The sequence below is a fragment of the Luteitalea sp. genome, assembly GCF_022842525.1.
In the GTDB taxonomy this organism is placed as follows: Bacteria; Acidobacteriota; Vicinamibacteria; order Vicinamibacterales; family Vicinamibacteraceae; genus Luteitalea.
Map to the genome: position 1 here is coordinate 1 of NZ_JALHPM010000010.1, position 57203 is coordinate 57203.

At 68.7% G+C, this 57203-nt stretch carries 50 protein-coding genes and 2 pseudogenes; 20 read left to right on the forward strand and 32 right to left on the reverse strand.

Features of this window, described 5'->3' with window-relative positions:
* The 4 genes from Q0C41_RS03655 to Q0C41_RS03670 form a co-directional block, all read right to left on the reverse strand.
* On the reverse strand, nucleotides 1-1966 hold a 1966-nt coding region (locus Q0C41_RS03655), incomplete at its 3' end, for a VWA domain-containing protein (RefSeq protein ID WP_291981097.1).
* A 128-nt stretch (nucleotides 1967-2094) separates the two neighbouring features.
* On the reverse strand, nucleotides 2095-2862 hold the full coding sequence (locus Q0C41_RS03660; RefSeq protein WP_291981098.1) for a hypothetical protein: 768 nt from the start codon (nucleotides 2860-2862) through the stop codon (nucleotides 2095-2097).
* A 332-nt stretch (nucleotides 2863-3194) separates the two neighbouring features.
* Nucleotides 3195-4457, reverse strand: a complete 1263-nt coding sequence (locus tag Q0C41_RS03665) for a S41 family peptidase (protein ID WP_291981099.1) — start codon at nucleotides 4455-4457, stop codon at nucleotides 3195-3197.
* 1 nt (nucleotide 4458) lies between these two features.
* A complete protein-coding gene (locus tag Q0C41_RS03670) occupies nucleotides 4459-7092 on the reverse strand; it encodes a CHAT domain-containing protein (protein WP_291981100.1) in 2634 nt (877 codons plus the stop codon).
* Nucleotides 7093-7362: 270 nt separating this feature from the next.
* Here Q0C41_RS03670 and Q0C41_RS03675 point away from each other — a divergent pair, with 270 nt between their 5' ends.
* Nucleotides 7363-8391, forward strand: coding sequence for a VWA domain-containing protein (locus tag Q0C41_RS03675; protein ID WP_291981101.1), 1029 nt, complete (start codon nucleotides 7363-7365; stop codon nucleotides 8389-8391).
* A gap of 17 nt (nucleotides 8392-8408) precedes the next feature.
* Here Q0C41_RS03675 and Q0C41_RS03680 read toward each other — a convergent pair whose 3' ends face one another.
* From Q0C41_RS03680 to Q0C41_RS03720, 9 genes are all read right to left on the reverse strand, one after another.
* The gene (locus Q0C41_RS03680) at nucleotides 8409-9146 is read right to left on the reverse strand and encodes a hypothetical protein (protein ID WP_291981102.1); all 738 of its coding nucleotides are present in this window, start codon (nucleotides 9144-9146) and stop codon (nucleotides 8409-8411) included.
* A 2-nt stretch (nucleotides 9147-9148) separates the two neighbouring features.
* Nucleotides 9149-11590 carry an ABC transporter permease gene (locus tag Q0C41_RS03685; protein ID WP_367079111.1) on the reverse strand — a complete coding sequence of 814 codons (2442 nt, stop codon included), beginning with the start codon at nucleotides 11588-11590 and terminating at the stop codon, nucleotides 9149-9151.
* Nucleotides 11591-11715: 125 nt separating this feature from the next.
* On the reverse strand, nucleotides 11716-14136 hold the full coding sequence (locus Q0C41_RS03690; RefSeq protein WP_291981104.1) for an ABC transporter permease: 2421 nt from the start codon (nucleotides 14134-14136) through the stop codon (nucleotides 11716-11718).
* A 56-nt stretch (nucleotides 14137-14192) separates the two neighbouring features.
* Nucleotides 14193-15503 (reverse strand): ATP-binding protein, encoded by a 1311-nt coding sequence (locus Q0C41_RS03695; RefSeq protein WP_291981105.1) that lies wholly within the window; start codon nucleotides 15501-15503, stop codon nucleotides 14193-14195.
* 3 nt (nucleotides 15504-15506) lie between these two features.
* Entirely contained in the window at nucleotides 15507-16871 is a 1365-nt protein-coding gene (locus Q0C41_RS03700; RefSeq protein ID WP_291981106.1) for a sigma-54 dependent transcriptional regulator, read from the reverse strand.
* A 22-nt stretch (nucleotides 16872-16893) separates the two neighbouring features.
* Nucleotides 16894-17625, reverse strand: coding sequence for an ABC transporter ATP-binding protein (locus Q0C41_RS03705; RefSeq protein ID WP_291981107.1), 732 nt, complete (start codon nucleotides 17623-17625; stop codon nucleotides 16894-16896).
* A 26-nt stretch (nucleotides 17626-17651) separates the two neighbouring features.
* Nucleotides 17652-18908: an HlyD family efflux transporter periplasmic adaptor subunit gene (locus Q0C41_RS03710; RefSeq protein WP_291981108.1), complete on the reverse strand. Its 1257-nt coding sequence runs from the start codon at nucleotides 18906-18908 to the stop codon at nucleotides 17652-17654.
* Nucleotides 18909-19142: 234 nt separating this feature from the next.
* Nucleotides 19143-21149, reverse strand: a complete 2007-nt coding sequence (locus Q0C41_RS03715) for a M56 family metallopeptidase (RefSeq protein ID WP_291981109.1) — start codon at nucleotides 21147-21149, stop codon at nucleotides 19143-19145.
* Nucleotides 21146-21541, reverse strand: a complete 396-nt coding sequence (locus Q0C41_RS03720; protein WP_291981110.1) for a BlaI/MecI/CopY family transcriptional regulator — start codon at nucleotides 21539-21541, stop codon at nucleotides 21146-21148. Before Q0C41_RS03720 ends, Q0C41_RS03715 begins: the two co-directional genes overlap by 4 nt.
* A 168-nt stretch (nucleotides 21542-21709) precedes the next feature.
* Between Q0C41_RS03720 and Q0C41_RS03725 the strand changes: the two genes are divergently transcribed.
* Complete coding sequence (locus Q0C41_RS03725) at nucleotides 21710-23035, forward strand: VWA domain-containing protein (RefSeq protein ID WP_291981111.1); 1326 nt, start codon at nucleotides 21710-21712, stop codon at nucleotides 23033-23035.
* A gap of 718 nt (nucleotides 23036-23753) precedes the next feature.
* Here the strand turns inward: Q0C41_RS03725 and Q0C41_RS03730 are convergent.
* Nucleotides 23754-24518 carry a hypothetical protein gene (locus Q0C41_RS03730; protein WP_291981112.1) on the reverse strand — a complete coding sequence of 255 codons (765 nt, stop codon included), beginning with the start codon at nucleotides 24516-24518 and terminating at the stop codon, nucleotides 23754-23756.
* Nucleotides 24519-24541: 23 nt separating this feature from the next.
* Complete coding sequence (locus tag Q0C41_RS03735; RefSeq protein ID WP_291981113.1) at nucleotides 24542-26791, reverse strand: hypothetical protein; 2250 nt, start codon at nucleotides 26789-26791, stop codon at nucleotides 24542-24544.
* Nucleotides 26792-26928: 137 nt separating this feature from the next.
* Between Q0C41_RS03735 and Q0C41_RS03740 the strand changes: the two genes are divergently transcribed.
* Nucleotides 26929-27246: a hypothetical protein gene (locus Q0C41_RS03740; RefSeq protein WP_291981114.1), complete on the forward strand. Its 318-nt coding sequence runs from the start codon at nucleotides 26929-26931 to the stop codon at nucleotides 27244-27246.
* A complete protein-coding gene (locus Q0C41_RS03745) occupies nucleotides 27233-27505 on the forward strand; it encodes a helix-turn-helix domain-containing protein (RefSeq protein WP_291981115.1) in 273 nt (90 codons plus the stop codon). The genes Q0C41_RS03740 and Q0C41_RS03745 overlap by 14 nt, the downstream gene beginning before the upstream one ends.
* Nucleotides 27506-28020: 515 nt before the next feature.
* Here the strand turns inward: Q0C41_RS03745 and Q0C41_RS03750 are convergent.
* Complete coding sequence (locus Q0C41_RS03750) at nucleotides 28021-29058, reverse strand: DDE-type integrase/transposase/recombinase (protein WP_291981116.1); 1038 nt, start codon at nucleotides 29056-29058, stop codon at nucleotides 28021-28023.
* Between Q0C41_RS03750 and Q0C41_RS03755 the strand changes: the two genes are divergently transcribed.
* Nucleotides 29050-29307, forward strand: coding sequence for a hypothetical protein (locus Q0C41_RS03755; protein ID WP_291981117.1), 258 nt, complete (start codon nucleotides 29050-29052; stop codon nucleotides 29305-29307). The two genes, Q0C41_RS03750 and Q0C41_RS03755, sit on opposite strands and share 9 nt — an antisense overlap.
* Before the next feature lie 236 nt (nucleotides 29308-29543).
* Here Q0C41_RS03755 and Q0C41_RS03760 read toward each other — a convergent pair whose 3' ends face one another.
* The gene (locus Q0C41_RS03760) at nucleotides 29544-29756 is read right to left on the reverse strand and encodes a type II toxin-antitoxin system HicB family antitoxin (RefSeq protein ID WP_291981118.1); all 213 of its coding nucleotides are present in this window, start codon (nucleotides 29754-29756) and stop codon (nucleotides 29544-29546) included.
* Nucleotides 29753-29941 carry a type II toxin-antitoxin system HicA family toxin gene (locus Q0C41_RS03765; RefSeq protein ID WP_291981119.1) on the reverse strand — a complete coding sequence of 63 codons (189 nt, stop codon included), beginning with the start codon at nucleotides 29939-29941 and terminating at the stop codon, nucleotides 29753-29755. The genes Q0C41_RS03760 and Q0C41_RS03765 overlap by 4 nt, the downstream gene beginning before the upstream one ends.
* Before the next feature lie 566 nt (nucleotides 29942-30507).
* Here Q0C41_RS03765 and Q0C41_RS03770 point away from each other — a divergent pair.
* From Q0C41_RS03770 to Q0C41_RS03810, 10 genes are all read left to right on the forward strand, one after another.
* Nucleotides 30508-31830: a VWA domain-containing protein gene (locus Q0C41_RS03770; RefSeq protein ID WP_291981120.1), complete on the forward strand. Its 1323-nt coding sequence runs from the start codon at nucleotides 30508-30510 to the stop codon at nucleotides 31828-31830.
* Nucleotides 31831-32419: 589 nt separating this feature from the next.
* Nucleotides 32420-33295 (forward strand): DUF4118 domain-containing protein, encoded by an 876-nt coding sequence (locus Q0C41_RS03775; RefSeq protein ID WP_291981121.1) that lies wholly within the window; start codon nucleotides 32420-32422, stop codon nucleotides 33293-33295.
* Entirely contained in the window at nucleotides 33256-33963 is a 708-nt protein-coding gene (locus Q0C41_RS03780) for an ATP-binding protein (RefSeq protein WP_291981158.1), read from the forward strand. Before Q0C41_RS03775 ends, Q0C41_RS03780 begins: the two co-directional genes overlap by 40 nt.
* Nucleotides 33950-34651, forward strand: coding sequence for a response regulator transcription factor (locus Q0C41_RS03785; protein WP_291981122.1), 702 nt, complete (start codon nucleotides 33950-33952; stop codon nucleotides 34649-34651). Before Q0C41_RS03780 ends, Q0C41_RS03785 begins: the two co-directional genes overlap by 14 nt.
* A gap of 211 nt (nucleotides 34652-34862) precedes the next feature.
* Nucleotides 34863-36074, forward strand: coding sequence for an outer membrane beta-barrel protein (locus Q0C41_RS03790; protein WP_291981123.1), 1212 nt, complete (start codon nucleotides 34863-34865; stop codon nucleotides 36072-36074).
* Between the two features lie 12 nt (nucleotides 36075-36086).
* Nucleotides 36087-36167: a potassium-transporting ATPase subunit F gene (locus Q0C41_RS31340; RefSeq protein WP_367079113.1), complete on the forward strand. Its 81-nt coding sequence runs from the start codon at nucleotides 36087-36089 to the stop codon at nucleotides 36165-36167.
* Nucleotides 36168-36171: 4 nt separating this feature from the next.
* Nucleotides 36172-37884: a potassium-transporting ATPase subunit KdpA gene (gene kdpA, locus Q0C41_RS03795; RefSeq protein ID WP_291981124.1), complete on the forward strand. Its 1713-nt coding sequence runs from the start codon at nucleotides 36172-36174 to the stop codon at nucleotides 37882-37884.
* The gene (gene kdpC, locus Q0C41_RS03800) at nucleotides 37881-38459 is read left to right on the forward strand and encodes a potassium-transporting ATPase subunit KdpC (RefSeq protein WP_291981125.1); all 579 of its coding nucleotides are present in this window, start codon (nucleotides 37881-37883) and stop codon (nucleotides 38457-38459) included. Before kdpA ends, kdpC begins: the two co-directional genes overlap by 4 nt.
* A complete protein-coding gene (gene kdpB, locus Q0C41_RS03805; protein ID WP_291981126.1) occupies nucleotides 38452-40494 on the forward strand; it encodes a potassium-transporting ATPase subunit KdpB in 2043 nt (680 codons plus the stop codon). The genes kdpC and kdpB overlap by 8 nt, the downstream gene beginning before the upstream one ends.
* A 13-nt stretch (nucleotides 40495-40507) precedes the next feature.
* The gene (locus tag Q0C41_RS03810) at nucleotides 40508-41647 is read left to right on the forward strand and encodes a universal stress protein (RefSeq protein WP_291981127.1); all 1140 of its coding nucleotides are present in this window, start codon (nucleotides 40508-40510) and stop codon (nucleotides 41645-41647) included.
* Nucleotides 41648-41717: 70 nt separating this feature from the next.
* On the opposite strand, the gene Q0C41_RS03815 is transcribed toward Q0C41_RS03810, so the two are convergent.
* From Q0C41_RS03815 to Q0C41_RS03860, 10 genes and pseudogenes are all read right to left on the reverse strand, one after another.
* Nucleotides 41718-42047, reverse strand: coding sequence for a type II toxin-antitoxin system RelE/ParE family toxin (locus Q0C41_RS03815; RefSeq protein WP_291981128.1), 330 nt, complete (start codon nucleotides 42045-42047; stop codon nucleotides 41718-41720).
* Nucleotides 42044-42289, reverse strand: a complete 246-nt coding sequence (locus Q0C41_RS03820; RefSeq protein WP_291981129.1) for a type II toxin-antitoxin system ParD family antitoxin — start codon at nucleotides 42287-42289, stop codon at nucleotides 42044-42046. Before Q0C41_RS03820 ends, Q0C41_RS03815 begins: the two co-directional genes overlap by 4 nt.
* A 214-nt stretch (nucleotides 42290-42503) precedes the next feature.
* Nucleotides 42504-42803: pseudogene (locus Q0C41_RS03825) on the reverse strand (GNAT family N-acetyltransferase); the annotation flags it as partial.
* A gap of 46 nt (nucleotides 42804-42849) precedes the next feature.
* A pseudogene (locus Q0C41_RS03830) lies at nucleotides 42850-42999 on the reverse strand (heme-binding protein); the annotation flags it as partial.
* A gap of 56 nt (nucleotides 43000-43055) precedes the next feature.
* Complete coding sequence (gene fdhA / locus Q0C41_RS03835) at nucleotides 43056-44246, reverse strand: formaldehyde dehydrogenase, glutathione-independent (RefSeq protein ID WP_291981131.1); 1191 nt, start codon at nucleotides 44244-44246, stop codon at nucleotides 43056-43058.
* Nucleotides 44247-44388: 142 nt separating this feature from the next.
* Nucleotides 44389-44700 (reverse strand): VOC family protein, encoded by a 312-nt coding sequence (locus tag Q0C41_RS03840; RefSeq protein ID WP_291981132.1) that lies wholly within the window; start codon nucleotides 44698-44700, stop codon nucleotides 44389-44391.
* Nucleotides 44697-45257 carry a DUF6036 family nucleotidyltransferase gene (locus Q0C41_RS03845; RefSeq protein ID WP_291981133.1) on the reverse strand — a complete coding sequence of 187 codons (561 nt, stop codon included), beginning with the start codon at nucleotides 45255-45257 and terminating at the stop codon, nucleotides 44697-44699. Before Q0C41_RS03845 ends, Q0C41_RS03840 begins: the two co-directional genes overlap by 4 nt.
* Nucleotides 45235-45894: a helix-turn-helix transcriptional regulator gene (locus Q0C41_RS03850; RefSeq protein WP_291981134.1), complete on the reverse strand. Its 660-nt coding sequence runs from the start codon at nucleotides 45892-45894 to the stop codon at nucleotides 45235-45237. The genes Q0C41_RS03845 and Q0C41_RS03850 overlap by 23 nt, the downstream gene beginning before the upstream one ends.
* A gap of 134 nt (nucleotides 45895-46028) precedes the next feature.
* Entirely contained in the window at nucleotides 46029-47312 is a 1284-nt protein-coding gene (locus Q0C41_RS03855) for a hypothetical protein (protein WP_291981135.1), read from the reverse strand.
* Entirely contained in the window at nucleotides 47309-48601 is a 1293-nt protein-coding gene (locus Q0C41_RS03860) for a glycosyltransferase (RefSeq protein WP_291981136.1), read from the reverse strand. Before Q0C41_RS03860 ends, Q0C41_RS03855 begins: the two co-directional genes overlap by 4 nt.
* A gap of 109 nt (nucleotides 48602-48710) precedes the next feature.
* Between Q0C41_RS03860 and Q0C41_RS03865 the strand changes: the two genes are divergently transcribed.
* The 3 genes from Q0C41_RS03865 to Q0C41_RS03875 are packed head-to-tail and all read left to right on the forward strand — an operon-like array spanning nucleotide 48711 to nucleotide 51748.
* Complete coding sequence (locus tag Q0C41_RS03865; protein ID WP_291981137.1) at nucleotides 48711-49562, forward strand: DUF547 domain-containing protein; 852 nt, start codon at nucleotides 48711-48713, stop codon at nucleotides 49560-49562.
* A gap of 49 nt (nucleotides 49563-49611) precedes the next feature.
* Nucleotides 49612-51153: a DUF3179 domain-containing protein gene (locus Q0C41_RS03870; RefSeq protein WP_291981138.1), complete on the forward strand. Its 1542-nt coding sequence runs from the start codon at nucleotides 49612-49614 to the stop codon at nucleotides 51151-51153.
* Nucleotides 51143-51748, forward strand: coding sequence for a CDP-alcohol phosphatidyltransferase family protein (locus tag Q0C41_RS03875; RefSeq protein ID WP_291981139.1), 606 nt, complete (start codon nucleotides 51143-51145; stop codon nucleotides 51746-51748). Before Q0C41_RS03870 ends, Q0C41_RS03875 begins: the two co-directional genes overlap by 11 nt.
* 30 nt (nucleotides 51749-51778) lie before the next feature.
* On the opposite strand, the gene Q0C41_RS03880 is transcribed toward Q0C41_RS03875, so the two are convergent.
* Nucleotides 51779-53158 (reverse strand): hypothetical protein, encoded by a 1380-nt coding sequence (locus Q0C41_RS03880; RefSeq protein WP_291981140.1) that lies wholly within the window; start codon nucleotides 53156-53158, stop codon nucleotides 51779-51781.
* A gap of 28 nt (nucleotides 53159-53186) precedes the next feature.
* On the opposite strand from Q0C41_RS03880, the gene Q0C41_RS03885 reads away from it, so the two are divergent.
* The gene (locus tag Q0C41_RS03885) at nucleotides 53187-53363 is read left to right on the forward strand and encodes a hypothetical protein (RefSeq protein ID WP_291981141.1); all 177 of its coding nucleotides are present in this window, start codon (nucleotides 53187-53189) and stop codon (nucleotides 53361-53363) included.
* Between the two features lie 27 nt (nucleotides 53364-53390).
* On the opposite strand, the gene Q0C41_RS03890 is transcribed toward Q0C41_RS03885, so the two are convergent.
* A complete protein-coding gene (locus tag Q0C41_RS03890) occupies nucleotides 53391-54260 on the reverse strand; it encodes a VOC family protein (RefSeq protein ID WP_291981142.1) in 870 nt (289 codons plus the stop codon).
* A complete protein-coding gene (locus Q0C41_RS03895) occupies nucleotides 54260-55570 on the reverse strand; it encodes a glucoamylase family protein (protein ID WP_291981143.1) in 1311 nt (436 codons plus the stop codon). Before Q0C41_RS03895 ends, Q0C41_RS03890 begins: the two co-directional genes overlap by 1 nt.
* Nucleotides 55571-55628: 58 nt before the next feature.
* On the opposite strand from Q0C41_RS03895, the gene Q0C41_RS03900 reads away from it, so the two are divergent.
* Complete coding sequence (locus Q0C41_RS03900; RefSeq protein ID WP_291981144.1) at nucleotides 55629-56618, forward strand: hypothetical protein; 990 nt, start codon at nucleotides 55629-55631, stop codon at nucleotides 56616-56618.
* Nucleotides 56619-56736: 118 nt separating this feature from the next.
* Here the strand turns inward: Q0C41_RS03900 and Q0C41_RS03905 are convergent, their stop codons facing one another.
* Complete coding sequence (locus tag Q0C41_RS03905; RefSeq protein ID WP_291981145.1) at nucleotides 56737-57183, reverse strand: hypothetical protein; 447 nt, start codon at nucleotides 57181-57183, stop codon at nucleotides 56737-56739.
* Nucleotides 57184-57203 lie beyond the last annotated feature (20 nt).

Here is a 57203-nt window from a genome sequence, read left to right on the forward strand (position 1 = left end):
GCCACGTGCCTTCGTCACGGATGACGAAAGTGCCGGGCTCCGGGTGCCTCGAGGCCGGTCCATGGGCGACCACCGAGTGCCGGAGGACACCGGCCGTGGGCACGGCGGGACCGGCATCCAGGCGAACAGGGATCGCGTGGCGCACCGCGCTGTCCGGGTTGCCCGTGCCGGCCTCCAAGGTCAGGAGGTACGCGCCAGGCCCAAGGCCGGATGTATCCACGAGCCCCGTGGCGCGACGCCGGTCCGACAAGCCGGCCCCGTCGAGGGTCGCATCAGCCGTCTTCACGACAGCGCCACTCGCGTCCGTCACGATCAGTTTGACGGCGACCTTGCCGTCCTGCACGGGGCGGCCCGCTACTTCCGCCTGCACCCCGAGAGCAGCCCCGCTGACGAAACGCCTGACCGCCGTCGGGGCTACCTGCTCGCCGACTTGCTGGAGCACAAGCGGCGACGCCATGAGCAATTGCCGTCCCGGCTCGATGACCTCGACCGGCGTGATCACAAGGCCCGTCTTGCTGGCGTCACTCGTCACCGCGGCCACGCGGAGCTGGTGTCGGCCGCGCGAGAGCGGTAGCTCCGTGGTGAACTCGAGCGGCGCGCCGGCCGTTGGTGGCTCCAGCCGAACCTGGTGCTGATTGCTGACGCGCCCCTCATCGTCGAACGTCGCCAGAACAACGTCGAGGGGCCCGGCGACACGCCCCGCCATGTCCTCGGCCAGCACGGTCACAGAGACGGCGCCGCTCTTGCCCGTGGCGAAGCGGGGCACGGCCTGCACGGTCAGGCGCAACTGCCCTTGGGGGGCACTTCCGAGGAGTGTGCGGCGCAGCAGGCTGGCGTCCACCGTCGACGCTGGCGCGCCCGCGACAGGAGGTTCGACGACATAACCGCGCCGAGCCGACACGCGCGCACCAGGGCGCTTGACTCGGACGTCGATGCGGTGGCGTCCCGGCGTCCGCGACACCGGCGACTCGTACACGAGCAGGTACGACGTCGAGTTCTGCTCGATGATGCGGCCCATCAGGTCGCCGAGGTTGTTGGCCATGGTGATGTAGCGGCCACCGGTCTCGCGTGTGATTTGCGTCAACGGCACGGCAACCATGTCGTCGACGTCCAGGTCGATCGTCATGCCTGCGCCGCCCGCAAACTGGGTTGTGGCGGTCCCGGCCCGCAGCTTCCCTCCAGAGCGCTTCTCGTCAGCAAGCTCAACACCGCCAGTGTTCTCGCGCGGGTCGAGCACGTACACGACGACATCGCTGTTCAGTGCCGATGCCAACGCGCGTCTCTGCTCCCGCCGGCTTCCCTCCGGATCCAGCGGAGACACGCCCATCGTTTGGGTGACCCACAGCAGCACTTTGCGCCGGGATCCCGCGCGCCCGAGGATCTCCGCTGCAGCGGCCACGGCAGCCGCGCGCCGAGCTGGTCGCGTGGGGTCGGCGCAATCGAGGGAGTCGAGTACGCCCGAACCAACGCCACATGGTGCGCTTACCGAACTCGGTGCCGTTCCTGACATCAGCCTGGGGCGCAACAGTAACTGGCCGCGGAAGTCACGCACCTGCTTGATGTGCAAAGGGCTGGGCGGCTGGAGTGTCAGTAAGGAGCCCCCGATACCGCTCGTGGTCACCACCGACAAGAGGGCCGAATCCGGCACATACGACAGAGCGCGCTCGCCAGTCTTGATGACACGGTGCGAATCACGGGGACTGGTGTCGAGATCGTCGAGCAGAAGCACGAACGCCGGCGCGTCAGCAGACGCCGTGCTGGTCGGCAGGCGTTCCACATAGGCTTCCGCCGCGCCTGCACTCGCGCCCACCACGGCCGCTTGTCTCGATTCGGCGCTCAGCTTGCGCACGGACACCAGCGTGCGCGCCGTGCCGTCCTCCAGCACTTCGAAGTCCGATGCTGCGAGATCCTCCAAGCTGCGATCGTCCTCGCCTGTGACGACGGCCACCACTTCGACGAGGCTCACTTCCGCACGGAACGTCGGCTGTGTGGCAGGCCGAGCGTCCTGCGCGAGGCCGGTTACGCTGAACACCACCCCACACAGCACGGATGCCAGCAGCAGGTGAAGCCGTGTCGTGTGCCCCGTCATGCTGCTCACTCCTGCTTACCTGGGCTCTCGGGCACGAGACGTGCCCCCGGCAAGAGTTCCGCGAAGAACTGAACGGTCTGCACAGCCTTGCCCAGCGGGATACCCGTCGAGAGGCTGAATGCGATGACCTGCGCGTTCTCGATGAATCCGGACGGCAACTCCTTCGGCTTCGGCTCGGGAATGCCCGTGAGTACCTCGAGCACCTCCCCGCCCTCGTCCAGAAGTAGAGCGGTCAGCATGATGCCGTCAGGTCGCACGGGGCCACCGTTGTTCACCGTGAGCGTGCCGTCAACCCTGTAGCCACTGAGCGTGGCTCGGCGCTTCTTCTCGGCAAAGGTGGTCACCAGGTCGGTCGGTGGGCACGGCGAGGTGTCGATCTTCCGGTTTCGATCGACCCACTGCAATGTCGCGGCGACGGCCTTCCCATCCTCCGCGACCTGCACGATGTAGCCGGATGGGGGCTCCTTGAATTCATCGTTCCGTCGCAGGCGGAACCTGTACGGCAGTGCGGCACCCGGGTCGACCTGGCTCACGCGGGCCTCGTTCTCGATCGGGTCGCCGAGCGGGCGCCAGTGGTCGTCGGTGTACTGCAGGCGCACGGTCAGGTTCCGCGCGCACCCACCGGCGTTCCGCAACGCCCCGACGAGCACGCCCAACTTGGCGTTCTCGTAGGTGACCGCCGAGTTCTTGAGCGGACGCATCTCGAGGCCGTCGCTTGTCAGGATGCGCGCATCCCTGGGCATCGCCACCCACTGAGGCAAGGTGGAACGCACTTCAACCGAGCGCTCCTGCCGTGGCGGACGGGACAGGTCCATGATGCCGATCTGGGCCGAGGCCGGCGGCGGTGCGCTGATGGCGACAAGGCCAACGAAGGCGGGACCAGCAAGGCCAAATATCACACCGCGACGACCGAGCCGGACACTCGACATGGAGGCTCCCCTGGAGGGTGGTTGGTCACTCCACCGTTCAATATGTGTGCCTCAGCATTGTATCGATGGTTACTGACGATTGCGGTCCTGGTCCTCGAGGTAGTCCCTCGGGGTGGACAGCTGCCTGCCTCCTGCGGCGGACAGGACTGAACGCGACCGTCGCCTACCTCGACAGCTCAGGTTTCGACACTCTGTCTCGGTGTCACTGCGCCTGGTGCCGAACGGAGATGATTGCAGGCGGCGGCGAGTTCCGTGTCGTGCCCGCTCCTGATGGCGTCCGGATCCGAGCGGGCGTCGACGTCGGGGTGTACACCCACCCCCTCCAGCCGTGCTCCCGCCCACGTGTAGTACTCCGCCACGGGCAGCGCGACGCGGTAGCCATGCCCCACCTTGAAGGCGCTGGCTGCGACCAGCCTGCCCGCGGTCTTCGTACCGACGAGCGTGGCCAGGCCGTTCTCCTGCGCGAACGCGGCCACCATCTCCGCGGCGCTCGCCGAGTGTTCGTTCACCAGGATGGCCGTGCGGCCGTGGTGCGCCTTGGCCCCCAAGGCTTCCGTGAACACGGCCACTGACCGGCCCGCCAGGGCGAACCGCGGAATGAGCGCGAGTGCGCCCCACTTCGAGGTCGGGATCCGGTCGAAGACGGCCAGGTCCTCCTTGCGGTAGCCCTTCTTCGCGGTCGCCTTGCCCACGCTGTAGCCCACGCCACGCCGCTCGTCGCACAGCAGGCTCATGAGGCGCAGGCACCCGATGCCTCCGCCGGTGTTGCCGCGAAGGTCGACTACGAGCCGATCCGTCCCGAGCTCCTGCACGGCGCGGCTCATGTCCCGCGCCACGTCCATCCCCAGCACCCCGGGGAACATCGTCACCCGCATATAGCCGGTGCCGTCCTCGAGGCGCCGCGCCGTCACGACCTGGTCGGGCACCACGAGTGGACGCGTCTTGTCCTTGGGACGCGGGACATCAAGCATCGGCGAGACCGTCGTGCCATCGGGGCGACGCACGACGATCTCGTAGCGCTCACCGAGCGCAAACGGCGTGGCCTGGGGTGGAACGAGTTCCTGGCCCCGGACCGACAGCAGGACATCGCCCGGCTTGATCCCGGCGCCTGCCGCCACGCCACCGGGATGCACGTCCTGGAACATCCAGCGCTCACCGTCGCTGGTCTCCGCTTTCGTGAATGTGGCCGCGATGGCCACCCGCCCGGCCGCACGCGGCGTCGACTCGTGGAAGAACCCGGTGTGGCTCACCCCGAGCTCTTTGAGCAGGCCGTTCATGGCGGCCTCGAACTCGACGGGATCGCTGCTGTCGACGACACGTGCTTCGTGCGATGCGCGCAGGGCGACCGTGTTTGCCTCCGGCCCCATGTACTTCGTGTCGATGACGCGCAGGACGGCATCGAGCACCGCGCGACGCTGCTGCTCGGTGAGGACGGGCATCTCAGTTCCCCTTGGTGGTGGCTGGCCTGGGTGCGACCCTGGCGCGGCCGTCACCGTAGACCAGCACGCCGCTCCAGAGCCGCGGCGTGGCGTGTGGACCGAACGTGGCCAGCATGTGACGCTTGGCGCCGCGCAGGGCGGTCGCGACGTCCGCTCCGGTGGCGAGCCGCCGGTAGAACTCACGCATGAGGGCCAGGCTGAACGTGTCGTCGGCGGCCCAGAGATTTGCAACGACGGAGCGGGCGCCCGCGGCGATGAAGGGGCGGACGAGGGTGGCGGCGCCATCCTGGCCGTGCACACTGCCACTGCCCGTGTCGCAGGCCGAGAGCGTGACGAGGGCGGCCGACAGGCGGAACGACAGGATCTCGCGCGCCTGCAACAGGCCGTCCTCGACGGCATCCGGCTGGACGAGGAGGGCCGCGCGGGCCGGGAACTTCGCACTCGGCAACCCGTGCGCGGCGACGTGGATCACCTGGTAGGGCTGCAGCGCCTGCCGCTTCACGGCCGTCTCGGTGCTCGCTTCCCCGATGAGCGCGGTGCTCCCCTGCGCCCCGAGCAACTGGACCACGGCCCTCGCCTCATCGTCTGCACCGGGCAGTTGCCGCAGCTTCGAGCCATCGGTGCCGTACACGTTGCGCGCGAGACGCGGCCGTGCGCCCGCCTGCCCGAGTGCGACCGGGGCGCCGGGGGATGCACTCACGGCAAGCACTCGCCGGTCGCCCACGTTCGCGGTACGTCCTCGCAACACCACGAGGACGGATGCGGAGGGGACGTAGGACACGACGTGGGTGTCCAGGAGCGGGCGGCTCGTCGCGTGGCGAAGGACATCGAATGGAACGCGATACAGGTCTCCGTCAGGGCTCACGAGGAGCCGTGGCTTGCCGGCCAGTTCCGGGATCCCATCCAGCAGGCTCGTCCCGAGGCGTCTGGCGGCGACCGTGATGCTCGCGTCGCTGGCAATGGCGTCGAGCAGCGTCGTCGCTTCTGTAGCCAGGCGGGTGCGCCCCGGAAGTGGCTGCACACGCGCGGTCGTGCGCGTCACGACCAGCGCCAGCGACGCCGGGTCCGCGAGGGCGTACTGCACCAGCACCTCGTCAGCACGCAAGGCGCGCTGCACGTCGGTCAGCGACACGTCGAGCTGCGAGCGTGTGCGGCGCGTGCGATCGAACATCGCCGTCACGCTGGGTGCGAGCTGCTCCTCCGCGGCGAAGATGTCGGCCAGCAGGCGCTGCCTCGAGGCTCGTTCACGGGTGTGCAGGAGTGTCCGCTGCAGCTGGGCGATGCGCGCTTCCACCGTGCGCACCTCCTGCGGCGGCCGCTCGGCCCTTGCCGGCCGGTTGACCAGCAGCTCCAACAGGGACCGGGCGCGGGCTTGTTCGACGATGGCGAAGGCACGCTGGACATCGGGCTTCCGCGCGGCTTCCAGCCGGATGCGCGCCGTCAGCACATCGTCCATCCCGTTGATGATCCGGCCCTGAGCCCAAGGACTGCTGGCCGCGGTGATCAAGCCTTCGAGCACCTCGCTGGCCTCCTCGAGCAGCGCCGCCGCTTCGACACGCCGCCCCTGTCCCGCGCGGAGATCGGCGGTCTCGGCGAGCAAGCGAGGGAGCAGGAAGCGTTCCTCCATGTCGCGGGCGATCGTCGTCGCGTCCAGTAGCACCCGCTCGGCGGCCGCCACCTGTTGCGCCTCGCGCAGCGCCTGGGCCTGTTCGAGCTCGATGTCGGCCACCAGGCGTAGGCCGCCAGAAGCACGCGCCAGGGCCACCGCCTCCTCGTAGAGACCGAGTGCTCCCACCAGGTCCTTCCGCTGTCGGGCGATGGCCGCGCGCTGTGCGACCAGTTGGGCCTGGTACCCGCGTGCGTCGTACTTGGCCGCGTGCTCCGTGGCGCGCACGAGGATGGCGTCCGCTTCCGGGATGCGCCCCAGCTTGATGAGCGCGTTGGAGCGGCCGACGTACGTCATCGTCGGAAACTGCAGTTCCGGCAAGGTTTCCGCGACCTTCAGGGCGCGATCATAGAAGTCGAGGGCTTCCTGGGGCCGATTGAGCTGCACGTAGCCGTGCCCGAACAGCGTCAGCCACCGGACCTGCGACGAGACATCCCCATTCGCTTGCGCCTGCTTCAACGCAGAGCCGAGTGCCATGACCGCGCCGCCGGCGTTGCCTTCGAGGAACGCGACCAGCCCGAGTTCGCCGCGCGCACGGTTGGCCCAGGCCTCGTCGCCGAGCCGCTCGGCCACGGTCAGGGCCTCCTTCCAGGCCGCGCCGGCCAGCGTTGGGTCGAGGTCCTCGTCGGTCTCGCCCTTGATGACCAGGCATCGCAGCCGCAGCCGATCGTCCGCCGGCATCAGCGGATGTTCCAAGTACTCGGCGAGCCTGGCGGACGCCTCGGGGACGGCCAACCGCGGCAACCGTGCGCGTAAGGCGCTGATCTCGGCGTACAGCGCGTTGCGCTCGTCACCGGCGGCAGCGAACAGGCGACGGGCTTCGGTGAACTGTGGTTCCGCTTGGGACCAGGCGCGGAGCCAGGCGAGGCGGTCGCCTTCCGCGAGGAGGGCGTGAGGGTCGGGGGCGGGCTGCGCGCCCGTGTGGACAACGACACCGAGAGAGACTGCAACGGCCAGGAGAGCTCGCATGGCACGTACTCCTTCGTGCTGCCGGAGAACGCGTGCAGCCTAGCAGACGCCCATGGCGGGCTGGCAAGCTCAGGCGAGCGGCTCCGGCGGGTTCACGAAGGTTGATGCAATGCCGGGCCCCAGCGCCAGCGACGCCCGCGCGTGCCCAGGGTGCCCTGGCAAGTCTTCATGCTGGCGTGAGGAGTAGTACCTACTCACTCGCGCGCCGTCGAGTACCCACCTCGTCCTGATTGCGGTCGCCCCAAGGCCCTGCTAGCGTGTCCACATCTCATGCGTGGTCTTGCCCGTGCCTGGCGCCCCACTGCCGCGCTGCTGGCCATGTCACTGGCCACGACGGCGGCGATCCCGTCCGCCCAGGTGTCTTCAGCATCGAGCGAAGCGACGCTCGTCACACTGACGGTCATCGTGTCCCGAGAGGGACAACCGGTTCCCGACCTGACCGCCGCCGACATCGTGGTGCTCGACAACGGCGTCGCGCAGCCGATTGAGGCCTTCGAGTACGTCGACACGATCACTGGTGACTCACCCGAGCCGCCCGGCGACTTCGTCCTCGTGCTCGATGACCTTGGCACTCCACCGGCCGGTACGAGCGGCGCCGTCTTGGCCGCCTTGGCGCTCGTGGATGCGCTGGGACCACACGACCGACTGGCCGTGGTGAATACCGGCCCATTCCCGCTGATTCAGCAACTCTCGACCGACCGCACCGCGTCGAGGACGACCATCCGGCAGTTCCTCGGACAGCGCGACAGCTCGGCGTCCAGGTCTGAAGCGTGCCGTCGGAGTGTGGTGAGCCTGGGCGTCATCGAGAACGCGCTCAAGGTCATGGCCCAACAGCCCAGCACCAGGCGCGCCATGCTCGTACTGAGCGACATCCGGCGTGTGTACTGGGGTGAAGTGCGGGAGCAGAAGTGCTCGGAGGCGCGCAAGGTATTCGACCGCGTCGTGGCCGCGTCCTCCGTCGCACACGTACCAATCTACGGCATCGACCCGCGGGCGCAGCAGGCGTCAGCTGAAGCGGTCAAGCCGCATCCCGCGACCGTTGCGGTCACGAAGGTTCGGCGCCCCTCGGACATGCCCAGCGGCAGCCTCGGGGCGTTGGTGAGGATGACCGGAGGCGCGCTCACAGACGCAGCGGACGGTCCTCACCAGCTGGTTCGCGACACACGGCAGTACTACCGGGTTGTGTACCGGCAACCGGAGGTGCCACGCGGCTCACGCAATCAGGTCCGGCAGGTGGACGTCCGTTTCCGCAGGCCAGACGTCGCCGTGCGCGCGCGGCAGCTCTATCCGCCTAGTTGACGAACCCAGTACGGAACCTATTCGTCCACGTTGGCGGAAGGACCCACTGTCGCTGTGGCGGCGATGACCGCGCGGTGCTTGCCCGTCAATTGCTCCATCAGGGTTGGCACCTCCATGCCGCCGACTCTGCGCCGCTCGCGGATGATCATCAACTGCTCGACTGACTCGTTGTCGATCGTCCAGGGCCGGCCCGATGCGACGACGCGATCCTCCGTGGCATGCACGTACAGCGTCAGCCATGGGCCCTGCGTGTTGCTGACCACGAGCTTGCGCACCGGCTTGCCCTCGACGGTCGCGGTGCCGTCACTCTTGATGCTGACATCAGGAACGTGCGGCCGCAGGAGGATCAAGAGCGAGAGATCACCGAATCGGTTGCGCACGTTCTCTCGGGCGACCTCTTGCATTGCAGGGGGCGTCCCGCCATTGGTCCGGTAGACGTCACCTTCCAGGGTATGAATGACCGTGGCTGTTCGCTGTTGATAGAGCGATGGCCACTTCAGCGTCACTCCCCATCGCTGGCTCTCGCTCGCGTTTCGCCACTGCAACGTGCCTTCGAGCCGAAGGGCCTTCGGCACGGTTGTGCCCGCCTGCTCGCGGATGCGGGCGACCAGTGCGCGGTCCGCCGGTGCATGGTACGTAAACTCTGGTACTACGCCCTTGACCGCTGTTGCCTTCGGCTGTGAACGGGCAGGGGTTCCGACCGTCAGGAGACCCGCCAGGAACGCTGTCGCAACGAAGACTGTGCCTGTGTTCATTGTCATTCCTCTCGCAGCAATTGAGCAGGCTGACGCCGGACAATACGACTGAGCGGCACGGCGACGCCGAACGCCGCCACTGACGTGACCAATGCCGCACTCGCCCCGAGCATAGCCGGCGACCAACTCGCTACGTCCACCTGCCAAAGGCCAACTCGAAGCAGCAGCGCCGTGCCGAGCAGAATGCCGACGACCACGCCCATCGCCCACCACCGGCCGAACGTCAAGCACGCGGGCCTGACCGCTCGATACGGAGTCGCCCCGACCACCTCACGGACGCCGAACTCCGCCCGGCTTCGCTGGACGTGCTCCGACGTGACGGCAAACACCCCAAGACCCACGACCAACAGGGTCGTGGCCCCAAACACGGCGGCCAACGTCAGATACAAGAACAGGGACGCCATCTCCTGGAGCCGTGCCTGGCGGAGCGTCCATGACTCGCCGAGGCCGATCGACCGAGGCGCGGCGGCCAAAGAAGCAGACAACGCCCGCGCATCTCGTCCGCGGCTGACGAGAAGGATGCGCTCGAGCGCGCGGGCCGCGGTGGGCTCGCTGAGATCGCGCTGGGCCAGCGGCATGTAGACCATCGGCAGCTCGGCATCGTCCCAGGTGCTGCGACGGACGTTCTCAGCCACGCCGACCACTGTGGCCCGGCGTCCACGGACGTAGCCCACATCGATCACCTGGCCCACTGCTCGTTGCGCGCCGCCAAGGCGCAGGTCGGCGAACCGGCGACTCACCACGACCACTGGTGGCGCAGCCGCACCGTCGTCCTGACGGAGGTCGCGCCCGGCCACCAGAAGGGTACGCATCGCACGCAGATACTCCGGTCCTACTGGGGACACCCGCACGGGCCCGCTCGGCGAATACGAGATGGCACCGCGTGTGTGCTGCTCGCCTCTTAGGCTGAAGCTCCGATCGAAGTGGGGCACCGGCAGATCGAGCGCGAGGGACGCCACGGCTCCGTCGGCACCGGCAAGCGAGTCGCGCAGCTGCAGCACGTCCCGCACGTACACGTCGACCGGAGCGTCCACGTCACGAAACGTCGGAATGACGACGACATCGTCGGCATCGAACCCACGGGCGCGCGTAAGGCCAGCCGTGATAGCGGCCATGAACAAGAGGCACACGGCCACCAGCGCGATCGCCCCGGATAGTTGCACGGTCACGATGCCTGGCAACAGCCGGCGCGCCGGGACACTGGCAACGGAGGCCACGCCTGCAGCGCCCAAGTGCGCGGTGCGCGTAATGGCCAGACGCGATGCCTGGACCCAGGCGGGCAGCCCATTCAGCAGGACGACGGGCAGCAGAGCCATCACCCAGACGGCGAGCAACCCAGGACGAAGTGCCACGTCAGCCAGTTCAGTCGGCCCCAGTGCTCGTACGCGATCGAGCATCGCCATGGCCAGCACGACGCCGCCCACACTGCCCGAGCCCACCAACACCAACGCATCTGTCAGCACTTCTTGCAGGAGGTCGACGCGACTCGCACCCAGCACGCCCTTGATCGCCCATTCGCGCACCCGCTGCACTGCGGTGACGGCCAGCACGGCCGACAGGTTCAGCAACGCCACGGCCAGCACGAGTAGCGACGCCAGCCCGAGCGTTCGTAGCGTCTGCTGGTAGGTGACCGTCAGCGAGTCCTGCAGCGAGCGTGCGCGCGGCTGGTTGCGGAAGTACGTGTGCGCCTCGGCCTGCATCTGGAGTGTCGTTCCAGCCTGCTGCGGCAACCCGAGGACTTGGACCTGCGCGATGCTGATGCCCACGCGACCATCCGGGCTGCGCAGCACCTCGGCGCGGGGTGCGATGGTGATGTACAGGCCCGTCCGGTCACCGGGGAAGGCGTACCGATCAGCCACGACGCCGACGACCTGACAGGGGCGGCCATCGACGGTCACCGCCTGGTTCAGTGCGGCCTCCGCACCGCCGAAGTTGGTGACCGCGGTGCCACGCGTCGCGACCGCCGCACACGGGACCACGCCCTCGTCGTCAATCGTCGGCAGGCGGCCCGCCTCAGGAGCAATGCCCAGCGTGGCGAGCAGATTCCCGCTGCTGGACGTGACCGGGAGGACGCGCGCTCGTCCATTCACCCAGACCGTGGCGTCGCCACTCGAATAGGCGGCGAGTTGACGATACAGCCTCGACGCCTGGCGCCATTCGGCAAAACCCACGATGGGCAGTGTGCTCCCGGAACTGCCCTCGTCTGGCGCTTCATCGAACAGCTGAACGAGCTCGGCGCCGTTCGGAAACACGAGGGCGCGCCGGGCCACCGTCTCGAGGATCGCGCTCATCGCGACGCTCATCGCGAGGGCCAGACTCATCGTCCCGACAACGGCAAGCGTCAGGGCTGGCCGTCGTCGCCAGACGCGAGCGACACGAGACACCGCCTTCAGCCACGTCTGGCTCCGCACCATGCTTCCTCCGCTGCTTCTGTTTGACACCATGTCGCGCTCACGGATTCGACTCTTCCATGCGAGATGCGCACACCCTTCGCTAGGGAGTAGCGACGGCGGCAGCCGCTCACACTCCCTTGCAGCTCTCGCTGTCGCGACACACGGCCCTACCGCACTTACTCCTCACGCAGCACGGCCGAGGGTGTAATGCGGAGCGCCCGCCGCGCGGGCAGCCAGGCAGCCACGCCCGAGCACACGGCGATGGCGCCGAGCGCGAGGCCGAGCGAGGCGGGATTGAACGGCGAGAGCTCGAACAAGAAGGCGCGGAGCGCCTGGACGACGTACGTCGACACCGCCGCGCCGATCAACATGCCCAAGGCCACTGGCACCATGCCTTCACGCATCGCGTACCAGCGGAGGTGCCAACGCGACGCGCCGAGCGCCATCCGGATCCCGATCGCCCGCATGCGCTCGGTGACTGATGCCGTCACACCGCCGGCGACACCCATCACCGCGAGCACCAACGCAAGGACGGCGAAGACGTTGGTCGTCGCCGCATAGAACTGTCGCTCGGCCATCGCCCTGTTGACGATGGTGCTCAACGAGTCGATGCGATCGATCGGTTGATCCGGATCGAACGCACGCAGACGGCCCCTCACGAGGGCCACGGCGTCACCCAGAGACAAGGTTGTGCGGATCATGAGGTGACTGATCCCGCCCCCTTCGCGCTTCACCTTGTAGAACGTGGGAGGACCAGGCTCTTCGGGACGCTCCCACCGCACATCGCCGACCACGCCGATCACCTCATACGGCTCGTCCCAGTGCACGATCTGCCCGAGCGGCGATACGTTGGGGAACATGCGTGAGGCCAGCGCGCGCGAGAAGACCATCACGCGCCGATCGCCGTCGACGTCGTCCTGGGTCAGCGTCCGGCCCGCGAGCAGCGGGATCCGCATCACGTCGAAGTACCCGGCGCTGACTTCGCGGTAGGCCACGTCGATGCGGGGCACATGCCGCAGGTCGACCTGCCGCGACTGCGGGAGGAACGTATACCCTGGGCCGAGTTCCATCGGGACGGCGCCCGCCAGGGCCACCGCCTCGACGTTCGCCGCGCCGGCAAGCCCAGCGCGAAGTGCGGCAAGCGTCTGACCCAGTCGGCGCGCCTGTGCCACTGCCGCTTCGCGGTCCTGCGGTGGTGCTGCTCCCTGTCGCACCGGACTGAACTGCGCGGTGATCACGTGCGATGGGTTGAAACCGAGGTCAATCCGCCACACGTTCAGAAAGCTCTGAAGCAGCAGCGTGGCCGCCGACAGGAGGACGAGCGTGAGTGCGACCTGCGAAACCAGCAACGCGCGCCTCAGCAGGCGGGCTCCAGGCGAGACCGTGGCCGTGACACCGAGCTGCCCAGGCGTGGGCCGCACAGCGCCCCCGATCACCCCCAGGTACGATGCGACCGCAGTGAGGAGGACCGACAGGCAGGCGATCACGACGGCCACCAGGAAGGCCGGCAGGTGCACTTCGACCTCATCCAGTCTGGGCGTGTTGGGCGGTGCGAGTGCCAGCAAGAACGGCATGCCGTACCTGGTGAACGGGAACGCGGCAACGATGCCGGCCACCCCGACAACGGCGTGCTCGGTGATCAGCATCCGGAGCACGCGCCATCGCGACGCACCCATGGCCAGGCGGATCTCCATCTCCCTGGACCGGCGCAACGTTCGCGTCAGCAGGAGCAACGCGGCGTTTGACGCTCCGGCCAGGCACAACACGCCAGCCCCAGTGGCGACCATCCAGATGCCGCGCTCCACATGTGCCGTGTGACGTTCGCGGAGCGGTGTGGCCACCAGCCTCGGACGAATCCCGCGTTCCCCACGACTGGTGAGGCGCTCGAGCGCTGTCGAGGCGGCCGTCACCGAGACGCCGGGTGCGAGACGCGCGACCGCCTGGTACGAGAGCGCGAGGGCATACAGCGTGTCGGGACGGCGCAGATAGATGTCCGTGTCGAGGGGATACGTCATCCGTACCCGCTCTGGCAGCACGCCCAGAATGGGGCGAGGCACGCCGTCGATAGGGACGGTCTGTCCCACCACGTCCATGCGCTGACCGAAGCGCCGCCGCCAGAGGCCGTGGCTGATCACCACGCCGTCGCTGACTGCGGGCGTCCCCGCGAGCGTTCGCCCGACGACCGGTGTCACGCCGAGTACCTCGAACAGGTTGGCGTCGACCAGCGCGCCGCGCAGTCGCTCCCCGTCCCCCGCGGCGGTCAGCGCGTAGCGGGCCTGCCAGCTGTCGGTCCACAACTCCTGGATGCTGACCCCGGCGAAGACGTCCGTCATCTCGAGGAGGCCCTGCGCCTCGGCCCCGGTCAGCACGTAGCTGTGGTCACCGTTGGTCGGCGTCGGCGACGCCGGGTCGGTGGCCTCGATCGCGACGAGGCGGCCTGGGTCGGCGTACGGGAGCGGGCGTAGCAGCACAGCATGCACGACCGAGAACAGCGCCGTGGTCGACGCGATGCCGATGGCCAGGGCCAGGGCGGCCAGGGCGGAGAGTGCTGGTGAACGCCGGAACAGTGTGACGGCGTACGCGATGTCTTCACGCATGAACAGACCCTCAGGACATGGCACCGTTCGGAGACTGGCCCCTTATGCACGCGCACCTACGTGAGAGGCACTCGGAGACGCGCAACACAGCCGGCGACGTCGGTACGGTTCTCCAGCGTCACCTGCCAGCCGTGCGCGTCGGCAATCTGTCGGCACAGCGCGAGACCGATGCCAGTGCCCCCGGGCTTGGTCGTGAAGAAGGGCACGAACACATCAGCACCGGCGGCGACCCCTGGCCCCTCGTCGACCACACGCACTTCCAACTCACCAGCGGCCCCGGTCTCCCACTCCACCTGCACCGCGCCACCCGTCTCCTGCACCGCGTCGAGGCCATTGCGTACGAGGTTGATCAGTAACTGCTCGAGTTGGTCCGGATCGGCCCTGACAGTCACGTCGGGCCCGCCCGCAAGGCGTAAGGACGGCGACCGCTGCAACGCCGCCACTTGGGTCACCAGGGGACTCAACGACACGTCCTGCACCGCGGGGGGCGGCAGCTTCGCCAGGGTGGCGTACCCCTTCAGGAACCGATTGAGCGCCTGGGCGCGCGACTCGATCACCCCCAAGCCGCGCTGCACGTCGTCGCGCGAGGCCTCGTCCATCTCCGCACGCGCAACGAAGCGCCCGAGGCTGTTGGCGATCGAGGTGATCGGCGTCAGCGAATTGTTCAACTCGTGACTGAGCACCCGGATCAAGCGTCGCCACGCGAGGCGCTCCTCTTCCCGCAGCGCGCGGCTCACGTCGTGCAACACCACGAGGTGATGCGCGAGCCCGTCCTGCCGGAAGGACGAGTGCCGCACCTCCCAGCGCCCCACCGCGCCCGGGAACTCGAGCGACATGAGTCCAGCCGCCTGTGGCTCGAGCAGCCGCTCGCACCCCAGTTCCGCTGCCGATCGGCCGAGCAGGTCCTCCACCGGCCTGGTGAACAACCGCGCCGCTGCCGGATTCGCCAAACGGAGCACCTGTCGGCCGTCGAACGCCAGCACCGCCGACTCGAGTTCCGACATGACCGTCGCCAGCAGCGCGCTCGCCTCGATGTCGGTGAGCCGCCGTGCCTGCAACCAGGTTGCCAGTGCGTTGAACTCCGCCAGCAGCACTCCCACGTCGTCGTGCTGGCCATCGCCCCGCGCGCGGACGGAGAAGTTGCCTTCCCTCAGGCCCTGCAGGAGCGCCGCGGTCGTGCGCAGCGGCGCCGCCACCGCGGCGTGCACCCGGTACGCGGCGTAGGCCGTCCAGATCGTCAGTGCCAACAGGCCCACACTGGCCAGCCAGCCGGGACGCAACATCCCGAGCGCACCCGCGGCCGCCATCCCCAGCGCCGGCCCCGCCACGAGCACCAGCCACACGGCAAGTCGGATGCGGTGGGCCATTGATTACAGGCCGAACCGCTGCATCCGACGATACAGGGCGCTGCGGCTGAGCCCGAGCGCGTCGGCGGCGGCATTCACGTTACGGCCATGGCGGTCCAGCGCCTTGCGCACGAGGTAGGCCTCGACCTCCTCGAGACTCATGTCGTCGATGCGCGGCCCCCCGTCACGGGAGGGGTGAAGCGCCAAGGCGGCGGGCGCAATGCGCACACCCTCCGTCATGAGCACCGCGCGCTCCACGGCGTGGTCCAGTTCGCGGATGTTGCCGGGCCACGGGTGCTCGAGCAGGGCCTGCATCGCCGAGGGCTCGAAGCCGTCCACGGGCTTGCGGTAGCGTCGGGCGTGTCGCTCGAGGAACGTGGAGGCCAGTAGCGGGATGTCCTCGCGGCGTTCCCGCAGTGGCGGCATCCGCACCTCCACCGTGTTCAGCCGGAACAACAGGTCGCGACGGAAGCGCCCCGCCTCGACCTCGGCCTGCAGGTCGGCATTGGTGGCCGAGAGCACCCGCACGTCGACGCTGCGAGTCCGTGAGGACCCGAGCCGCTCGAACTCGTGCGTCTCCAGCACGCGGAGCAGGCGCGCCTGCACCGACAGGGGCATGTTGGCGATCTCGTCGAGGAACAACGTGCCGCCGTCGGCCACCTCGAAGCGTCCGAGCCGCTCGGCGCGGGCATCGGTGAATGCGCCGCGCTCGTGCCCGAACAGCTCGCTGTCGACCAACGTCTCCGACAGGCCACCGGTGTTCACGGCCACGAACGGCGCGGCGGCGCGGTCCGATGCGTCGTGCAGGGCACGCGCCAGCAGCGTCTTGCCGGTGCCGTTCTCGCCGGTGATGAGCACGTGCGCGTCCGACGGACCGACACGCGCCAGCACTTGCAGCACGGGTTGCATGGCCGGCGATTCGGCGACCAGGGTTGCGCCTGGCGAGGCGCGCAGCAACGCGTTCTCCGCCTCGAGCCGGCGGGCACGCCGCTGCGCCCGCCCGAGTTCCACCTGGGTGTGCAGCACCGCGAGCAGTCGCGCGTTCTCCCACGGCTTCTGGATGAAGTCCCCCGCGCCGCGGCGCATGGCCTCCACGGCGAGGTCGACGGTGCCCCACGCGGTCATCACGATGATCGGGAGGGTCTGATCGACCTGGCGCAGACGCGTCAGCAGGTCGAGGCCCTCGAGGCCAGATGTCGTGTCGCGCGCGTAGTTGAGGTCGATGAGCGCGACGTCGTGCTGCCGTCCCTCGACGGCCGCCAGCACCGCCGCGGGCGAACCCGCACTGTCGACCTCGTAGCCTTCCAGCTTCACCAACAGGCGCACGGCCTCGAGCACGTCGGGCTGGTCATCGGCCACGAGGACGCGGGCACGCGCACGGGAGGTCACGGAGGCCACCATGGCCGGCAGTCTACCGGGGCGGCTCGAGCACACCAACCGCGGCGGCCCCGGCCGCGGGGACCGTCTCCTCCTGCACGACGCGGCCGTCGAACAGGTGCACCGTGCGGTTGGCGTGCGCGGCATAGCGCGGATCGTGCGTGACCATGCAGATGGTCGCCCCATCGCGATGCAGGTCGCGCAGCAGTTCCATCACCAGCTCGCCGTTGTGGGAATCGAGGTTGCCGGTCGGCTCGTCGGCCAGCAGGATGGACGGCTGCGTCACGACGGCACGCGCCACGGCGACCCGCTGCTGCTGCCCACCCGAGAGCTGCCCCGGCAGGTGCCGCGCGCGATGGCCCATGCCTACCCGCTCGAGCGCCTGCTCCACGCGCTGCCGCCGCTCGGCACGAGCCATGCCCATGTAGGTCAACGGCAGCTCCACGTTCTCATAGACCGACAGGTCGCCTATCAGGTTGAAGCTCTGGAAGATGAACCCGATCTCCCGGTTGCGCGTGCGCGCCCGGTCGGCCACTGACAGGCTCTCCACGGGGCGATCGTTCAGCCAGTAGCGCCCCTCCGTCGGCGTGTCGAGCAAGCCGAGGATCGACAGCAGCGTCGACTTGCCGCATCCCGACGGCCCCTCGATGGCGACGTAGTCGCCGAACTCGATCGCGAGGTGGATGCCGTCGAGGGCGTGCGTCTGGATCTCGTCGCCCTCGAACACCTTGCGGATGCCCTCGAGCCGAATCAGGGGGTGTGTCATGACTGTCGTGCCCTTTCCCGCGGACTCTACTTGATCTGCAGCCGGTCGACCTGATCCCAGGCCGACATGTCCGAGAGGACCACGCGTTCGCCCTCGCGCAGTCCTTCGATTACCTGGATGTGCCGCACCGAACCCTTGCCGAGTCGCACCTGGCGGCGGGCGGCCATGCCGTCGGCCTGCACCGCGAAGACGCTGATCGTCCCGCCCTCCTGGCCCGCGGCCGGCCGCGCCATGTACAGCACGTTGGCGAGGCGCTCGATCTCGACGATGCCGTCGACCGACAGGTCGGGGCGCGCCCCGGCGGGGACCGGCCCCGTGAACGCGATGTCGACGAGGACCGTGCCGCTCACGGCGGCCGGGTCGACGCGGGCCACGCGGCCCTCGGCAATGCCGTTGCGCGTGTCGACGCGGGCGACCTGCCCGATCTGCACGTCGCGCGCCTGCGTCTCCGGCACGCGCACCTGCGCCTTCAGAAGGGTGGGATCGGCGACACGGGCGACGTTGGTGCCGGCCGCCACCTGGCTGCCGACCTCCACCGGCACCGCCTGCAGCACGCCGGCCATGCCCGCACGCACGGCGAGCTGCCCGAGCTGCTCGGTCTTGAGGGCGAGCAGGGCGCGCATGCGCTCGACCTCCGCCTGCTGCTCGGCCAGTTGCGAGGGCCGCATGCTCGTGCCCACCTCGAGGCGCTTGCGCTCGGCGGCCACCTGCAGCGCCAACGACCTCGCCTTGGACGCGGTGCGGCGATGCTGCAGTTCCGACACTAGCCCGTCGACGAGCAGCGCCTCATCGGCGTCGGCATCGGCGCGCGCGTCCTCGTACTGCGCCTCGGTCTGCGCCACGAGCGCTTCCTGCGCCAGCAGCGTCGTCGTGGCGTCGGCACCGGCGCGGAGCAGCCTCGCCTCGGCGGCCTGCACCTGCAGCCGCGTGTCGAGCACCTCCTGCTCGAGGCGCGGGTTCTCCAACTCGAGGATCACATCGTCGGGGCGCACCTGGGCCCCGGGGCGCAGGTGGATACGGGCGACGCGTCCGTCGGTGGACGCGGGGATCCATGCCGTGTCGACCGGGACGAGCGTGCCTGTGCCACGCACCTCCCGAACGAGCTCACCGCGGGCCACCGTGTCGAACCAGAGCGGTGCGCCATCGACGCTCGGCGCCGCGGGCGCCATGCGCATCACGGTGGCGCCGCCGACGACGGCGAGCGCAATGGCGATCACCGGCACGCGCAGTCGTCGCCAGCGACGCGTGCGGAGCTCCTGCGCGGTGAGGGTGACGTCTGGCACGCCCTGCACATAGGCAAACAGGGGGCCAACGGGTCCGTTCGGACCAATCGGCCAAAGCCGGCGTTCAACGGCCACACCGCGTGCCATTCGCGGGACGAGCAGTCCCATATCTGGGACGGGCTACTGACTGGCCACTCTCGGGGTAGGCTGGCCCCCGGGCACGATTACCTGCCGCTCTGCCGAATCCACCACGCCTCAAGGGACGGCGCACCTGGACACCTACGCGGTTGACACCTAGCGAGAGGCCAGTCTCACGCTGATGCCTCGCGAAGCTTCCCCGAATCGAGCAGCCTCCCCCGGCTGCAGGGATCGAGAACCCACCAGCCGGTGGGGCGTGTTCGACATGTCGTGCACTGCGATGGAGACGTCCCCGTTCGCAGCGACCGTCGGCACGAGGCCCCACGTGCGGCCTCCAGCGAGTTGCACCGTGGCCACTGCCCCTGCTGCGGACTTCAGTGCAATGGTGGACGGCAACCCGTCCACGGCGACTTCAACGCTCACCACCTGGCGCTCGACATCTGCCAATGGCTCGCCGGTTCGGGCATCGACCTCGACCCACTGGCCTTCCACCGAGCACCGCGCAGCTTTACCCGGCTCATCCCGTATATCGATCTGGGCACCACCCGAATACTCGGCGCCCTTCTCATCGAGACACAGGGTTGCTCCTGATGTGGCGAGTGCATGCGTCTGCCCGACAAACGCACGGGGCAATGTGGGTCGCGACTGGTCCAGCGCCTCGTTGCCATGCACCACGTTGGCGTTGGGGGTCACGCCCCAGGTGACGCCATTGGCGTACACGATCTGCCGGACCGCACAGAAGGCCTGAACATGCTCTCCACGAGCCTCACGCCACGCGAGGTCGACGTCGACGAGCCCAGCATTTACTCGCGCAGTGGCGCCTGGCGCCAGGGGCTGCGACACCCAGTCCGACTCCACAATCTGCACGGGGCGCCTGGCTGCGGGCTTGAACGACAGGATGCCTACGAAGCGTACGCGCTCGACAGGGATCGTGGACGTGTTCTGCAGGTCGAACACACCGCACACGTGCGCCGGCGTGGAGGAGACCCCTAGAATCCTCAGAGCACTTCCGTCCTGCCGCTGCGGGAAGCCGTATGGCACGACGGTACCCTGCACGCCTCGACCTGCCAACAGCTGGGCGGAGAGTTGATTCGAGGCGAGGCCGACGACCGGCGGCAGTGCAGCCGAGACGAGCATGATGGCGGCCGAGAGCAACGCGGAGCGAACGAGTGGCATGGACATGGTGGGTTCTCCTTCAAGCAAGCGACGGACGCGGGTGATGAGTCGCGGGCCAGCCATACCGACGGCCGGGCGCGCGTGCTGCAGGGTGCCGAGGCGTGCCACAAGCGTCAGCGCTTCCACGTAGCGCGCACGGTCCCCGGCGGCTTCGGCAGACACGTCGTCGCAGTGGAACTCGCGTGCCTCTCGGATGCGACGGCCTATCCACCACATCGCGGGGCTGTGGAACATCAGCGCCTCAAGACCGGCTTGGACGAGGTTGGCTGCGTAGTCGCGCCGGCGCACGTGCGTGAGCTCGTGCACGAGGATTGGCGCCAATCCGTCAGCTGCCGTCACGTCCAGCAGGTGTGTCGGCAGGACCACCGCGGGGTGATGAATCCCCAACGCGACGGGTGCGTCCACTTCGGCAGAGATGACGAGGCTCGTGCCCTCCGCGTGCGCTGCGGCGCTCAGTCGCTCGAATGTCTCGCGTAAGACCCCGTCATCCATCAATGTGGCGCGCCTACGCAGTCGATTGGCGGCGCCCCAGGCGTACACGAGGCGTCCGACCAGCAGCGCGGCTCCGAGCACCCACACGATCGCGACCGTTCCCACTGCTGAAGGCGACACGTATGCGGCGGCCACGAGCCCGGGTTCATCGCTCACTACCTGCTCGCGATTGGTACGGGGAGGCACCGTATCGGTCGGTCGAGGTTGACTTGTGGGAATGCTGGACCGCATCGAGCTGACTGCGGATGCTCTCGTAGGGACGAACGCTCTCGCGGCCACCAACAGGACCGGTCCGACAAGCATGGCGAGCACGATCGCCGAGGCGAACGCGACGGATGCGGCTCGGTACTGCTCCAGAGCGCTGGCCCTTCGGCGGACAACGCGCCATACGCCGAGGAGCAGGGCGGGAATCATCGTCGTGAACAACGAGACGATGACCAACCACCCCAGCGCGATCGGCCACGGGTTCGTGAGCCATCCGGGCCCGCCGGTCATGACCGCCCCCGCTTCTGGACCTGATCCAGCAGCGCGCGGATTTCCTCGAGTTCTTGGGCGCCGACCTTTCGCCCCGCGAGTGCGCTCTGCAGCAGACTGCGCGCAGAGCCGCCGAACGCCTGCTGGAGCAGTTGCCCTGCGAGTGCACGCTGCGTCTCCGCGCGGGGCTGGGCCGGCGCATACACATGCGATTTGAAGCGTTCCTCGCGGGTCAGCAGCCCCTTCTGATGCATGACCTGCATCTGCTTGAGCACTGTCGTGTAGCCGATATCGCGGAGTCCGCACACGACCTCGTGGACCTCACGCACGGTGCTGTCACCCAGGTCCCAAAGCACGCGAAGGATGTCGAGCTCGGCGTCGGTTGGCGTTGGTGCTGCGGCACGTTTGACCATGAATTCTCCTCGGTGACCACGTTGTACTACGACTGATGTCGTATGTCAACGAGCGAGATCGTAGATTACATGTTTGAGCATATTTGGCTGAGCTGTTCTGAACGTCGCCACTCTCATGCGATCTGCTGGCTGGCGTATGCTGAAGTCACAACCCGGAGCGGATAGACCATGCGCGGACATTTGACCGTGATTGGGTGCCTGTGTATCTGTGTGGCGGCGACAGCCGCTCCGCAGCAGCCGTCCCTCAGCACGTCGACGACCACCATCCTGTTTGACGTGGTGGTCCGCGACGGCAAGGGTGTGCCGGTCCGCGACATGGCCACGACGGAGTTCGAGCTCAGTGAGGATGGTTCCCGGCAGACGATCACCGCGATCTTCGGACCGGGCGGTCGTCCACTGGATGCGTCTTCAGGGCGGGTCCCTTCCCCTGCCCCGACAACTCCCAGTACGGCCACCCAGAGTCAGGCCACCGCGGTCAGTCCGAGTGCGGCTGGCGAGGAGCCGCCCTCGGTCGTGGCTTTCGTCTTCGACCAGTTGTCACCCGAGGCGCGCGCCATGGCCGCACGGGTGGCCGACGCCATGCTCGCGGGCATGCCCACGCGCGACTGGGTCGGGCTGTTCGCGCTCGAGCAGCGCCTGCACATTGCGCAGGACTTCACGCAGGACCGCGCCGCAGCGAGGACAGCGCTGTCGGCCTTGGCGCAGCGACCCATCGTGGTCAAGGACGCGAGCGCGACGCAGTCGACGAGGACCGGCATCGATCTCGACCCGAGCGTCTCCCCCACGGTCGGCGCCGAGTCACGTGGAGGCGCGCAGGACTTCGCGACCCGCCAACGACTGCTGAACGGCGCGGGACCTGAGCGCCTGCTCTACGCGATGGAGATGCGTATGGCGGAGACCTACGAGCGGTACACCCGCGACGTGCAGGGGCAGATGGCGGCGGTCGGCCTCCGGGCCGTGGCTACCGGCATGGCGGGCCTGACGGGGCGAAAGGCCGTGGTGCTGTTCTCGGAAGGGCTGCCGCTGTCCGACCAGGCGCGCACGCTGTTCGACACCATGGTGGCCGCGGCCAATCGCGCCGGCGTCACCTTCTACCCGGTGGACGCCGCAGGCCTGCGCGCGCACAGCGCCGTGGCCGCGACCGCGCGTGAGCAGGACTACGCCGGCCGGGTGGCGCTCGGCGACGAGGGGCGGTCGCAGGGCGCATGGACCCGTGACCTGGAGAAGCAGGCCGACCTCGTCCGCTCGGATGGCACCGCCTCGCTGGCACGCCTGGCGAAGGAGACCGGCGGCCTGCTCCTCGAGAACACCAACAACGTCGAGCGGATCGCCAAGCGGATTGCCGAGGATCAGGCGTCGCACTACCTGCTCGCCTACACGCCGGCGCGGGGTGAGATGGACGGCACGTACCGCCGCGTGACGGTCAAGGTGAAGCGCAAGGGCACGACCGCGACGCATCGATCAGGCTACTGGGCCGTGGCAACCACACCGTGAGCACGTGTTCGGTGCTGCGCGTGAGCGGCGGCGGCCATGGCTCCCGCGGGCTCCCCCCTCTTGTGTCACGCGCCGCCCCGACGATGCTCACCATACCGGGGCGAAGAAGCCATGGGACTTGTGGACTAGCAGGAACTGACGCAATCGCGATGGTCCGCGCGCCGGTGCGGCGCCGAATCCTGCGATTTCATCGGGCGGAGCGTGGGGGTACAAACGGGGGTATTCAGCTCATGCGGCACTGACCAGAAGCTGCTGATCATGAGCCAAATTACCGTCAGCGCTTCGACTCCCGCCGCCTCCACCAACCTTCGCTCGCAGTTCAGGCGAAGGTTGTCCGCCGCAGCTCCGCCCTGTCCACCGTAGCTCCGCAGGAGCGAAGGTGGAAGGAGCGAAGGCGGACCAGTCTCTCCATTCCGAGCTTCGGCTGGCCAGCCATTCGTCCAGAGTTGTCCACAGGCGTCCATGGCGGTCCATGGACATCCGGCTCTGACTCACGAAAAACTAACAATTCACGACCTTCTGGCCGATCGGCTGCGCGTGTCGCTGCCACCGTCCGCGGCGCACCCGTGCGCGGCGAGGGTACATCTGGGGGTATCCGGCGACTTGGGGGTATCGATGCCTTGGGGGTATCGAGTACCCCGCCTGCACTACTCCCATGAGGCCGCCGCTGAATCGCTCCCTTACCCACTAGACTAGAACTGGCGCGCGAGGCCAATTCTTACGGCCGGGGCGCAATCTCGCGCGGAACCGCATGAATGTTGAGGGCGCAGTCGGCTTGTTCGCCGACGCTGCAGAGCAGCTGCCAGGACAGGGACGGGTGCAGTTGCTGAAGCGCTCGCCAGAGCACGGATCGGCCCGACTCGTTCCGCGCCTCCACTGTGGCGCTCTTCTGTAGCATCAGGTTCGTCGGCATCATGCCCACCCAGATCGTCCTGCCGGTCTGCTCCGAAACGAGGCGTGCGATGGCGGTGACGATGTCCAAACCGGTGCGCTCCCCGGTGGGCATGTCGATCGGGGCACTCAGCGGAGACGTGTAGGGTTCGCGTTCGCCGGTGACGCCTCGGCGTGCGGTCGGGACGACGTGAAGGCCCCCGCCAACGTCTGCCACCGCGAACTCGCCGCCCATTCCCGAGTGGTTCCACGTCGCGACGAGCCGGTCCAGCACCTGGCGAATGCCGACCGGAGCTCCGTTGACCGTCAGCGCGCTCTCGAACGTGAACGGGCCTCCGCGCATGACGAGCACGCGCGGTTCCGTCCGCCCGTCGCGTCTGACCTGCTCGGTGACATCGACGATGTCGCTCGGTGCGACATAGGAGCCATCCTCGTACGTGACGGCGAGACCGAGCTGTCGCTCGAGTTGCCGTGCGGCCGCCGAGAGGGGCCGCGGATCGTCGACGTCGACGACCAGCCGGCGCGGAACGGCGTCCTGCACGAGCGCTGTGCTGGTGAGTCCGGCGCTCGCGAATATCGCGACGATCGCCATCCACGCGACGCGCTTGCGAACGCTCATGGATTCACCGCGGGCGGCTGCGCCAGGATGGTGAGGCCCCGACGCCCCGCGGCAGTGGCGAGCGCCTTGTACAACACGGCAGCCCGGGCCGGGGCATGACTGGAGCCGGCGCGCCACGCGATCGTGACGGCCTTCGGATACAGCACCAGCCGCTCCATCAACTCGTGCAGGGCGTCGAAGGACTGTCCATCGACGCGGTAGACGGTCTGCCCCGTCCACTCCTCTGCCTGCACGAGCACCAGCCGATGCGGGGGGCCGCCAGCGAAGGGTGAGAACTCCGTGCGGCACGCGTCCGTGACGCACGAGTCCCGCACGCGCAGTCGGTCGTCCGCGCTCGTCAGCCACCCACGCCCACGCAGCAGCCCTTCCCGCAGGGCGCGCTCGAGTCCGAGCGCCTGCGTCACTGGATCGTCGAGGGTGGGCCTCGCCAGGCGGAACTCGTGCTCGCGCCCTTTCCACATGGCGTGCCACTCGTCCAGCCGACGCCATAGGGCGACACGGGCGTCCGCGTCCCCGACGCGCGCGAGCGCTCGCGCCGCACTGCCCGCCACGGACGCATCTGCATGCCACAGGGCTTCCCGCAGCACGTCTTGAGGCAGGCGCTGCGGCCAGACGAGTGCCAGGGTCTCAGGTAGAGAGTCGCGGCACCTGGAACTCGCATCGTCCAGGGCCTCACGCACCGCGCTCGCGCCACGGCTCGCGTCCACGGCAAGGGCACACGCGACGACGCTCGCGCGTGCCGCGCAGGAGACGACTGATCGCGACGGCCAGTCCTCGAGCGCGCCACACACGCGTGGACTCGCGAGACGAACGGCGGTCGGCAGCAGGCCACGAGACGCGGTGCCAGCGCCGTCCTGGAGGTCTGACAACGCTGTGGACTGGTCGCGCACGCGGGCCAGATGCTGCATCACGGACGCGGTCACCAGCGGAGTGTCCGCAGGCCGAAGGCGCAGCGCCTGCGCGCTGAAGCGGAAGCGACCGGTGGCGACATCCTCGCGCGACACACGCTCGGCCTCCGACGGCGCGAGCTCCCCGAGCCGGACGAGTGCGGCATCCGCTGCTTCCTGCTGCAGTCCCGGCGCCTCCACCAACTGCCGCAGGACTGGCAGCATGGCTGCACCGGCGACATGCCTCCAGCGGTAGGTCAGCATGCGCCATTGATCCGCCGGGGAGAGGTGGTCGAAGACCGGAGGCAGGACGCGGGCGACGTTGACGGCCGGCAGTGCCGGACAGTGGGGTGGCGCGTCCTCGGTGAACGCCACGCTGGCGTGTGCCACGTCCGCGGGGCCGCCACGAAGGCCGGCCGCAAGGGCGTGCCGTTGCCAGAATGCGACCAGACACTGGTACCGACGCATGCGCTCGCGAAGGCGCTCCGCGTCCTCACCTGCCTCTGGACCGTCGTCCGAAGTGTCGCGGGGCAGCGCGGTCATCACCTCGAGAAAGGCCGCGACGGTCGGCACCGCGTCATGGACGGCGCGAGAGGCGGCCATCAGCTCGCGGCGCACCACCGCGAGTGCCTCCGCGCGATAGCGCGTGCTGAAGAGCCCGAATCGGATCTCGTGTCCGTCGGTGCCGAAGCGATTCGCGTCGCCTTCCAGCCTCAGAAGCCGACGCGCGAGTTCCCGAGCCGCCCCCGGTGTGTCTGCAAATCGCAACGCGCGCGCGGCCATCGTCTCTGTGGGCTCCTTTGCCGCTGGCGCGGTGATCTCGAGCGTGAGCAGGTTCGACACGACGATGAGTCGCTCGTGCGCCGCGCCACGGCCGCCGCCCTCGAACCGACCCGACTCGACGTGAATCCCGTACCGACCGGGCCGCTGGAAGCGGACCTGCTCATTCAGCTCGAGCGAGAGCGTTCGAGGGCCGTCGAGCGGCGCGGGCAGCGAGGAGATGCCCCCACCGATGAAGCCGAACCCGAGGGCGCGGTAATAATCGTGCAACGGGTCTTCGACGTCAGCCGCGGGGGCGACAACGACGCGGTCGACGCCCAAGCGACCGCTGCGGTCATAGGCGATCGGATTGAAGCTGTACCGATTACCCGAGTCGTCCCGGAACTCGAGTTCGAGGGTGATCAGTTCGCCCTGCGCGAACCGGAGCGTACCGCGCTGCGTCCGGATTGCGAGCGACAGCCCCTCCGGGTTGGCGGCGAGACGGCGAGTGTGCTCAGGCTGCGCCTTGGCCTGCTCTGCGTCCTGGGCCGTGGCCGACGAGGCCGTAAGCAAGGCCACCACGCCGGCGAGGACGGTCAAGCATTGTCGACACGCGCCGGTCACGCGGCTTCGTCGCATGTGGTGTTGGACACCGTGTCCTTCGCGAATGGGCAAAGCTCCATACGGGATATGGCAAGCAACTAGCCAGGATACGTCTCTGACGTATACTACTTTCTGTGCTCACGTTCGTCGAAACCAAGCTGTTCACGCAGTTGGTGGCGCAGTACCTGAGCGACGAGGAGTATCGCCAGCTTCAGCACGCGCTGGCGGCGAACCCAGAGGCTGGGGACGTGGTCCGCGGCTCAGGCGGTGTCCGCAAGCTGCGCTGGGGTCTGGCCGGACGCGGCAAGCGTGGTGGCGTCCGCGTCATCTACTACCTCCGCCTGAGGCGCGGCCAGGTCTGGATGCTGACGATGTACGCCAAGAACGAGGCCGCGACGATTCCTGGCCCGGTGCTCAAGCGAATCAAGGAGGAGATCGATGGCCTCGATTAAGCGCAACATCGGGCAGGAGATTCTGAACGGACTCGCTGAGCTGAAGCGAGGGGACCACGGTCGGATGACGACACTCCCGGCGATCTCGGAGATCCGTGAGCGAACCGGCCTGTCGCAGTCCCAGTTCTCGGCGCTGTTGGGCGTGTCAGTACGGACGCTGCAGGAATGGGAGCAGGGACGGCGCGCGCCGTCGGGCGCGGCCCGGACGCTGCTGATGATCGCGGCGAAGAATCCGCGGGCACTCGTCGACGTCGCGTGAGGGGGCAGGCTAGACGCAGCGGGGACCGCAGGATGGCGCGATTTCATTGCATCAACCGTGGGGGTACAAGTGGGGGTACCGAGCTCGTGCGATGAGTCGTTCAAGCGTTTGTAGCGGAGGGAGTTACGGCGAGCCCTTCGACTCCCGCCGCCTCCACCATTTGTCCAGCGTTGTCCATAGGCGTCCATGGTGTTCCATGGACGTCCGGCTCTGCCTCACGAAAACCCCAACAATTCACGACCTTGTGGTCGGTCGGCTGCGCGTGTCACTGCCGCCGTCCCCGGCGCACCCGTGGGCGACGGGGGTACTTTTGGGGGTATCCGGCGATTTGGGGGTATCGATGCCCTGGGGTATCGACAACCCGCCTGCACTACTCCCCATGAAGCCGCCGCACGCCGAATCGCCTTCCTACCCGGGCTCGTTCCAAGGACATTGAGTACCTTTCCGAGCGAGTTCTCGCCACCCGAGCCTGCCCCATCGTCCGGCTTGAGCTGCCTGCCTGACCAGCCCGGCCCTCAGCCTGCGGCCCCGAGCGCAGGACACACCGGACAACATGCCGCACGATTGGCCTGGAGGCGCGCCGCCCGTGCGGCGGCCATGAGCGACGGCAACTCTGCCGCCTCTGGGCCTTCTGCACCGAAGTAGATTTCGTCGGGGGTCCGTCCGCGCAACGCCGCGTGCGGAATCACGCGGTTGTGTTCGTCGACGTAGAAGGCTACCAACCGGCGCACCGTCGCGATGCTGTCGAGCGCGTTCAGGAAGAGCCACTGGTGCTTCAGCGAGCGCCACCACGCCTCGATCAGCGAGTTGGAGTACGAGCACTCGGTCAACGCCAACAGTCGGCGGACGATGCCGGCCTGCACCAGGGCATCGACCTGTGCGTTGACGTTCTCGACGCCACCGTCGGCCAGGACGTCGGGTGTGCCTTCGAGCGACGTGGCCTGCCCACTGGCTGCCAGGAGCACCGCCACGCTGTTGGCCGCGGTGGAGCGATCCGCCACGCGCCACGCCAGGATCCGCCGCGAGTAGTTGTCGATGACCGCGTGCAGATAGGCACGCGTGCCATCGAGCAGGCGAATCACCGTGGTGTCGATGTGCCAGAGTTCGTCGGGACGACTGGCCCGCACGCCCACCGTGGGCGTCTTCGGGTGCACACGCACGCGTGGCCGCCGCCAGCGATGGCGCCGCACGAGGCCGTACCACGTCGACGACGACGCACACACGGTGCCGCGCCGCTGCGCGAGCAACGCCAGCCGGCCCGTGGGCACGTGTCGATACGCGGGCGCCGTGACCATGTCGCCGATCGCCTGCACCTCGGCGTGTGTGAGTCGCTGCGGCGATGTGCGCGGACACGACGACTGGTCACCGAGCGTGCACGCCTGCTGGCGGCGTCGCCACGATTGCACGCGCCTCGCCGAGATCCCGAGGAAGCGCAGCACGCCTCGCAGCGGCATCTGCGTACGTGCCTGTTCGATGGCGAGCAGCACTGTGGTCTTGGCCGGCCCGTCAGGCACACGCGCACCGGCCAGCCTGAAGCCGGATGCATGGCGCACCGCCAGCGCGAGTCGAAGCAGCGCGGCGAGCTTTCCGATGCGTCGCCGCAGTACCAAGACGTCACGACGGAGGTCAGCTTCACTGCGCGTGAGATCAGTGAGTCCCACCACCGCAGCCGGTGGCTGCCCCACCCAACCGCGCGCCGTCGATCGCGGAACGCCGCATGCGGCCGCGAGCCGAAGGTCGCCGGCGTGCTGGACGAGGTGGCGGAGGCGATGGTCGTAGCGTTGCTGCCTGCGGGTCGCTGACATCCTTCATCATGGCCATGGCGAAGGCCGAGAAGGGGCGTGCGCGCATCGAGGTGTCGGCGCGGAGCCTCAGCGACGAGTTGCAGCGGCCCGCCAGTGCGGAAGACCGCACGCGTGATGCAGGACGCGGCCACCGAGCTACCGAGCGTGACACAGGCGACCGGTGCCGAGGATGGGAATGCAAGGCCCGGTCGGTGAGCGTTCGCGTGGGGCTCAGAACCCCTGCGCTCACCCGGTCACGCGGGAACGTCGACGTACGACGAGGAGGTGTTCGGCGCGGGCACGTCGAGCCCTTCGGCCTTGAGCCCCTCGAGATGGAAGGCGACCGCGTCCGTCATCTCCTGCTCGACCGCTTCGCGAGTGCCTGCAGCCGCAACACAGCCTGGCAGATCAGGGGAATACGCCGAGAAGCCTGTCCGGGTCTGTTCGATGACGATGAGGTACTTCATGGCTTCAGTCCCGCCTGCTTGAGAACGCTGTTCAGCGTGCCTGGCGCCAGCTCGTCACCAGGCTGCCCGGCGACGGTCACGAGACCGGGCTTGACGACGTGCTTGAGCTGTCGATGCGACCCACGCTGCCGCACGATGGCCCAACCATCGTCCTCCAACATCTTGAGGACATCTCGAACCTTCATTGCGACGCCACCGCACTGGACGCCGAAGGCTCACGCTCGGTCCGACACCACGCGTCACGCACGCCCGCATTTTGCCACGAGCTCAGCCCGCCGAAGAGTCGAGGCGACGTCTCGACGGCCCCGCGTTCAGCCTTTGGCGCACGACTGGAACTCCGGTCGGCGTCGCCGTCGACGTGACTGCCGAACGACGTACAGAGCCTCATCGTCCGAGATGACACGCATCTCTCGCGCGGCGTTGCCAATGCTCGCGAGGAAGTCCCGCTTCCAGCCCCGACGCCGACGACGTGGCGGAATGACCTTGGTGGCATCGGCGAGGGGCCTCGGGGTCTCGGCAGGACTCGACATGATGTCTCGCTCCCGATTGTATCGCTCGCGTGGGACCTCGACCGGTGGATCCGAGGAGAGCGGCGGAGACGAGGACGGGCACCGGTCAGCTTCCGAGGCCGCCCCGTGGCACCGGTCGCCTCCCGCAAGGCGGTAACCCACCGCCAGTTCGGCATCCAGCGCCGACCTCAGCCTCATAGGCGGCAGTATTCTGAGAAGGCCCACACCCGTGAGGAGGACTGATGCGTCGAGACGCGCTCGTCGTCTGCCTGCTAACCGGCCTCTCCATACTCTCGTCTGCGCAGCAGCCCTCGCTGCGGACCGCGACGACGACGATTCTCTTCGACGTCGTCGCGCGCGACCGCAAGGGTGCACCAGTGCGCGACTTGGCCGTTGCGGACTTCGAACTCAGTGAAGACGGGTCGCGCCAGGCGATCACGGCGGTGTTCGGACCGGGAGGACGCCCACTCGATACGCCAGCTGCGCCGTCCGGAACGACGCCCGGCGCAGCGACGACAGCGGAACCTGCCGTTCCGCAGAGCGGCGAAAGTCGAGCCCCTGCAGGCGACGTGTCACCGTCGGTGGTCGCGTTCGTGTTCGACCAGTTGTCTCCCGAGGCCCGCCCCATGGCTGCGCGCGTGGCAGATGCCATGTTGGCGGGCATGCCGACGCGCGACTGGGTCGGACTGTTTGCGCTCGAGCACCGCTTGCACATTGCGCAGGACTTCACGCAGGACCGCACCGCGGCCAGGACAGCGCTGTCGGCCCTGGCGCAGCGGCCCATCGTGGGCAAGGACGCGAGCGCGACGCAATCGACGAGAACCGGCATCGATCTCGACCCGAGCGTCTCCGCGACGGTCGGCGCCGAGTCCCGTGGAGGCGCACAGGACTTCGCGACCCGCCAACGACTCCTGAACGGCGCGGGACCGGAGCGCCTGCTGTACGCGATGGAGATGCGCATGGCCGAGACCTACGAGCGGTACACGCGCGACGTGCAGGGGCAGATGGCGGCGGTGGGACTTCGTGCCATCGCAACCGGCATGGCAGGCCTGACCGGTCGAAAGGCGGTAGTGCTGTTCTCGGAAGGGCTCCCACTCTCGGACCAGGCGCGCACGCTGTTCGACACCATGGTGGCCGCGGCCAATCGCGCCGGCGTCACGTTCTACCCGGTGGACGCCGCAGGCCTGCGTGCTCACAGCACGGTCGCGGCGGCGGCGCGCGAGCAGGACTATGCCGGCCGGGTGGCGCTCGGCGACGAGGGTCGGTCACAGGGCGCCTGGACGCGTGACCTGGAGAAACAGGCCGACCTGGTCCGCTCGGATGGCACCGCGTCGCTGTCCCGCCTGGCGAAGGAGACCGGCGGCCTGCTCCTCGAGAACACCAACAACGTCGAGCGAATCGCCAAGCGGATTGCCGAGGATCAGGCGTCGCACTACCTGCTCGCCTACACGCCGGCGCGAGGCGAGATGGACGGGACGTACCGACGGGTGACGGTCAAGGTGAAGCGGAAGGGCACCAGTGCAACGCATCGATCAGGCTACTGGGCCGTGGCGACCACACCGTGAGCACGTGTGCGGCCTGCAGGTGCGGCGGCGGGAACCCACTCCCGCTGCCTCCCCGATTCCTCCACGACTGGGGAGGATTGAGGAGCACTGGGGAGAACGGGAGTGCACTGGAGAGGAATGACCTAAATGCTGCCTGTGCAGGGGATAGCACCAGAAGCTGCGCGCCTGCAATGACTTGCACGGCTGAGAGTCAACCGGTTCGACTCCCGCCGCCTCCACCACCCTAAGTTATTGACTGTAAGTCACTTAGGAGCAGCAGCCCAGTTTCGGTCCCGCCGCCCCTCCCCTATTTCTCCACGGAAGTGGCGAACTGGGTGAGGCGCTCGCGGCCCTTCAGTGACATTTCCCACGCATTTTATGCTCGGGCTAGGCCGGACGCGGGCGCGGTTCCCGCCGCCTCCCTTCATCGGTGACTGACGCCAGAGCGCCTGGCAGACAGCGCTCGTCGCAGGGGGCGCAGCCGCCCACGGCAGTCCGCCTGGCACACGGGGTGTCCACGCGATCAGATCACCCAGCTGATGGCGCTTGGTTGACACGCATCGGCGACGGCGATGGTTCTTCCACTCCTGCGGACGTACGATCAGCGGCTATGGCGACTCACGGTCGGTTCTGGCCGCTCATGGCCGGCGTTGGCGGAGTTGTCGTGGCTACTGTGGTGTACGTCGAGTTGCTGGACCTGCGGAACGCGGCCATCGTCTCGACGTCGTTCCTGCTCATCGTCCTGCTCGTCGCAGCGTGGTCCACACTGAGCGTCGCGCTCGCCACTTCCGTCGTGGCGATGCTCTGCTTCAACTTCTTCTTCCTGCCGCCCGTCGGCACGCTGACGATCGCCGACCCGCAGAACTGGGTCGCCCTGGGCGCGTTCCTGGTCGTCAGCGTGGTGGCGAGTAATCTATCGGCGCGCGTCCGTGCCCGGGCCGACGAGGCGCATGAGAGACGGGCCGAGCTCGCACGCCTCTACGACCTGAGCCGCGACGTGCTGCTGACCGAGGACAGCCGGGAGGGCATCGCTGACGTGGCGCGCGCCATCGCCCGGCGCTTCGATCTCGCGTTCGCGGCGCTGGCGCTGCCCAATGGCGCGGGCGCGTGGGATGTCGTCCATGCCGGCGCGCACGCCCTTGCGTTGCCAGACGCCGCGCTGTCCGAGGCGCTGAACGCGGCGCGGCAACGCCTCGAGTTCGATGCCGAGGCACGCACCTACGCCGGCATCGCCCGCTTCGCCTCGGCGATCAGCAGATCCACCTCGTGCCCCTCAGGGTCGGCACCAGGCCCATCGGCCTCTTGGCGACCGAGAGCGACCGCGTCGACGCCGGGACACTCGACGCGATTGCCGGACTGGCGGCGCTGGCCGTCGAGCGCATCCAGATGCTCGGGGAGCGGCGCAAGGCCGCGCACACGCGCCAGAGCGAGGCCCTCAAGACGACGATGCTGGCCTCGATCGGCCACGACCTCCGTACTCCCCTGACCGCTATCCGGGTTGGCATCGAGAATCTGCGATCGAGCGATTTGCCGCCCGACGAGCGCGAAGCCCAAATGGGCATCATCCTCGCGGAAGTGGCCCGCCTCGACCGGCTGTTCCAGAACCTGCTCGAGATGGCGCGTCTCGATGCAGGCGCGGTCGCCGCGGAGCGGCGCCGCACGCATCCGTCCGAGATCATCGAGGCGGCACGGGCGCAAGCCGGGCCCACCCTGCGCGGGCATCGCGTCGACGTGGACGTCGACAGCGAGGTGCCGGTGCTGGTGGACCCGAGGCTGACCGCGGCCGCCCTGGCGCACGTACTCGAGAACGCGGCACAGCATGCGCCGGTCGGTTCGCGCATTCACGTGACGGCGAGAATCGACGCCGACACGCTCGAACTCGGCGTACGCGATCAAGGCCCCGGCGTCCCACCAGCCGACCTGCCGCGGATCTTCGAGCGCTTCTACAGGGGCACGGGGGCCGACCGTCGCCCCTCAGGCACCGGCATGGGGCTCTGGATCGCCCGCGGACTGCTGGCGGCGCAAGGCGGTCACATCTGGGCCGACAACCCGGCCGGCGGAGGCGCCCGCTTCACGATGCGCGTGCCGGTCGATGGCGCCGCGAGCCCGGATGACACTGATCCCTCGAGCCCTGAGACCGATGAACCCACGTGAACGCATCCTGCTCGTGGACGACGAGGTCGCGCTGCAGCGGTCGGTGTCGACGCTGCTGCGAAGCCGCGGGTACGACGTCCTCGTGTCGGCGACCGGCCAGGACGCCCTGCACCAGGCCGAACACTCGCCGCCGGACCTCGTCGTGCTCGATCTCGGTCTGCCGGACCTCGATGGCATCGAAGTCTGTCGCCGGCTCCGCGCGCTCGGGCCCGCCCCCATCATCGTGCTGTCGGCACGCACGGCCGAAGCCGACAAGGTCGCGGCGCTCGACCTCGGCGCCGACGACTACGTCACCAAGCCGTTCGGACCGGAGGAGTTGCTCGCCCGCATCCGGGTCGCACTGCGACGACGTGCCGATGCCGTCGCCGACAGCACGGGCATCCTGGCCATCGGCGGACTGGTCATCGACTTCGACCGCCGGCGCGTCGGACGCGACGGCGACGACATCCGCCTGACACCCAAGGAGTTCGAGCTGCTGACGTTGCTGGCGCGCAATCACGACCGCGTGCTCACCCATCGCGCCATCCTCAAGGCCATCTGGGGCGGTAACGCCGTCGAGCAGCCCGAGCACCTGTGGACGCTGATGTCGCAGCTGCGCAAGAAGATCGAGCTCGATCCCGCCCAACCGCGGTATCTCCTCAGCGAGCCCTGGGTCGGGTATCGCTTCTGCACGACCGACACGCCGTAGAACGGCCTTCGTCATTCGGCCGTCGGCCATCGGCCTTCGCTATTCGGCCATCCGCCATCGGCAATCGGTCTCGTTACTCGGCCGTCAGCCTTCAATCCCCCGCCGCCGTGCATCAGACCTTCGGCGTTATACGTTCCTCAGGAACTCTTGAGGCACTTCTTGGCCCCACTTCAGGGCGACCTCCCTAGTGTGATGAGGAGGAGGTCGTCGGATGAAGGTGGAGAGAGTTCCCGGGCCGTGGCGTCTGGCCCGACTCGTGATGGGCGTCGCGTTCGCGCTCGCCGGCACGCAGGGCAGGGCTGACGCCCAGGAGGCGACGCGGCCCGCGGCTCCTCCGCCAGCAGCCGTCAAGGCCCAGGCCGACCCCAACCCGTTCCGTCACATCAACTTCGGCGTGACCCTCGAGGGCTACTACCAGTGGAACGGGAACGAGCCCTACGACCGCGTGACGCCACTGCGCGCCTACGACACGCGCGCCAACACCTTCGGGCTGCAGCAGACGGCGATCCTCATCGAGAGCGCGCCCGACGTCGCCGCCGGCCGTCGCTTCGGCGCGCGCGTCGACCTGCAGTTCGGCCAGGCCACCGCGGCGCTGCAAGGCAGTCCGGCCAACGAACCGCGCCCCGAGCTGTACCGGAACATCTGGCAGGCCTACGGCACCTACGTGTTCCCGGTCGGCCGCGGGCTCCAGACCGACTTCGGCAAGTTCGCCTCGAACCTCGGCTACGAGACCAACTACGCGAAGGACAACCACCACTTCTCGCGCGCCTACCTGTTCAACTTCCTACCCTACTACCACACCGGGGTGCGCGTCACGCTGCCGGTGCACGACCGCGTGACGCTGATGTACATGCTCACGAACGGCATCCAGCAGACCGAGGAGTTCAACGACTTCAAGAGCAGCCACGTCACGGCGATCGTCACACCGATGACGGGTGTGAGCTGGACGGTGAGCTACTACGCGGGGCGGGAACAACCCGACAACGCCGAACCGGGCGGTCCCGACGGCGTCTTCCGCGTCATCGACAGCTATGTCAATTGGGCCGCCTCCCCGGCGCTGGCGCTGGCGCTCGACGTCAATCACACCACCAATCAGGTGAACCAGGTCGATGACGCGCGGTCGACCACCGGGCTGGGCGCCTATGCCCGGTATCAGGTCGCGCCGGCGTCGGCGCTGGCGCTGCGCTACGAGTACCTGGACGACGAAGGGTTGTTCGGCGGCATCGACCAGCAGTTGCAGGAGGTCACCGCGACATATGAACACCGGCTCGCCGACGGGTTCCTCGTGCGTGGCGAGTACCGCCGCGACTGGTCACACGAGGCGTACTTCACGGGGCCCGTGCCCGGCGACCAGCGCCGCGCCCAGGACACGTTCACGGTCGGTCTCGTCTGGTGGTTCGGCAACAAGTCAGGCAGCTGGTAGGAGCCTCAACGCATGACCCTCGTCGCCCTGTGTCTCGCCCTCGTCGCGTTCGTCTACCTCGTCTACGCCATGCTGCATCCGGAGCGCTTCTGACGCCATGTGGAACATCGTCATCAATCTCGCGATCATCGCGATCATCATCGCCACGAGCGTGCCGCTCGGGCGATACATCTGGAAGGTCTTCACCGACCAGCGGACCTGGCTCGACCCGGTGCTCGGACCGGTCGAGCGCCTGGTGCTGCGGGTCACCGGGGCCTCCACAGCGCAACAGGACTGGCGCGCGTACTGCGTCAGCCTGCTCGCGTCCAACGTCGTGATGTGGGTGGTGGCCTACCTCCTGCTCACTGCACAGGCGCTGCTGCCGCTCAACCCTGACGGCATCGGCGGCATGGAGGCCACCCTGGCCTTCAACACGGCGTCGAGCTTCACCACCAACACCAACCTGCAGCACTACAGCGGCGAGACGGGCCTGTCGACGTTCTCGCAGCTGTTCGTCATCGTGTGGCTGCAGTTCGTGACGGCCGCCACCGGCATCGCCGCGTGTGTGGCCGTGTTCCGCGGGCTGGCCGGCAGCCGCCTGCAGACCCTTGGCAACTTCTACCAGGACTGCACGCGCGCCGCCGTACGGGTGCTGCTACCGCTGTCGGTGCTGGTGGCGGTGCTGCTCGTGTGGCAGGGCGTGCCGGTGACCTACGAGGGCGCCGTCAGTGCCACGACGGTCGAAGGCACCGTCCAGTCGGTCGCCCGTGGCATGGTCGCCCCGGAAGTCGCGATCAAGCAGCTCGGCACCAACGGGGGTGGCTACTTCGGCCCCAACTCGGCGCATCCGTTCGAGAACCCGACGCCGCTGTCCAACCTCTTCGAGACCTGGTCGATCGCCATCATCCCCATGGCCATGGTCTGGACGCTTGGGCACTTCGTCCGTCGCCGCCGACTCGCGGTGGTGCTCTTTGCGGCGATGTTGGCCATCTACGTGCCGATGGTCGTCGGGGCGACGCTGGCAGAGACCGGCGGCAGTCCGCCCCTCACCGAGCTTGGCGTGGACGCCTCGCAGGGGTCGCTCGAAGGCAAGGAGACGCGCTTCGGGCCGGGTCTCTCTGCGCTCTGGGCGGTGACGACCACGGTGACGTCCAACGGGTCGGTCAACGCGATGCACGACTCGATGACACCGCTCGGCGGTCTCATGCCGCTGACCGGCATGTGGCTCAACAACATCTTCGGTGGCGTCGGCGTCGGCTTCATCAACATGGTCCTCTACCTGATCGTGACGGTCTTCGTCGCCGGGATGATGGTGGGCCGCGCGCCGGAGTTCCTCGGCAAGAAGGTCGAGGCGCGGGAGATGCAGCTGGCGAGCCTGGCGCTCCTCTGGCACCCCCTCGCGATCCTGGTGACGACCGCCATCGCGTGCGTCGTGTGGGTGCAGACCGCGGACCCGGGCACGGCCCTCGGCTGGCTGAAGAACCCCGGCGCCCATGGCTTCTCCGAGATGCTCTACGAGTTCACGTCGGCAGCGGCCAACAACGGCTCCGGCTTCGAAGGCCTCGGTGACAACACCCCGTTCTGGAACATCGCCACCGGCCTCGTGATGCTGCTGTCGCGCTACGTCCCGATCGTCCTCCCCGTGGCGCTGGCGGCCTCGCTCGCCGCCAAGCCCGGGGCCGACGACAGCGCCGGGTCGCTTCGGGCCGACTCGGCCACGTTCGGCCTGATGCTGTGGGGCGTCACGATCATCATCGGGCTGCTCATGTTCCTCCCGGTCGCCGTGCTCGGGCCGATCGCGGAGCACCTCTCACAGGGAGTCCTGCGATGACCACGGACCTGATTCGGGGCGTCCGCTTCGCGATCGTCACGATGCTGCTCTTCGGCGGCGCCTATCCGCTCGTCATCTGGGGCGTGGCGCAGACGGCCTTTCGGCACCAGGCGCAGGGGTCGCTGGTGACGCGCGCCGATGGCAGCGTGGTCGGCTCGACGCTGATTGCCCAGGCGTTCACGGGGGATCGCTACTTCAGCGCGCGGCCCTCCGGCGTGGACTACAACGCCGCGTCGACTGGTGGCACCAATTCCGGGCCCACCAACCCCGATCACCTCGCCGCGGTGCGCGATCGCGTGGCGGCCGTCCGCACCCGGGAGGCGCTGCCGAGCGGCGTCATCCCGGCTGATCTCGTGACCGCCAGCGGCGCGGGCCTGGACCCGCATCTCTCACCGGCGGCCATCGACGTGCAGGTCGCGCGTGTCGCCGCAGCTCGAGGCGTCCCCGTCGATGCCGTGCGCCGCATCGTCGCGGCGCACATCGTGCCGCCGACGTTCGGCATCCTTGGGCAGCAGCGCGTCAACGTCCTGCTGCTTAACGTGGCGCTCGACGCGAAGGATGCATTCAATGACTGACCGTGCTCGCCAGGTCTCCATGTGGCAGGGCGCCATCGTGCGCCAGGCCACCATCGATGCCCTGTGGAAACTCGACCCCCGCGTGCAGGTGCGCAATCCCGTGATGTGTCTCGTCACGGTCGGCAGCCTGCTGACGACCCTCGTGTTCGTGCAGGAAGTCGTCGCCGGCACTGGCAATGCCCCCTTCACCGGACAGGTGGCGCTCTGGCTGTGGTTCACGGTGCTCTTTGCCAACTTCGCCGAGGCGATGGCGGAGGGGCGCGGGAAAGCCCAGGCCAACACCCTTCGGCGCACGCGCACCGAGACCGTCGCCCACAAGATCGATGGCGCCGGACACGCCGAGGACGTGTCGGCGTCCAGCCTCCGCAAGGGCGACCTCGTGCGGGTCTCGGCCGGCGAGTTCATCCCGGCGGACGGCGACATCGTGGAGGGCGTGGCCTCTGTCGACGAGTCGGCGATCACGGGCGAATCGGCACCGGTGATCCGTGAGTCGGGCGGTGACCGCTCCGCCGTGACTGGCGGCACTCGTGTGCTGTCGGACGTCATCGTCGTGCGCGTCACGGCCGACCCCGGGCACACGTTCCTCGATCGAATGATCGCGCTGGTGGAGGGCGCGCAGCGGCAGAAGACGCCCAACGAACTCGCGCTCGGCATTCTGCTGGCGACGCTCTCGCTCATCTTCCTGCTCGTCGTCGTCACCCTCGAGCCCTTTGCCAGGTACGCGGGCACGACGATACCGATTCCCGTGCTCGTGGCGCTGCTCGTGTGCCTCATTCCGACGACGATCGGCGCGCTGATCTCGGCCATTGGTATCGCCGGCATGGACCGCCTCGTGCAGCACAACGTGCTCGCCATGTCGGGCCGCGCCGTCGAGGCGGCGGGGGACGTCGACACGCTGCTGCTCGACAAGACGGGCACGATCACGCTGGGGAACCGCCAGGCGGCGGAGTTTCTGCCGGTGGCTGGCGTGGAGGAACGTGAACTGGCCGAGTCCGCGCAGCTGGCGTCACTGGCGGACGAGACGCCCGAGGGGCGGTCGATCGTGGTCCTCGCCAAGGAGCGCTTCGGCCTGCGGGCCCGGACGCTCGAGCCGCATGAGGCGACCTTCGTGCCGTTCACCGCGCAGACCCGCATGTCCGGCGTGGACCTGCCGTCCAGGCGTCTGCGCAAGGGCGCGGCCGAGTCGATCGCCACCTACGTGCGCGAGCAGGGTGGAACCGTTCCGGCGGAACTGGCCGCGCTCGTCGACCGCGTGTCTCGCGCGGGCGGCACGCCCCTCGTCGTCGCCGACGACACGCGAGCCCTCGGGGTCATCTACCTCAAGGACATCGTCAAGGGCGGCATGCGGCAGCGGTTCGATGCGCTGCGGGCGATGGGCATCCGCACGGTGATGATCACGGGCGACAACCCGGTGACGGCCGAGGCCATCGCGAAGGAGGCCGGCGTGGACGACTTCCTCGCCGAGGCGAAGCCCGAGGACAAGATGGCGCTGATCAGGCGCGAGCAGGCCGCCGGCAAGCTGGTGGCGATGACCGGCGATGGCACCAACGACGCGCCGGCGCTCGCGCAGGCCGACGTCGGCGTGGCGATGAACAGCGGCACCACGGCGGCCAAGGAAGCCGGCAACATGGTGGATCTCGATTCCAACCCGACCAAGCTGATCGAGATCGTCGAGATCGGCAAGCAGTTGCTGATGACGCGAGGCGCGCTCACGACGTTTTCCATCGCCAACGACGTCGCCAAGTACTTCGCGATCATCCCGGCGATGTTCCTGCTGGCCTTTCCGCAGTTGCAGGCCCTCAACGTCATGCGCCTGGCGACCCCGGAATCGGCCATCCTGTCGGCGGTCATCTTCAATGCGCTGATCATCATCGTGCTCATTCCGCTCGCCCTGCGCGGCGTGAGCTACACGCCGCTCGGCGCCGCCGCGGTGCTGCGTCGCAACCTGCTCGTCTACGGGCTGGGCGGTGTGCTCGTACCGTTCGTGGGCATCAAGGCCATCGACCTGATGCTCGTCGCCCTGGGCCTGGCATAGCGGAGTGAAGCCGATGACGCCAGCCGGTCCTCGCCGCTCGCCGGACGCGATCCTTGCCGAGTTGCAGCACGACTCGCGGGCGCGGCTGCGCGTCTACATCGGCGCAGCGCCCGGCGTCGGCAAGACCTACTCGATGCTGCAGGACGCCCACGGCCTCAGGGCCAAGGGCGTCGACGTGGTGATCGGCATCGTCGAGACGTACGGCCGGGTCGACACCGACGCGCAGGTGGGGGATCTCGAGGTCGTACCCCGCCGGAAGGTGGCGTATCGCGGCGTCACGCTCGAGGAGCTGGACGTCGACGCCGTGATCGCGCGGCGCCCGCAGATGTGTGTCGTCGACGAACTCGCGCACACCAACTCGCCCGGAAGCCCGCGGGCCAAGCGGTACGAAGACGTGCTGGCGCTGCTCGACGCCGGCGTCGGCGTGATGACCGCCGTCAACATCCAGCACCTCGAGACCCTCAACGACGCGGTGGCTCGGGCCACCGGTGTCCGTGTCCGCGAGACCGTGCCCGACACGTTCCTCGAACGCGCCGATGAAGTGGTCAATGTGGACGTCACCGTCGAGGAGTTGCGGACGCGGCTGCGCGAGGGCCGTGTATACCGGCCGGACAAGATCGAGCATGCCCTGACGAATTTCTTTCGCAAGGGCAACCTCTCAACATTGCGGGAACTGGCCCTGCGCGTCGTCGCTGACGACGTCGGCGACAAGGCGGCCGACTATCGCGCACGCGAGGGCCTAGAGCCGCCGCTGATCCCTGAGCGGGTCATGGTCTGCATGAGTTCGAATCCTGAGGCGACGCGGGTCATCCGGACGGGGGCGCGCATTGCCGGTCGCCTGGGCTCACGTTGGTATGCCGTGTACGTGGAGACACCGGCCGAGACGCCCGATCACATCAAGGCGCGAGACGCGGAGGCCCTGCAGCAGAACATCCGCCTAGCCGAGTCACTCGGCGCCACGGTCGTGCGCGTGCGTGCCGCCAAGCCCGCGGAGGGCCTCATCGCGTTCGCGCAGCGAGAGGGTGTGACTCACGTGGTCTTCGGACAGACCGCGCGAGCGCGCTGGGAACTGCTGTGGCGGGGCTCGACACTGGACCGGTTCCTCGCAGCGGTGCCTGACGCGACCGTGCAGGTCGTTCCGCAGGGCCGTTAACCGCGAGCCTGGGCTTGATCTGGTTGGGATGGACGGATTCGGTGCTGGTTGACGCAGCGCTTGCCGCACCTTAGACGTTGTCAGGCGACCTGATCCACGCCGGAATGTCGCGCTCGCCGTGCAGTACGCGCCACACGTCGATGTGGCTGCCGCGATCCACGTAGAACACGAGGTGCGGACAACGGATGACGGGCACGACGCGCAGCCCTGGCAGGTTCAGCTCGACCGCATAGCGCGGCGAGCCGCTGGCGGGGTGACGGCCGATACGCGCGAAGGTCTTCTCCACGGCTTCGATGAACCGCAGGGCGGCCTCATCCCCGACCTCGACAACGTAGTACGCCACCGCCTCGTCGATGTCGCGCAGCGCGACCCTCCGCGGGACGACCGGCGTGGCCGTCACCGCCGCGTGGACGCGGCATCACGCACCCGCGCGCGCAGGCCCTCGAAGTAGGCCGCATCGGCCGGAGGGCCTGCGGGAGACTCGGCACCAGCGAGGAGCAGTCCACGCAGGTGCAGTCGTTCCTGGTCCTTGCGGATGAGTTCCCGGACGTACTCGCTGCTCGTGCCGTAGCCGCGCTCGGTCACTTGCGCATCCACGAACGCCTTCAGGGTAGCGGGCAGCGAGATGTTCATCGTGCTCATGGAGCCAGCGTAGGCACGTTGGCAAATTTTGGCAAGGGCTGCCACCCGGACGGCGGGACACCGTTCCCGCCGCCTCCTCTATTCCTTATTCCTCCACTGGGGGTGAGTCGGGAGGACTGCGGTGAACTGGGTGCACTGAGGGAGAATTGGCGAACTGTGGCAATTGCAGGGGTTAGCACCAGAAGCTGCGCGCCTGCAATGACTTGCACGGCTGAGAGTCGACGGTTCGACGCAGCGCGTCCCGCAACAGCGCCCGCCCCAGCCCGCGGCCTTGGTAGGCCCGGTCCACCGCCAGCCGCGCGAGCACCATCACGGGGCTCGGATCCGGCATGTTCCGCCGCACACGCCCGGTGACGGCCTCGTGGGCCACGGCGCCGGTGGCCAGGGCATAGAAGCCGACCACGCGACCGGATGCGCAGACAACAGGATGGCGGCCACGAGGCGGCGGCTCATCTGCCCTCTCAGAATGCGCGGTCGGCAGCCACTTCAGGCGCCTGGCCGAACCCGCACGCATCGTCACCTTGCACGCAGCCGCTGCGCGCGGCCAGGCTCAGGTCCCACTAGAACGCGGCTGCGCCAGCCTCGGCAACCGCGTGATCCTGCTCGCCCGACCCGCCACTGACGCCAACCGCGCCGTCGACGACGCCGTTCTTCTTGAGTGGAATGCCGGCGGCGAAGATCATGATCTTGCCGTCGTTGGAGGCATGGATGCTGCACGCCTTTCACGTGCGGCACAGGTTCACGGTGCGCGCGCTGCGCGGTCCGTTCATGCGGCAATCATGCCGTGGGGGTCGAGCACGTACTTCTTGGCCGCGCCCTTGTCGAAGTCCCTGTACCCCTGCACGGCCTGATCCAACGACACGACCGTGACGTTGACCGCCTTGGCCACGTGGATCCGGTCATGCAGGATGGCCATCATGAGTTGGCGGTTGTACTTCAGCACCGGGCACTGACCGGTGGCGAAGTGATGCGACTTTGCCCAGCCCAGGCCGATGCGGATGCTCAGATTGCCGGTCTGCGCATGCTTGTCGACGCCTCCAGGATCGTCGGTCACGTAGAGACCGGGGATGCCGAGCGCGCCGCCCGCGCGGGTAATCGTCATGAGGGAGTTCAGCACGGTGGCTGGCGCCTCGGTCCCGGCATCGTGGCCGTGACCGCGTGCCTCGAAGCCGACGCAGTCGACTCCACAATCGACCTCGGGCACCTTGAGAATCTGCGCAATCTGATCGCCGACCGAGGCGTCCCTGGACACGTCGACGGTTTCGCAGCCGAAACTCCTGGCCTGGGCCAGACGCTCCGGAATCAGATCGCCGACGATGACGACCGCGGCACCGAGCAACTGGCAGGCGGCGGCGCACGCCAGGCCGACCGGGCCGGCACCGGCCACGTAGACGGTGGCACCAGGGCCGACGCCGGCGGTCACGGCCCCGTGATACCCGGTGGGGAGAATGTCAGACAGGCACGTGAGGTCCTTGATCTTCTCCATCGCCTGCGCGTTGTCCGGGAACTTGAGCAGGTTGAAGTCGGCGTACGGGACCATGACGTAGTCGGCCTGCCCACCCACCCATCCCCCCATGTCGACGTAGCCATAGGCCGCGCCCGGACGTGCGGGGTTGACGTTCAGGCAAATGCCGGTCGCGCGCTCCCGGCAATTCCGACAGCGGCCGCAGGCGATGTTGAACGGGACCGAACAGATGTCGCCGACCTTGATGAACTCGACGTCGCGGCCCACTTCGATCACTTCGCCGGTGATCTCATGCCCCAGGACGAGTCCCTTTGGGGCGGTCGTCCGCCCGCGCACCATGTGCTGATCGCTGCCGCAGATGTTGGTGGACACGACCTTGAGGATGACGCCGTGTTCGCACTTGCGACGGCCGAGTTCGAGCTTCGGATAATCGATGCTCTGCACTTCCACGATGCCCGGGCCCATGTACGCGACTCCGCGGTTGCTGGCCATGCGCGAACCCTCCTTGAAGTGTTACCTGAATCGAGACGCAGGGGACCCTATCCCGCAAGCGGGGTCGACACGCCCGGCTTGAACCCGTCCGGATCCCTGAACTGGAACATCCGCACGCCCCACGGCCGGTCCGCCGGCTCGCTCAGCAACGCCCCGCCGCTGCCATGATCCGCGCGGCCACCGCGTCGACGTCCGCAGGGCCCGCCACGTTGATCTGGAGGTGGAAGCCCTGCCCCTTGACGCGGTCCCACCCGAGCTTGCCATCGTCCTGATTGAGGACGATGCGGCAGTCTCCCGCAGCGACCACCGCGGCCACCACGTTGCCGTCGTGCTCGTACGTCTCAGCCACCGCTAGGCCGATCGCGTCGCGGTAGAAGCCAATGGCCGCCTCGAGGTTCTTGCAGGTGACCGAGCAACTGAGGGTGGTCGCATCAATCGCGGCCGCATCCGTCATGGTTCCCTCCGGCAATGGGTTGACGCCACTATGGTGTAGTCGAGACCCCAGAGTGTACCCTGCTGTCTGCAACGGGCACAGCTCGGTCCCGCACACCGTTCTCGGAGTGCCGAGAGGTCGAACGCCGTGGCCGCCGCCAGGCACATCACGTCCGCGCGATCGATCTCGGTATTGCGAGACAGTTTCGAGAGCGCGAGGTCGATGGGGTCGGGAATCAGCAGGCGCAGCCGCACGAATGCACCGGCGTAGAGCACCTGCAAACGCTCCTCGTCCTGGTACGGCATCGACGCCACGGCGGCGTACTGCAGGTACAACCCGTGCCGGTGATGAAGGGCTGTGCCTGGGCCGGCGAGCACGACAAGCCATGCCGCAGCACTGTGGGGAACGGCATTGCAGATGTCGATGTCCCCGGTCGGCCGCTCGAGACCGTAGTACGCATTCACGGCAAAACCACCGATGCAGTGCAGGGCGACGGCCTCTTGCGCGGCAGCATCAATCGCCCGCAGGAACTCGCCGAAGGGCGGTGCCGGGCGTTCAGGCGGCTGCGGTCGCGACATCGTCCACCGTCAATTCACTGAGCACCCGCCAATGCCTGGCGAGGGCGGAACGATGCGCGCGGACGTGGCGGGCCTCTGCCTCGGCGAGCCGACGACCAAGAGACCGTTCCCTCACAAGGCGCACCTCCTCCAATTCGCGCTCGACCTCCCGCAACCGTTCGACGACGGCGGCGCGTCCGTCACGCATGGCAAGTCGCCGCGCGAGGCTGGCGAGGAACCCCAGCGCGTTCTGCAGTGTCAGCGCTTTGACCTGCGGCAGCAGGCGTGGCCAATCCAGATCGGCGTGATGTGCGAGCACCCACGGCAGCGCCCGCAGCACCCTGGGCGATACGTCGTCGGCTCGCAGGGCCTCAAGCACCACGACGACCGGGTCGACGCGACGTCCGTTGGCCAGATACCTGAATCCTGGATATCCGAGATTCCCGAGTGCCACGCCAAGGTCGGTGGATGTCCGTTGGTGACGCTCCCCTGCCAGAACGACAGGCGGCGCGAGCGCGGCGACCAGACGATCGGGCACGGGCCGCCGGCCCTGCTCCACGAGCGACACATAGGGCTGCGACAGACCCCAACGGCGAGCCGCCTCGGCTTGTGTCAGCCCGAGGTCCATCCGAAGCGCGCGCAGTCGCCGCCCAGTCACTCCGCAATATTACAATTGTAATTCTTCAAATGAGAAGGGACGACGCCCTGCCGGGATAACGCAGCCACTCGCGGCAAGGGTTTGTCCAGCCTCGCCTGCGGTTATCCTGCCGGGCTGCGACCGTCGTCATGCCGTCAGCGCAGCAACCGGCGCTGCGTAGCGCACCGACGATGATTCTCTTCGACGTGGTGGTCCGCGACGGCAAGGGAGTGCCGGTCCGCGACATGGCCGCGACGGAGTTCGACGGTCTGCGCGCGCAGCGCCGGCGCAAGCAGGGCCGCGGCGTAGTGATAGGCGTCCAGCGGATCCCCCGGCGCCGCCACCGCGCGCTCGAACACGGCTCGCGCCCGGGCCGACTCGCCGGTGGCGTCGGCGAACCGCGCGAGCAGACCGGGCAGGGCGGGCCCGCTGTCCGCGGTGAGGCCCCACGCGTCGACCCGGCGCTTCGCCACCGAGACCGACGCCGTGGCCAGCACGCCGTCAATCACACGGGCCTTCCACTCCACGTCCGAGAGTGGGTACGCTTCCAGGGGCGACGGCTCTGCCCCCGCGCGGACGGTCAGCCGCGCCAGTCCCGCGGGCCACGTCGCCATGACGCCTTCATGAAACGGATCGATGTCGCCGTGCAGGCACGCACGGAGTCTCGCCGCGGGATCGTCCCGAGGCCCCGACGCGCCCAGGCAGGCGCCGAGGTCGCCCGCCCGCACGATCCGGTGGACGTAGACCAGCGACTGACTGACGAAGGCAACGCGACGCTGGCGGTTCTGCCACACCTCCGACGCGTGCTGCGCCGAGAAGACTTCGCGCGCCGGCACTGGCGGGTGCTGATAGCCGCGTACGTCAGCCGCGTGGAACGTCGCGAACTGGACACGGCCCGTCGGCTCGCGAACCCCGGCCAGGGCCAGGCGCGCGACGCCCACCTCCAGCCAGAGTGGCAGCGGGTGCACCGCTCGTCGCAACACGATGCGGGCGTATCGCTCCGCCGCACCTCCCTCGTCGTCTCCGACCCGCCCACATCGACCGGCGACGTAGACCCGCCAGGGTCGCTCGACGACCTCCGAGGCCTGGGCGGCCTCGCAGTCGAGGAGGATCGTGATCGGCACGGTGACGCGGGCCGTCGACGGCACGAGTGCCGCGAGTGCATCGCGGACGCCGACCACCTGGCTGGCGACATGACGGAGCGCGACGCTGTCGGCGTTCCCGATCGCCTCGACATCGCCGCTGACGATGCGGGTCCATCGCTGCGGGGCGTCCTGTGCGACGACCGGCGCGGCCATCGCGAGCCACCACACGACGAAGGCCGCGGCCCGCCACCACTCAGGTCCGGAGCGCAGGGTTCGCCCGAGCCTCAGCCTCAGCCTCAGCCAGTGGACCTGGTTGCAGGCGCTCGCCAGGCGAGTTCGGGCGTGCGTGCTCATCGCGGACCTGCGAGGAGCGCCTCGAGCGCGTCGCATGCGTTGGTCACGCCGTCTTCGGCCCGCACCTGCGCACCAACCGCCTCCGCCCTGGCCGCATACCCGGGAACGTCCAGGAGTTGCCGCAGCGCACGGGCAGCCGTGCGTGCCGAGTACCGCGACGGCCGGATCGTGAGCGAGCCTCCCAGGCGCTCGGCCCGGAACGCATTGTCCGGCTGGTCGTGCGCGAATGGCACGACGATCGTCGGTCGTCCGCTGCGCAGGGCCTGATGCAGCGTGCCGGCCCCTCCCTGGTGCACGACGGCCGACGCGCGGGGAAACAGCGCCGCGTGCGGCGCGAACGCCACGCGCAGGATGTCGTCACCCGAGCGTCCGACGGGCCCGTTCGCCCCTTGCGCGCCGACGAGCAGGACGGCGCGCAGGCCGAGTTGCCGCACGGCCTCCGCACTGGCCTCGTAGAACGTCCCCGCCGCCCCAACGGCAGACGAGCCCAGGGTGAACACGACCGGGGGTGGCCCGGCGGCCAGGAACGCCTCGAGCGACGGCGCCAGACTGCGCTCCGCTTCCACTCCGTTGTAGGGAATGGCGCCGGTGATGCGGACGACGGCGGGCGCGTCTGGCGGGGCAGCAGCAAGATGCCGCGAGAACAGACCGAGCACGAGATGCGGCGAGTGCTGCCCCTCGTACACGGGATGTCCACCGCGGGGCAATCCGAGCTCACGGCGCAACGCCTGCACCGGCTCGCCCCAGCGTGAGGTGACGCCGCGGGCCAGGCTCACCAGCGCTCTCGCCACGCCAGGGATGTGCTCGAGGCGCTTGGCCCAGGGGATCGGCGGAAAGACCGGAAGGTCCAACGGCGAGAAGAACGACATCGGCGCGAGGACCGTCGACGCCCACCGCATGCGCAGGTGCTCCCCCACGAGGGGCGCCGCGAACGAGACGGGGTGCGACACGAGCAGATCGGCGCCGCGCGCGATCGCCTCGAGATCGGCAAACGTGTCCCGCAGCGATCCCAGGATCAGGTCGCGCACGATGAACGCCGTTCCGGAGCGGGCGTCCATGATGCGCGCCACGACACGCGAATCGGTCGGATCGATGTCGGGTCGCACGGGATGGAATCCGAGGCCCTCGCGTTCGACCACGTCCCGATACCAGGCCGGCATCGCCAGCACGACCTCATGCCCGCGCGAGCGGAGTTCGCGCCCGATCCCGATGTACGGGTAGACGTCGCCGAGTGAGCCGAAACTCGTGAAGACGATCCGTCTGCCCGTTCCTGCGTGTGCGTCGATCACGTCCTCCTCCTGTGCCGCGTCGACTGCCGGGCCGCCGTGACGCGGGGCTTGGAGGTCGCGCGACGTCGATCGAATTTGCTGCGTCCAACTGCCACCGGGCCCCTTCGCCATGCACCAATCACCCCTGACCCGCCGCGCCTGGCTGCAGACCACCCTGACCGCGTGCGTGGCCGCGACGGCCGGCCTCCGGGGCGCGGCCCCCTTCGATGCCGAGTTCAGCGGCTATGCCGACGTGCTGCGCCGGTACGTGCGGGCGGCGCGGGTGGACTACCGCGGGCTGCTGGCCGGGCGGGCGGCACTCGACGACGTGGTGCGGAGCGTCGCCGCAGTCTCCGGAGCCGAGCTCGAAGCGTGGCCGCGGCCCCGGCAGCTGGCCTTCTGGATCAATGCCTACAACGTCTTCACGCTGCGCGCCATCGTCGATCACTACCCGATTCGCGGCAGCTGGCTGAGCCTCGGCCCGCGCAACAGCATCCGCCAGATCGACGGCGTGTGGACGCGGTTGTCGTGGCAGGCCGCGGGCCGCACCGTGACGCTGGACGACATCGAGCACCGGATCATCCGCCCCACGTTCCGCGAACCCTTGATCCACTTCGCCGTCAACTGCGCCTCGGTGAGCTGCCCGCCGCTGTCCGACGTCCCCTATCGCGAGCGCCCCATCGTCGACCAGCTCGAGGCGGCTGCCCGTCGCTATCTCGCGTCCCCCCTGGGAGTTGTTGTCGACGGCGACGTCATCGGCGTCTCGAGCATCTTCAAGTGGTACGGGGACGACTTCGTCGAGCGCTTCCAGCCCAGCGGCATCGGCAACGGCCGCCCAACCGAACGCGCGATTCTCGGGGTGCTCGCCCGCTACGGTCCGCCGGCGGTGCAACCGTTGGTGCGGAGTGGCCGAGCCCGACTGTCGTACCTGCCGTATGACTGGTCGCTCAACGATACGGCTGGCACCGGGAGTGGACGGTGACGGCGCAGCACGGACCGCCACTCGACCGTCTCGCCAGGTGGAGACACGCATGCACCAGTCAGGCCTGATCACTCGAGCCGTGCTGCCCGTGACGATGGCGATCGGGCTGTGGGCGCTGCACACCGTGCGCGCACAGAGCGGTGCGCCGACGTGGCAGGTCTTCCTTGCGGCGGCGAGCGAGGACCGTGCCGAATCGGAGGCGGCACTCGGGGCGCTGGCGGCGCAGTGGAGAGACGGCTATGCCGCGTTGCTCATCGATGCGGCCCGGTTCCTGCCGTCGCCGCGCGTGCGTGCGCTGGCATCCGATGACGGACAGGACGTGCTGTCTCCTGCCGACGCCCTCGGCTCCGAAGGGGTCGCCGGCGGCCGGCGCCCGTCGGCCACGCCAGGGCCCCTCACCGCTGCGGCGGTCACGCGAGCGCGCCTGACGACCTTCCTCGAGAAACGGACGGGGCAGCGCTTCGGTGACGACCTGCGCGCCTGGCGCCGCTGGCTGTGGTCCAGGCCCACCGACGTGCCGGCCGACTACGCCACCTACAAGGCGGCCCTCTACGGGCGCATCGACCCGCGCTTCCGTCTGTTCTTTCCTGACGGCGTCCGTGCCTCCATCCGCCTGGACGAGATCGACTGGGGCGGCGTGGGGGTCAACGGCATCCCCCCCCTGCGCGGCCCCGCCCACGTGCGCGCGAGCGACGCGACCTGGCTCAAGGATCAGCACGTGGTGTTCGGCATCGAGGTCAACGGTGAGGCGCGCGCCTATCCCAAGCGCATCCTCGCCTGGCATGAACTGGCCCTGGACCGCCTCGGCGGCGTGGATCTCACGATCGTCTACTGCACCCTCTGTGGCACGGTCATCCCCTTCGACAGTCGCATCGGGGCACAGTCGTACGTGTTCGGCACGAGCGGGCTGCTCTATCGATCCAACAAGCTGATGTTCGACGAAGGCACCGGGAGTCTCTGGTCCGCGCTCGACGGGACTCCCGTGGTTGGGCCGCTCGTCGGCACGGGCCTGCGCCTGTCGGCGCGCGGCGTGGTCACCACGACGTGGACCGAGTGGAAGCGGGAGTACCCCGACACCACCGTGCTGTCGCTCGACACCGGGCACCGCCGCGACTACGCGGAAGGGGTCGCCTATCGCGAGTACTTCGCCCATGACCGTCTGATGTTCGAAGTGCCCTCGCGCGATGGACGTCTGCCGAACAAGGCCGAGGTCGTGGTCCTGCGGGGTGAGGTCCTCGGGGGCGGCGCCGCTCCGGTCGCGATCGCGGTGAAGCGCTTGCGCCGCGAACGCGTGCTGTCGTTCGAGGCCGCCGGTCGTGCGTTCGTGGCGGTGACGTCACGAAGCGGCGGGACCAGGGTCTACGAACGGGGTGACCTCCGCTTCGTCGGCGCCACCAACGAGGCTGCCCTGCGCGACAGCGACGGGGGGCGATGGCTGGTGACGCCCGGGGCACTCGTCGGTGAGGGAGGCCGACGCCTGCCGGTCGTTCCGACGCATCAGGCCTTCTGGTTCGGCTGGCACGCTCAGCATCCGGAGACGATGCTCCTGACTCCTGAAGCGACCGCGGAGACGCGACCCGATGTTCGATGACGTCGTGCGGCCGCGCTTCGCGCGCATGGCCGCGCCGGTCAGCCGGGTCCTCGCGCGCGCGGGCGTCACGCCGTCGCAGGTCACATGGGCCGGCTTCGTGTTGGCACTGGGTGCCGCTGGCGTGATCGCCAGCGGCCATCCCCTGCCAGGCCTGGCGCTCTGGCTCGCCAGTCGTACGGCCGACGGCCTCGACGGGGCCCTCGCACGCGCCACCGATCAGCAGACGGCGTTCGGCGCGTACCTCGACATCACCCTCGACATGGCCGCCTACTGCGCGATGGTGGTCGCGTTCGCCCTGCTCCACCCGGCGCACGCCACCCTGTGGTTCGCCGTGCTGGCCGGCTACGTCCTGAACATCACGACGACACTCGCGCTGGCTGCCGCGGCCGCAGAGAGCGACAAGGTCCTGGCGGCGGGGAATCGCACCTTCCAGTTCACGCGGGGCCTCGCGGAGGCCGGCGAAGCGTCGGTCGTCTACGTGCTCTGGGCTCTGCTGCCCGGCGCGGTGGTCGTCGTGGGCTGGACGTGGTGCGCCCTGCTCGCCGCCACGGTCGTGCAGCGGACGTGGCTCGCCTGGCACAGGCTGCCGGGGTGAGTGGCTGCGCGCTGCGATCGGCCAGGGGCATCATGCGGTCGCACGTGACGTCCCGAGCGAGACGACGATCCCGGTCGCGAAGATGAGGGGAATGCCATACATCGCCCACGGCCACGTGTAACCGCCCGCTTCACCGACGACCAGGAACGTGCCCGTCCCCCAGACCACGCCCACGATCACGCTGGCCCACGCGCCTGCCGTGGTGGCTCCGGGCCAGTGGAAGCCCGCCAGGAGCGCGAAGGACAGCGCGACCACCGGGACGTTGGCCAGGATGAGACGGTCGAGGATGTCGTCCACCAGGAGCACGGCGCCAGCCCAGTGCAGCAGCGCGAATCCCGCGATGATCCGCCGCTGCCTCGAGACGTGATGGGCGCCCTGCCAGCCGAAGTCCGCGGCCACCATCGCCCCCATGGCTGTCCAGACACCGGCCAGGGTCGTCAGCGCCGCCGCGAAGAGGACGGCGAAGGCAGCCCCCCGCAGCCCTGCAGGCAGCCACGCGTGGAGCATGCCGGGCACGGCCGCCTGAGGGTCGGCCAGGTCAGGGGTGACGACGCGGAAGTAGGCGGCCGCGAGCGACAGGCCGCCGTAGAGGAGGAACACCAGGACCGCCGCCCACGCGACGGCCCGGAAGGCGGTCCGTTCGTCGCGCGCCGCGAAGATCTTCTGCCCGTACCAGGGCGCGGCGATGTAGGTCACGCACGTCAACGCCATCAGCGTCGTCACGAAGCGGAACGGGAGGGCGGGGTGACGCCACTGGGCCACGGGGGCGACCACGCGCTGTGACGCGTCGAAGGCGGCGGCAAGCCCGCCGAGCGGTGCGCTGTGCCAGGCCCCCAGTCCGACGAGCAGCGGCACGAGGAGGACCGTCAGGACGAACGCCACCACGTCGCTGCGCACCACCGTCACCAGCCCGCCAGGCATCACCACGGCCAGGACCACCAGCGTGAGCAGGGCCGCGAGGAGCGGCTCCGGGACCTGCGGGGCGAACGGACCGGCCAGCAGCGTCAGCGACTTCACGTAGGTGGCGCCGAACCCGACCATGGCCGTGAGCAGCAGCACCGACGCGAGTCTGCCGAGCGCCGGCGAGTAGCGTCGCGCGAAGAGTTCCGCCACCGAGAGGCGGTCGAACCGCTTCCAGGCGCGGGCGACCGTCAGCGTGTAGAAGAGCAGCCCGACGAGGAAGACGAGGGGCAACGCCAGGGCCATCGGGCCGGCCCGGTAGCCCACGGCCGTGAAGGCCAGGAGCGTGCTGGTGTTGAACTCGGTCATGACCAGCGTCGCGACCAGGGGGAACAGCGACAGGCGCCGGTCGGCGACGAGGAACGCGTCATCTCCTGTCGCGCGCACGACCGCGCTGCCGACGAGCAGGGCGAGGACGACGAGGCCACCGAGGATGTCGAGCGCGTCCATGCGTGTAAGATTGAGACAGGATGGAACGATGACCGCAGTCAAATTGCAGCGTGAGCGAACCCTGGCCCAGCGTCGACGGGAAAAGCAGGAGCGACGGTCCGGCCCGAAGGAAACGGTACCCGCCAAGTCGGGCGGCGAGGATGCGGACATCGCCGGGATCCGGCTGGGGCCGCAACCCCTGCAGGACTGGCAACGCGACGAATAGCCCCCACGGCGCACGCCCGTGCGCCGATCATCGAATGGCGTCGAGGCCCTCGGTCAGTTCGATCGACGTGCCCCACGGGTCGGTGATGAACGCGATCGCGATGCCGAGGTCGGGCACCTGCCGCACCTGCTCGGGCGTCAGCCCCATCGCCTCGACCTTCCTGAGAAACGCCGGAAGGTCATCGATCTCGAAGCCCACATGGTCGACGACTCGTCCCTTCGTCCCACTCACGGGCATCGAGGCGGCGGAGAAATTCAGCGACACCCCGGGCAGGCTCGCCGTCAGGAAACGGGCGCCGGGCGCTGCAGCACCGGCGCGGGCGCCAAACACCTTCACGTACCAGGCCCGCATCTCGTCCCGGTCTGGCCCGAAGAAGTGCACGTGCTGCAGCGCGACCGAAGCCGCCTGATCGGCAATCTCGACCAGTTCCACCTTGAGATCGTCCGGGCCGAGCACGAAGGCGATGGGCCGTCCACCGGACGGGCTCATGGTGATGTCGTCGCGCACCGTCCAGTCGGCCGGCACGGACTCGCGCGTAATCATCCGGTAACCGCCCGCCCTCAGCCGGCCGATCACCGGGCGGAGGTCGGGCACCGAGAGGCCGAGGTGATCGGCGGTGGTGCCGACCGAGCCGCCTGACGGCGCCTGTTCCCGGACGAACACGAGCACGTTCGGGAACCGGACGATCGCGCGCCCGCCGACGGTGATCGGCACCCCGCCGAGCCCATCGACGAAAAATCTCGTGTGCGCCGGCACGCTCGTCGCGTTGACGTGGTGATGGCCGTAGACGACGGGCCCGTCCGTCGCGGCCGTCAGTTGCGCGGATGCGGCGTCGACGCGCAGCAGCAGCAGGCCGAGGCACGCGAGGGGCAGTCCTGCCCGCAGGGAGCCTCGCATCAGGCGCTCCTGAACCCGGCGCGCTCGAGCGCGCGTTGCACGTTGGCGTTGCGCATGAAGGTCTCCCAGACGAACCCGGTTCGCAGGTTCTCGGCCATGACGAGCGTGATGCCGGTGTCGATGGCGACCACATCGGGGTCGTACCAGTCGGTCATCGGGTTGAAGGCGTTCACGAACCCATAGCGGCTCCAGGCCCGTGGGTACCTCGTCCGCATGGTCTGCAGGACCCGGCGGGTCTCCTTCGGCAGGAACGGCAGCGACCCGGCCGCGGCGCTCGGCACCACCGTCCCATCGAGCGGGCCGACCTCAGGCGGACCGCCCCACGCGACGTAGCCGTGCTCGGAGTCGGAGGCGGTGATCCCCCAGAGGTCGTCGCTGAAGTGCGGGAACCGCTCGGCCAGTTCCAGGCAGAACCGGCGATGAACTTCGGTGGCCGTGACCGAGTTGTGGAAGTAGTCACCGTAGCGATCGCGGCGATTGCGGAAATCGAACCAGGCCTGCGAGTACTGGTGCACGAACAGGGGCGCGAACGATCCGATGTAGCGCAAGCCGTCGTACTCGAAGATCGTCCGCTTCCACGCGTGCCAGGTCTCGACCGGCAGCGGGTACGTCGACGAGCCCAGGCCGAGCAGGTACATCATCATCAGCTCGCTGTAGACGTCCCACCGGTATTGGAGGAAGCCGACCTCCGGTCGCCAGCCGTGCGGCAGCAGCGTCGTGTCGGCCGAGAGCCAGGTCCAGTCCACGCGGTCGAAGATGCGCGCCGCCAGCTCCGCGGCGGCGGAGTCACGAAAGTACTCGCCGCACGTGAGGACGCCGCACAGCAGGATCGCCGTGTCGATGGACGAGATCTCGGAATCCCAGATGCGGGCGCCGGTGTGCAAGTCGGCCCAGTGGTAGAAGAAGCCCCGGTGGGTGGGCATGCTGGCGTCGAGGAACTGCAGCGCGGCAATGGCCCGGTCGCGCGCCTCCTCCATCGACACGTAGGTGCGCTCGGCGCCGATGCAGAGGGCCGTCAAGCCGAACCCCGTCGCCGCGATGCTCGCCGCCGTGCGCGAATCACTGGCGGCACGAACGTTGAAGCGATCACGCACGAGTCCGGTGGCCGGATCGGTCTGCTCCCAGAAGAAGTCGAAGGTGGCGCGCTGCAGCTCGTCGAGCAGCGGCTCGCCGCCGGCCGCGGCAGGCCGTGCCTTCGGCACTCCCCGCTGTGCCCGCGCCGCCTGGAAACCGGACGCCGTCAGCGCCAGGCCTCCTCCGAGCGCGGCCAGCACGCGACGACGAGGGATGGTTGAGTTTCGAGGCAGCATCAGCGGTATCGTCGACCTTCTACCACATCGTCACTAAGATAGTGGCGCAGATCGCACCATGACCCACGCCACTCGTCTCGCGATCGGAGGGATCATCGCCGTCGCCGTGACGATGGCCCTGGTGGCGGTGACCACATGGCGCCAGCCGGAGAGCGTGCGGATGGTGACGGGCGCGGTCCTGACCGCCGACACCAATCCCCAGCGGCAGCGGCCAGTCGCTCAGGCGCGCGTCAGCGCCGTCGCCGGTACCTCGTCGGCGACCGGCACGACCGACGAAGCCGGGCTGTTCCAGTTGGCACTGACGCCGCCGGTGGCGCGAGAGCAATCCTTGACCCTGAAGGTCGAGCATCAGCACTTCCATCCCTTCGACGCGAGCGGTCTGGTCGCGGACCAGCTGCATCTCGTGCGCCTCAGACCGATGGTCGCCCAGGTCGAGCGAGCGAACGAGACGCCGGAGGTCGCCATCGCGAACGTCCGTGTGCGCTACACCTCCAAGGCCGAGGCCACCATCGACATCGCGAGCGCCGCGCGAACCTTCGAGTTCGCCAACACGGCCAACGTTCCGTGCGGTGGCCAGCCACCATGCTCGCCGGACGGGCAGTGGAAGGCGGCGCTCGGCAGCTTCTCGCTCGAGGCGGGCCCGAACCGACAGTTCCGCAATGTGCGCGTGTCGTGCCTGGCGGGGCCGTGCCCGTTCACGCGGGTGGCCGCCGACGAGTTCTCGCGCGGCGGCCAGGTCATCCGGGGATCGGTGCTGAACTGGTCCGACTCGGTGACCTACCTCGTCGAAGCCGAGGTCGCCCAGCACATCGTCAGCGACCAGGTCCGGCACGCGTATCCGGTCATCTTCGAGCGATTCATGAACTTCACGTTGCCGCCCGGCGCGCAGGGGCCGAGCATCGAGGCCGAGATCAAGGGAGAGAGCATCATCTTTCCGCTCGGCCCGCTGCTGCGACTGTCGTGGGCGACGTGCCGACTCGACGCCCGCGAGGACGGCACGCGCCTCTATCGCTGCGAGTTGAAACTGGGATTTGCCTTTCAGACATAGGCACGCCCGTTGCCGGCGGCCGAGCGAGCCCCGCCGGTGACTGTGGCAGACCCGCGGCCCTCGCACGTCGACGAGGATGACGTCGACGCGCGAGGGGTGGCGGGGACGCGTGTCAGGATCAGGCGGCGCTCTGCAGCCGATCGCACTCGGCCTTGTAGAGATCGATCAGCGTGGTGAGGTTGGTCTGGAAGGCGTTCTGGGCCGCGTAGACCTCGGCCAGCGGGGAGGCCATCGCCGTCTGCTTCAACTCGTCTTCGATGGTCATCTGCAGCGCCGCGAGGCGCTCGAGATGGGCCCGCGAATGGAAGTCGAGGTCCTTCAACTGGGCGAGCACGATCAGCGAGCCCTCGAGCGCGGCCGGCGACGCAGCGGGCTGCGGTGTCACCGACGTATCGTCAGCGGGCGCGTCCGCCCGCGACGCCGATTCGCTCGCGGGGTCGGCTCTCTGCGTGGCGACGGCGGTCTTCTTGCCGGGTTGGCCGGCCTGGCCCTCATCGACTGAAGCGGTGTGCTTCTTTTCCTGCGTGACCTTCTTGTCGTGGGCGACGTTGCGTGGATCGGACATACACCACTGTGACAGGTATT

Bases quoted from the DNA above. Each gene is read 5' to 3' on its own strand.
- kdpC (WP_291981125.1), top strand. From the start codon at position 37,881: ATGACCACGGACCTGATTCGGGGCGTCCGCTTCGCGATCGTCACGATG.
- Q0C41_RS03845 (WP_291981133.1), bottom strand. From the start codon at position 45,257: ATGTCGCGACCGCAGCCGCCTGAACGCCCGGCACCGCCCTTCGGCGAG.
- Q0C41_RS03760 (WP_291981118.1), bottom strand. From the start codon at position 29,756: ATGAAGTACCTCATCGTCATCGAACAGACCCGGACAGGCTTCTCGGCG.
- Q0C41_RS03880 (WP_291981140.1), bottom strand. From the start codon at position 53,158: ATGGACGCGCTCGACATCCTCGGTGGCCTCGTCGTCCTCGCCCTGCTC.
- Q0C41_RS03675 (WP_291981101.1), top strand. From the start codon at position 7,363: ATGCGTGGTCTTGCCCGTGCCTGGCGCCCCACTGCCGCGCTGCTGGCC.
- Q0C41_RS03790 (WP_291981123.1), top strand. From the start codon at position 34,863: ATGAAGGTGGAGAGAGTTCCCGGGCCGTGGCGTCTGGCCCGACTCGTG.
- Q0C41_RS03885 (WP_291981141.1), top strand. From the start codon at position 53,187: ATGACCGCAGTCAAATTGCAGCGTGAGCGAACCCTGGCCCAGCGTCGA.
- Q0C41_RS03670 (WP_291981100.1), bottom strand. From the start codon at position 7,092: ATGCGAGCTCTCCTGGCCGTTGCAGTCTCTCTCGGTGTCGTTGTCCAC.
- Q0C41_RS03865 (WP_291981137.1), top strand. From the start codon at position 48,711: ATGCACCAATCACCCCTGACCCGCCGCGCCTGGCTGCAGACCACCCTG.
- Q0C41_RS03705 (WP_291981107.1), bottom strand. From the start codon at position 17,625: ATGACACACCCCCTGATTCGGCTCGAGGGCATCCGCAAGGTGTTCGAG.
- Q0C41_RS03725 (WP_291981111.1), top strand. From the start codon at position 21,710: ATGCGCGGACATTTGACCGTGATTGGGTGCCTGTGTATCTGTGTGGCG.
- Q0C41_RS03785 (WP_291981122.1), top strand. From the start codon at position 33,950: ATGAACCCACGTGAACGCATCCTGCTCGTGGACGACGAGGTCGCGCTG.
- Q0C41_RS03665 (WP_291981099.1), bottom strand. From the start codon at position 4,457: ATGCCCGTCCTCACCGAGCAGCAGCGTCGCGCGGTGCTCGATGCCGTC.
- Q0C41_RS03905 (WP_291981145.1), bottom strand. From the start codon at position 57,183: ATGTCCGATCCACGCAACGTCGCCCACGACAAGAAGGTCACGCAGGAA.
- Q0C41_RS03730 (WP_291981112.1), bottom strand. From the start codon at position 24,518: ATGGCGATCGTCGCGATATTCGCGAGCGCCGGACTCACCAGCACAGCG.
- Q0C41_RS03715 (WP_291981109.1), bottom strand. From the start codon at position 21,149: ATGACCGGCGGGCCCGGATGGCTCACGAACCCGTGGCCGATCGCGCTG.
- Q0C41_RS03680 (WP_291981102.1), bottom strand. From the start codon at position 9,146: ATGAACACAGGCACAGTCTTCGTTGCGACAGCGTTCCTGGCGGGTCTC.
- Q0C41_RS03810 (WP_291981127.1), top strand. From the start codon at position 40,508: ATGACGCCAGCCGGTCCTCGCCGCTCGCCGGACGCGATCCTTGCCGAG.
- Q0C41_RS03840 (WP_291981132.1), bottom strand. From the start codon at position 44,700: ATGACGGATGCGGCCGCGATTGATGCGACCACCCTCAGTTGCTCGGTC.
- Q0C41_RS03690 (WP_291981104.1), bottom strand. From the start codon at position 14,136: ATGCGTGAAGACATCGCGTACGCCGTCACACTGTTCCGGCGTTCACCA.
- Q0C41_RS03875 (WP_291981139.1), top strand. From the start codon at position 51,143: ATGTTCGATGACGTCGTGCGGCCGCGCTTCGCGCGCATGGCCGCGCCG.
- Q0C41_RS03780 (WP_291981158.1), top strand. From the start codon at position 33,256: ATGCTGGCCTCGATCGGCCACGACCTCCGTACTCCCCTGACCGCTATC.
- fdhA (WP_291981131.1), bottom strand. From the start codon at position 44,246: ATGGCCAGCAACCGCGGAGTCGCGTACATGGGCCCGGGCATCGTGGAA.
- Q0C41_RS03745 (WP_291981115.1), top strand. From the start codon at position 27,233: ATGGCCTCGATTAAGCGCAACATCGGGCAGGAGATTCTGAACGGACTC.
- Q0C41_RS31340 (WP_367079113.1), top strand. From the start codon at position 36,087: ATGACCCTCGTCGCCCTGTGTCTCGCCCTCGTCGCGTTCGTCTACCTC.
- Q0C41_RS03820 (WP_291981129.1), bottom strand. From the start codon at position 42,289: ATGAGCACGATGAACATCTCGCTGCCCGCTACCCTGAAGGCGTTCGTG.
- Q0C41_RS03755 (WP_291981117.1), top strand. From the start codon at position 29,050: ATGGCGCACCGCCAGCGCGAGTCGAAGCAGCGCGGCGAGCTTTCCGAT.
- Q0C41_RS03685 (WP_367079111.1), bottom strand. From the start codon at position 11,590: ATGGTGTCAAACAGAAGCAGCGGAGGAAGCATGGTGCGGAGCCAGACG.
- Q0C41_RS03855 (WP_291981135.1), bottom strand. From the start codon at position 47,312: ATGAGCACGCACGCCCGAACTCGCCTGGCGAGCGCCTGCAACCAGGTC.
- Q0C41_RS03895 (WP_291981143.1), bottom strand. From the start codon at position 55,570: ATGCTGCCTCGAAACTCAACCATCCCTCGTCGTCGCGTGCTGGCCGCG.
- Q0C41_RS03870 (WP_291981138.1), top strand. From the start codon at position 49,612: ATGCACCAGTCAGGCCTGATCACTCGAGCCGTGCTGCCCGTGACGATG.
- Q0C41_RS03765 (WP_291981119.1), bottom strand. From the start codon at position 29,941: ATGAAGGTTCGAGATGTCCTCAAGATGTTGGAGGACGATGGTTGGGCC.
- kdpB (WP_291981126.1), top strand. From the start codon at position 38,452: ATGACTGACCGTGCTCGCCAGGTCTCCATGTGGCAGGGCGCCATCGTG.
- Q0C41_RS03695 (WP_291981105.1), bottom strand. From the start codon at position 15,503: ATGGCCCACCGCATCCGACTTGCCGTGTGGCTGGTGCTCGTGGCGGGG.
- kdpA (WP_291981124.1), top strand. From the start codon at position 36,172: ATGTGGAACATCGTCATCAATCTCGCGATCATCGCGATCATCATCGCC.
- Q0C41_RS03775 (WP_291981121.1), top strand. From the start codon at position 32,420: ATGGCGACTCACGGTCGGTTCTGGCCGCTCATGGCCGGCGTTGGCGGA.
- Q0C41_RS03770 (WP_291981120.1), top strand. From the start codon at position 30,508: ATGCGTCGAGACGCGCTCGTCGTCTGCCTGCTAACCGGCCTCTCCATA.
- Q0C41_RS03900 (WP_291981144.1), top strand. From the start codon at position 55,629: ATGACCCACGCCACTCGTCTCGCGATCGGAGGGATCATCGCCGTCGCC.
- Q0C41_RS03890 (WP_291981142.1), bottom strand. From the start codon at position 54,260: ATGCGAGGCTCCCTGCGGGCAGGACTGCCCCTCGCGTGCCTCGGCCTG.
- Q0C41_RS03720 (WP_291981110.1), bottom strand. From the start codon at position 21,541: ATGGTCAAACGTGCCGCAGCACCAACGCCAACCGACGCCGAGCTCGAC.